Here is a 51,315-nt window from a genome sequence, read left to right on the forward strand (position 1 = left end):
CGAAACTCAAAACACTGTCAAGCCCCCCGGCTGAAATTACCGAAACTCGTGAAATTATTGATAAAATTCTCAATAATCATGAGAATGAACCCCCCTTTATTGAGAAAGTTCTTTTTTGTCAAAGTCCCATACAAATAACTTATATCCCGATAACAAAATCTGCAAATTATTTAATCAATCTTGTAATTCATCAAGTTGAGGTTGATATTCCCCTGCTGCGGAGATTTATTCTGGAAATAATAATATTAGTAATTAAAAACTCTATATATATGGGCGCACTATTTCCCACCAATAACATCATCATACCCGAAACTCAAAACACTGTCAAGCCCCCCGGCTGAAATTACCGAAACTCGTGAAATTATTGATAAAATTCTCAATAATCATGAGAATGAACCCCCCTTTATTGAGAAAGTTCTTTTTTGTCAAAGTCCTATACAAATAACTTATACATTGACTAATGTGTTTAATGCTTAAATTTTAGTAATTTGAGGATCTAAAATCATGCGTGTACCAGTATTATCTACATGATAGGTCCAGAATTGGCTTTTAACTTTAACAATTACTTCCCAACCTGGAATGGGATCAAAAATTTGAGCGCAAACTTCACCGAAATTAAAAACACAGGAATTACTAAAAGTTTTCTGAGTTGACTGGGTAATTTTCAGGTAATTTACTGCTAAACCAGAACGTTTAGAAGCATCACTCAAAACCGTATTAGCGATTTTTTTCGATAATTTGTGAGTAGTGATTTTTGGATCTAAGAGAATTTGTGAATTAGATTTATTGACATGATAAATCCAAGATTGTTCTTGTAACCTTACAGTTATAGTCCAACCGGGGATAGGATTATATTCCCTGGTACAAACTTCTCCAAATTTAAAAATACAGGGATTACTAAAAATAGTAGATGTAACTTGAGTAATTTGCAAATCAGAAACTTTTATCCCAGAACGTTTAGAAGCATCCCTGAGAACAGCTTGAGAGATAGATTTAGGTAAAATATTTTGATTTTGGCTTAACTGCAACCCTTCTAAACTTTGAGCATTTGCAAATGTAGCATTTTCAGTTACACCTAAATTACAGGCAATAGGTAATAAGCAAAAGGTAATAGGTAAGAGTAATGACAACCGACAAATGAAGTTCATAACCATATAAATTAATAATTCAATGCTGAATTAAACTGAACTTGACAACTTAAATGAAAACTTACAAAACTTACAAATAAATAATCTTTTACCCTCATTCCTCCGTGTTCTCTGTGTCCTCTGTGGTTCGTTCCAAATTAATTTTTCCCATTGCCAAAAGTGCCGTTCCATAGGCTGCTTCCGTATTTTTTGATAAAACAATAGGTACTTTTAAATAACGTTGACGAATAGCAGTCCAAGTAGAATTTGCAGCACCACCACCGGCTGTATAAATATGAGTTAAAGGGTCTGCACCGAGATTTTGTAAAAGTTCATATCCTTTAGTTTCTATTCTAGCCATACCTTCTAATAAACCATGCAGAAATTCCTGATTTTGATCTGGACGTGGTTCTAGTTTTGGTAATAATTGGGGATCATTAATCGGAAAGCGATCGCCTGGTTTCAACAATGGATAATAATCTAACACACTGGCTTGAGTTGGATCAATGTCGGCACTTAACTGGACTAACTCTAGATCGCTAAAAAAATGTTTTAACACAGCACCACCCGTATTAGAAGCACCTCCAGTTAACCACAAATCACCTAAACGATGGCTATAAATTCCATATCGCGCATTTTCAATTCTATGGCGGCTTAGAAGTTTCAATACCAAAGTTGACCCTAGGGAAGTTACTGCTTCCCCCGGAAATTTAGCTCCACTGGCTAGAAAAGCCGCAATACTGTCTGTCGTACCTGCAACCACCAAACAATGGGCTTTAAAGCCAAATTCAGCGGCTATATGTGGAAGTAATTCACCAATGGGTATTCCTGGTGGGAAGACTTGGGGTAAATTGAGGGGAATTTGTAGCCGTTCTAGCCATTCTGGATATTGCAATTTTTCCACATCATAACCCAGTTTTAAAGCGTTGTGGTAGTCGCTAATACCTAACCTTCCATGCAGCAGAAAACCCAACCAATCGGCTTGATGCAGTAAATATCTAGCATTTATAAAAGAAGGTAATTCTTGCATCCAGAGGAGTTTCGCTAGACTTGATGTAGCACTTAACACGGTATGATTGGCTGGTGCAATTTGGCTCAACCGTTCTAAAGCCATAGCTCCCCGACCGTCGTTGTACAATAGGGGCGCGTCCACTGGCTTTCCACTGTCATCAGTCAGCAAAATAGTGGAAGAAGTGCCATTAATGGCAATAGTCCCGATTTCCTGCCTGAAAACCTGCGGAATTTGCCCTAATAGACTCCATAAAGCCTCAGTCCAGCATTTTACCCAATCAATAGTCCCAACGTGCCAATGATGGCGCATGGCGGATACAATACGACCTTGTTGATCAATTACCACACCTCGCGCGCCGGAAGTGCCAAAGTCAATACCCAGGGATAAAGTCATGAGGGAGTAGGGGAGTTGGGGTTTGAAACGGAAAGATGATTTTTTGCTCACCAATGACCACTGACTAATTACGGTTTTTGTTGCATCTTGTAACAAGATGTTTCCTAATTTTGGTAAAACAGTCAAAAGTAGTAAGCAGAGTCTTGAAAATTAAGTTCAACTTAGGAGGATTTCTATCATGCCTATCTCAGATACTCAAGTTTACATTGCTTTGGCTGTAGCACTAATTCCAGGAATTTTAGCTTGGCGTTTAGCTACAGAACTATACAAATAGTACCAGAGTCATGTAATTCTGTTCCCGGTTATCAACTCTAGTATGGTAAGGTGTAGTTTCCAAACACTCATGGCTCTGGGCTAGGAGGATTTTGGAAATTGCACCTTAATTAATTTACCTGTAATTTACTTGGTAATATTTTTTCATCTTCACATTTGTTTAAATTTACGAAAAATGAAGTAATATAACAGCTAAACTAAACCGCAATTAGCACCTGTTTGCTTTTGACGGTAGTTGCCGTAAATCATGCAAGCCTTTTCTTACTATCATGAATGCGTTTCAACCATTTAGACCTCCTATACAGCCAGTAGAACAACGGCGAAATGTACCACGACCTAAACGATATTTACGCCAACGCGCTTACCAGGTAATGGCACTGGAAACTACAGCTAAAGTAGCAGTTAATACAGTTATTGGGGCAGCAGCGGTTTCTGCTCTAGTACAATTGTTACCTTACCATTGGTTACAACAGGACAAGCTGCGGGAAATACGTACCGAAGTTAAAGTCATGGAAGGGCGTGTCCAGAATTTGCAGACGGAATTTAGTCGCAATTTTGATCCTGGACAAGCTCAGAGTATTATGCAGCAAAAATCATACCGATTTACAGCAAATCAGCGTCCAGTTATCTTGATGAATCAAGATCAGACTGTCACGGAACAATCTGATTCAGTTCCATAAAAGTGCAGAAAATATATTAATCATCATGGTTATTAGGGTGACTATCAAGGGTATAAGTTTTGATTTAGTGAGAAAATTCAAATTTTCCAGATGGTTTCACAAATGACTTCCAAAATCCTGACTACTGAATTTAGCTATCTACCAAATTTACCAAATTAGTCTTCTTATTCTTCTTATTCTTCAAAAAATAGCAACTCGTTTAACCAGTTTTCGATTTGTAACCGTAAACTATAACTGAAACCAGCTTGATTCTTTAAAGATGGCAATTCTGCTAATGCGCGACGGTAATCAGCGATCGCACAATTCCAATCACCCCAGAGATGATAAGTACGTCCGCGTTCAGCCCAAATGTGTCCTTTGAGTTGACCAAAAAGTAGAGCAGTTTCTAAATTCTCAATGGCTTCTGCATATTCACCCAAATCCCGTAAAGTAATGCTGCGATTAATCCAAGCCCGAACATGATGAGGATTTAAATCCAATGCTTGTTCATAATCAGCTAATGCGTCCATTAATTGACCAGAAGCGGCGTAATAATTAGCTCTATTATTGTAGGCACTAGCTAATTTAGAATTTAAGTCTAGGGCTTTGTTATAATCACAGAGAGCTTTGTCTCCGTCACCACTTTGAAAATAAATCAGACCTCGGTTATTGTAATCAACAGCATTTTCAGGATGGTTGTCAATGAGATGACTTAAAAGAGCGATCGCTTTGGTATAATCTCCTTGTTGTGCTAATTTCAAAGCACAAGAGCGTAAATAGCGTTGTTCCAACATTGGTTCATTACCATCCGGTAACGGCGCACATTGATGACAAGGATTGTTTGTACTAAAAAAGCATACTAGACTGTTTGGGATACCAGAATTTAAAAAAGATTGCTTACTCATTATCTTCCCTATTTGATTTACTCGGTTTGTCAAATGAAGTTATAGTTTTCCGGTCGTGATGGCTCTAGGATTGTTGAAGGACGTAGATTCTACATCCTCAAACCATATCAGCCATAAATCTAATAATGTATACTTCATACCCAAGTTCAATTCCAGAATCAGTAAAAATCTGAAGAATTGAAGTGTAAATTTTCAAGATGACAGACAAAAAGCCAGAAGTAAGAGTTTGCGTTCCTTAATTAAGACAGAATAAGTAAGATTTTATTAATGACAACCAATTAACTAAGTAGGTGAATGGAAAAAAACGACATAAGTAACGAAAAGTAAAGTTGCCCAAAACCTCTTCCCAGTTAAGAGTAAAGAGTTCCCTTGTCATAACGACAATTTTTAACGCCAACCTACTTACCAATTTTAGAAGAGACATTTCCCATGACAACAACAATTTCTTATGCTGATGCTACCGATCTCAATACTGATGACTATATTGTTCTTGGTTTAGCTACGTGCTTCTATAAAGAAGATGGGGAAGTGCATCAAATTGAAGTGATAGAACCCATTCCTTCCGCAGCATTAGAAGCCCTATGGAAAAACATTCCCACCTCTTACAGGCTGGCTTATGCAACGAATTTAGGATCTGTGTTAGATGGTGATAAAATGCTATTGCCAGAAGGCTTCCCAGAATCAGCGCAATTTGGTGATGAATTTGCATTGAGGTTATTTTCTGCGGCTCGTACCTACAAGCGCCGTGAAGCCTCCCAAAATCTGATTCCTCTGGGAACAACTAAAACGGATTTGAATTATTCCACAGAGCGCAAACGGGTACTGAATGCAGCCAGAGTGGTTACTAAAGAAGATAACATCAAACAACATTCCCACACTCACAAAGTTCTTTAATTTCAGATAACTATGTTGAAACTTTATGGTGGTAGTCGTAGTCGGGCTGCAATTATCCAGTGGTATTTAGAAGAACTGGAAGTTCCTTATGAGTTCGTTCTACTCGATATGCAAGCAGGAGAACATATCCAGCCTGATTTCTTGAAAATTAACCCTATGGGTAAAGTCCCCGCTATCGTTGATGGTGATTTTCAGCTTTGGGAATCAGGGGCTATTTTACTTTATTTGGCGGATAAATACGGTAAAACCGCTTTTTCATTAGAGGAGAAAGCTATCTTTACCCAGTGGGTATTATTTGCCAATTCCAGTTTAGGAACAGGTATTTTCATAGAAGCCAATCGTCAGCGAGAAATGCCACGATTATTAACTCCTTTGAATGAAATTTTGGAAAAACAGCCTTTTTTGCTGGGTAATGATTTTACCGTTGCAGATGTGGCTGTGGGATCAATTCTTTCTTATATTCCGATTATGCTCAAGTTAGATTTGAGTGCTTACCCAGCCATTGTGAATTATATTCAGTCTATGTCTGAACGCCCCGCATTTCAAAAAAGCATTGGTGGACGGAAGTAATTAATTAATAATTAATAATTGATAATTATCAATTGTTAATTATATAGGGGATTATCATAAGGGTGAGGTACAATTTTAGCGGGCAAGATGCCCGCACCACAATATTTTCACCACAATATTTTCACCACAAGATTTTTATCACAAGATTTTTATCACAAGATTTTCACCACAAGATTTTCACCACAAAATTTTCACCACAAAATTTTCACCACAATATTTTCACCACAATATTTTTATCATTAATATCTGTACCTCATAATATCGGAAACTGCTGTATTTTCTAACGATAATTTGTAAATTGTAAGGCAACGGGGAAGTCCTCTTGTTTAAGACGTTGAATAACAAGTTGTAAATCATCTTTTGATTTAGCTGTCACCCGCACAGCGTCACCTTGAATCGATGCTTGAACCTTCTTAATTTCGTCTCGAATCAACTTGGAAATTTGTTTAGCAATTTCTTGGCTGATACCTTTTTTCAGAGTAATTTCTTGCCTAACACGGTTGCCGCTGGCAGATTCAATTTTACCAAATTCAAAGATTTTTTGGGAAAGATTACGCTTGGCGGCTTTTTCCCGCAGAATGGTATGGACAGATTCTAAAGTAAAGTCACTGTCAGTACCAATAGTAATTTTTTCTTCGCTTAATTCAACTGTGGTTTGAGTGTCTTTAAGATCATAACGGCTTTTAACATCTCTGATGACTTGATCAATAGTATTAACTAATTCTTGTCTATCAAAGTCACTGACGATATCAAAGGAAAAAGTAGAGGCCATAAATAAAATTGGTAATTGGTAATGGGGAAGAGGAAACAGGAAACAGGGAACAGGGAACAGGGAAGATTAAAAATAAATATTTTCCTTATTCCCTTTTACCTAATTATTTAATTTGCATGAGACTGAGGTAAAACAGAGTTCCAGAACTAAAAGAAGCAATACCAAACATGAGTGATCTCAACAAAGGTATATTGGCAATATAGAAAATAGAGTATAGCAAACGAGCAATGATAAAGATGATCGCTGCATTCCCCCCTTGGGGAGAATTTACCCCAGTAACATAAGCCATTAAAGCTGCCGCTGCAAAAACCATAAATCCTTCAAAAGAGTTTTCATGGGCCCATGTTGCCCGTTGGGCATAGGGTGGTAGCTTGTCAAACATGGCGCGGGGAGCAGAAAGATCATATCCTATCTGCACTCTAGCAAAAGCTACTAATAAATAGGGTACATAAATGAGAATAGCCGCGACGACAATAGAGGATAAAAAGATAGCAGGTACTGGTAATTGAGATAGAGACATGAAATTAATTTAACAGGGTAATTGGTTTGTCCTTGATCTATTGATTGTCAATGGATAAAGGGTAATTTAGTCAAGTTATTACCCATTACCCAATGATCATTTCCCATCTCTATCATTAGCTTTGCGTGAGGATTCACCCTAGTCAAAGTAGAAAAGTGTTACCACTTTTCGTTGTTCTTCTGCATCACTACAGGTTTGTAAGAGAGTGCGACTATCGTGAAATGCAAAGCAAATTAATTGTTGACAACGAGAGACAATTTCCTTATTACATAAGTAACTCGCTTCAGCCAGAGACAGGTTATCATTGCTGGGGTTTTCCACCAGGTGCATGACCTCTTCTAGCTGCTGGCGTGATTCTTGGGGTTGACGTTCCAAACTCTGGGGTAAAATGACCGTGAGTAAGTTGGGGTCAGCCTTTGTTGCGCCCCGGATGGCCGCAGAGTTTGTGCCTGTAGCACCAGAAGTAATGATCCGGTTGCCCGATAGGATTAGGGCATAAGCCATCATTTCAATGAGCTTCTGATGAGTAATTGGCACATGACGAGAACCTAGCAAAGCTATCCGCTTAGAACCTGTTTGCTGGATAGTTGCTAGTTCTTGGGCTAATGTATCGAGGTTGATAGTTTCTATTGACTGACTCAAAGATAAAAATCATGAGATTAAACAACCCAGATATTGTACCAAACAGCGTGTAGATAAGACACTAACCAGAGTTACATCTTGCTACAATTTATTTGTTAGTTATTTATGAGGCTGATTTGCTGCGTCTGGAACTACTTTTGGAAACACCCGTACCTCTTAATCCTCTCCACCCGATGACAGTGTAACCAATTGACAACAATAAACTATTAATACCAGTTCGTAATTCTTTCCAGGCATCTGCCTGGGTTTTTTGCAACTGTTGTTCTTTTTGACTGTTAATTTGGTCTATTCTCTGGTTTGCTAGTTGTTGAGGGTCTGTTTGCTGGGCAATAAAATTATCCAGAGCTTGGGGATTTGCTTTATACTTTTTGAGTAAATCCTTCTGCGCCGTGGGTAATTGGTTATTATTAATTGCCTGATTATACTTCTGCTCATCTTTAACCAGTTCATTTAGCTGGGTCTTGAGTTGCTCTTTTAATGCAGCACGTTGTTTCTCTACAGACGCTTTTACCTGATCATTACTAAGTTGATTTTGTATTTGTGCTAATTGACTTTTAACTTGGTTTTCTAACTGTTCTGCTTCTTGGTTAATCCGTGTTAACCCCTGTTCCTTGATTTGATTGACGTTAACCAGGTACAAGGGAAAAATCAACAAAAACATCAGTCCCAACAAACTAGAAAGTATAAAAATTGGCAACTTTAGAATAGGAGACGAGGGATCACTACTTTCATGAGTTCTACCAACATAGAATGCAGTTAGAATTGCTCCCAGACCAAGCAATGGTAAAAAACCCTGCTCTACAAGACTCCTACACAGGTTAATTTGCCAGAGTTTATCTGTAATTTCCAAAGGGAATAATAAAAATAGCCACCCTAGAAAAAACGACAGTATACAGATTACACCTATTAACTTTAGGGAGAAGGACGTATGAGAGGATGTACTAGTCGACATATTGGTTGACAGAGTAAATACATTAAATTATTTAGCATATTATCCATGTCACTTTTACCATGTTATTCGAGAGAATCCGCAAAAGTTACATAAAAAGGTGCATATTTTTTTGACGTTGCTGAATTGGAGCAGGTTACTGAACTTGTGGAAGTTTATATATATATTCTATATTCTCCGCCATTGTTTTACCTTTTGTAGTAAACCTGCATCCAACCAATCATCAAACTGGGGATACACTGGTAAGCGCGGTACTAATTCCCAGCCACCAGGCTCTAAAATATTCCTAAGTTCTTGCTCTTGTAAATGAGGATAATCCGGATTAACTTCATCCTTGGGACTTATTCCCCCTAAATCCCTGGCCCCTGCGGCTAGACAAGCAAGTAACCAATTTTCATCTTTAACTAAATTAGGGGGAATCTGAATTGTAATATCTGCTGGTAAAATTTCCCGCGCTTTGGCGATGACTTCTGGTAATTTATGGGGGTTAAATGGTGGTGCCTCCAAAGTTTGCACTGTTCCGGGGCTGTGGGGTTGAAGAATCACCTCTTGAATGTGATGGTAAAGTTTATGGGACTCAGAAATAGCTGCTAAGGTTTCCCACCAGTCTGACTCAGTTTCTCCTATTCCTAATAGCAAACCCGTTGTAAAGGGGATTTTTAGCTCTCCTGCCCATTGTAACTGTTGCGATCGCACTTCTGGCAATTTACTCGGCGCGTGACGATGAACTGTATTTAATAGTTTTGGTGTCAACTGTTCTAGCATTAACCCCATGGAAACATTAACACTTTTGAGTTTTTCCATTTCAGTCCAACTCAATGGACCGACATTGGTATGGGGTAAAAATCCCATTTCTAGTGCCAATAAACACAAATCATAAATGCGCTCAAACCAGGGTTCACGCCTTGCTGAATCAGGATGTACCTCGCCACTGAGCATGAGTATTTCACAGACGTTTTGATTTTTTAGTTGTGACAAAATTTCTTGAGCTGCCTCCAGAGTCAACCAAGGACTTTTGGCCGGTTCGCTGCGGAAATTACAGTATGTACAACGGTTAAAGCATTCATAAGTGGGAACAATAGTATAAGCAGGGCTGTAAGTAACAATATTCTGACTAGATAGAGACATATATAGTAGGAGTTGCAGCTAAAACACGGCTAATTTACAGACTTTGGCGGGCAAGATGCCCACCCCACAAGGTTTAGACTCCTATTATGCAGTTTAGGTGGTCAGGAGAAAGTAAAAAGTTCAAACCCCTGATTAGCAAAAAGATTAATCCCCGAAAGGCTGACTATATATAGTTTATAGCTCTAAAGATCACTTGGCTGAAAAAAATATTAAAAAATATTACGAAAACCCCTTTACAAATCTAAACATAAAGGTTAATATAAATTCATAAGGTAGAAACACCTACCAAAACATACATAACTCAAACGCCATTATAAACACATGACCACAACACTACAGCAGCGCCAAAGCGCTAACGTATGGGATCGCTTTTGCGAGTGGATTACCAGCACAGACAACCGCCTCTATATAGGTTGGTTCGGAGTATTAATGATCCCTACTCTCTTGAGTGCGATCGCTTGCTTCACTATCGCTTTCATCGCCGCACCTCCCGTTGACATTGACGGTATCCGTGAACCAGTTGCAGGTTCTTTACTATACGGAAATAACATTATTTCCGGTGCAGTAGTTCCTTCTTCTAACGCTATCGGTTTACACTTCTACCCAATTTGGGAAGCAGCTTCTTTAGATGAGTGGTTGTATAACGGCGGTCCTTACCAGTTAGTAGTATTCCATTTCTTGATCGGCGTATTCTGCTACCTCGGTCGTGAATGGGAACTTTCTTACCGCTTGGGAATGCGTCCTTGGATTTGCCTAGCCTTCTCTGCTCCTGTAGCAGCAGCTACCGCAGTCTTCTTGATTTACCCCATCGGTCAAGGTTCATTCTCTGACGGTATGCCTTTAGGTATCTCCGGTACATTCAACTTCATGATTGTGTTCCAAGCAGAACACAACATCTTGATGCACCCCTTCCATATGTTAGGTGTAGCTGGTGTATTCGGTGGTTCTTTGTTCTCTGCAATGCACGGTTCTTTGGTGACATCTTCCTTGGTTAAAGAAACAACCGAGAACGAATCACAAAACTACGGTTATAAATTCGGTCAAGAAGAAGAAACCTATAACATCGTTGCAGCACACGGTTACTTCGGTCGCTTGATTTTCCAATACGCTTCCTTCAACAACAGCCGTTCTTTACACTTCTTCTTAGCTGCTTGGCCAGTAGTTGGTATCTGGTTTACAGCTTTAGGTGTAAGCACAATGGCGTTCAACTTGAACGGATTTAACTTCAACCAATCCATCATTGATTCTCAAGGTCGTGTAATTTCTACATGGGCTGACGTAATCAACCGCGCTAACTTAGGTATGGAAGTAATGCACGAGCGCAATGCTCACAACTTCCCTCTAGATTTGGCTGCTGCTGATGTTGCTCCTGTTGCTTTAACTGCTCCTGCAATCAACGGTTAATAACTAGAGTCTAGTTAAATAAAAAACGCTCTCCGCAAGGAGGGCGTTTTTTTGTGTTCACTTTTCACATTCGCGTTTAGTTATATAATGACGATAGCGAAACATGACTTCTAACTGTGCTTGTACTAACCAACCACTCATAAGTTCCACTCCATTACCTCCAGGCATGGCATAGGTAATATGATCAGTTAATCTAGTTTTGCCGTTTTCCTCCGTAAATTCATGACGATGTATCCAGGACTCAAAAGGTCCAGATATTTGTTGATCACTAAACAGACGATATTTTTCATAGTCTGTGTGACGTGCTAACCAAGTTAAGGGTAAAATGCCCAGAAAAAGACGAAATTCTGTAATTGCACCGGCTTCTAGTCCTCCTTCACGTCTGACTACTTGTACAGGTTGCCAAGGTGGGGTGAGTAACTGTATTATGTCTGGCCTTTCATGAAATTTCCAAACTACTTCTACTGGTGCGTTAATGATTGAGGAATGTTTAAAGTGCAACATGAACAAAAAACCTAAAATTTAGCCTGTAGCCTAAACTGCTGAAAATAACGAAAATAGATGGTTATTGTGGCTCTAAATTCATTAAAATAAGTATAATGAGAGAATGCTCAGAATATCTTATGCTGCGATCGCTAATTGTGAAGTGAAAAAATCTTTGATAAATTTCTTTGATAAATTTTTTTAATTTTCTGAGCTAAATATCCATTTTTTATGTGATAATGGGACTTGAGAAGTAATTCGGTAGACCACGTTTGTTTTTAGTATTGATAGGATTTTTACCTTTGGTATTTACAGACTTTTCTCCGAAATCTAAATCTCTACACTCTTATGATTTTGGAGACAGTCTATGTCGATTTATGTGGGTAACCTCTCTTATGAAGTTACCGATAACGATTTAAACGGAGTTTTTGCAGAGTATGGCACTGTAAAGCGTGTCCAAATACCTACCGACAGAGAAACAGGCAAGGTTCGTGGTTTCGCTTTTGTAGAAATGGGTACAGATGCGGAAGAAACAGCAGCCATTGAAGCTCTTGATGGTGCTGAATGGATGGGACGTAATTTGAAAGTAAACAAGGCTAAACCCAAAGAAGATCGTGGTTCTTTTGGTGGTGGTGGTCGTGGAAACTATGGTGGTGGTGGTGGTCGTAACCGCTACTAGTATCTATAGAGTTCAGTTAGAAAAATATTCCCCTCTAGGATAATTAAGTTTACCATTAGCTCAGGTATTTATTCCTGAGCTTTTTTAATGGAAAATTTTCTAGTTAGCTGTTTTGAAACCATTTTACCGAATAGGGTACAGAAATAATTTCCCTATTTGGCTGAAAATTGCCGTTAAATGATATAAAAAGGGGTATTTTGGCACATTGGCAGCAGTTATTAACAAAAGTCATTATAATAATGAGCAGCACTTGCTGTGCATTATTGGTAACAAAATGTTACTAGCGATGTAATCACAAAATATTTTGGAAACATTATTCTGTAAACTGACTAGCTATGAAAAACTGTCAAGACTAAGTTTCAAGAATTGGTAGATTTGGTAAAAAATCAAGGGATTGATTTAGTTAGATTTGACAATTATTTTAACGTAAAATATTCGGAAAAATTTGAGAGTAAATATTGATGAAAATACCTAAGGGAAAATAAACCCTAAAAATTAAGAATATTAAGAATGTGAGGAGGATTAATATTAATAATATTCAAATATAAATACTTGTACTGGTATGAAATTTTTTCTAAAAATGCTAATAAAATTGACAGAATTATCAGCGATAGTTTAGTAATACTATAAATGTAGATATAAAGGATAATATTGTCAACATTTATTAATATCGGGTGATTAGCTGAATAAAATTATTTACCAATCTGATCATTTAGATTTCATTTCATCAAAAAGCTAAAATATTGCAGAAGTAAGTAAGCAATTTAGTAAATGATTTACTCCAAGTAAAATGGCGATTTATAGTAAATTATGAAATGGCAGTTATTGACACATAAACAGCGACAGATAAACCGAGCATTGACTATAGCAATGCTTACGATTTTTAGTGGGATAATTTGCCTTGCTTGTAGTAATAATCAAGATATTTTAGTGACAGAAAGAGCAGCAACTACCCCAAATCCAAAGATAGGAAAAACATCCAAATATGCAGAATTTTATGTTCAGGGACAAACTCAACACCTGAAAGGTAATTCTCAAGCGGCCATTGCTGCCTATAGTAAATCAATTAGTCTTAATCCTGAATATGCACCAGCATTTAAAGGTCGGGGACTGGTTTATTTTGATACTGGTAATAAAGAGGGAGCGATCGCCGATTATAATCAGGTATTACGTTTAAATGCTAATGATGCGGAAGCTTACAATAATCGTGGCAATGCCTTTTCATCTATTGGGGATTATAGAAGAGCGATCGCCGATTATAATCAAGCTATTAGCATCAAGCCTAAATCTGCGGAATTTTACAACAATCGAGGTAATGCTCGTGGAAACCAAGGTGATAAAAACGGAGCTTTAGAGGACTATACTCAAGCAATTCGGATCAATCAAGAATATGCTGTAGCTTATAACAATCGTGGCAATGCTTACGCAGCCAGGGGAGAACAGCAAAAAGCAATATCCGATTATAATGAAGCAATTCGTATTAATCCTAATTTTGGTTCTGCTTTTAATAATCGCGGTAACGCCTATGCTGCAATTGGAGATAAACGGGGGGCATTAAAAGACCTACAACGGGCAGCAGCTATTTTTGACAAAGAAGGAAACAAAGACTTATATCAACAAGCAATGAAGAACATTGAAGAATTGGGACGATAATTGAGATTTCAGGACTTACGTAAAACAAAAGTAGAGATAACTCATATTTTTATTGGATAAATAAACAGATACCCGACTTATTTAAAGAGTCGGGTGTCTAAAAATTTAGACGCTTCAAGCAAAGCGAATTTTTAGATAATCATCTTCCATTTTTGCCCCTGCTGGTTGCAGTGCGGCCAAAGCTTGAGGTAATACCAAATTACGGCGATGATTACCAATAGTGATGTTTAACTCATCTCCAGTTTTTTTCAGTTGAATTTGACTTTTAGGAATGTTAGGTAAATACAGTTCTAAACTGTATTGGTTTTTGTCTTGGACAACTCTGATTGTAGTTTCTTGATAATAAACTTGAGTTGGATCTTCATCTTTGTAGAGGGTTTCTTTCAGCCTTTCCAAAGCTGGTAAACCACACAATTCTTCAGAGTATAGAGGTACTTCTTTGACTGGAAGAGGTAAGAAATTATCATGAATTTCTTGACGGTATTGTTCTTGATTTTCCTTCCACCGTTGGAAAAAAGGATCTGTTACTTCTTGGGGAATAATTCGGTTAGCAATCACTAAATCTGTGGCTACATTATACAAACTTAGATAGGCGTGAGCGCGAAGAGATTCTTTAATTACCATTTTTTCAGGATTCGTCACCAGACGCACAGAGGTTTGAGTATTGTCAGTTAAAACTTTTTCCAAAGCTTCAATTTGCTCATAAAATTCATAGGGTGCGTCCATTACCTCTTTATCTGGTAAAGAAAAACCAACAATGGGTCTAAAAATAGGTTCTACAAGTGGTCTGAGGGCAACGGAAATATTTTGGAAGGGTTTGTAAAAACGACGCATATACCAACCACCAACTTCCGGCAAACTTAACAGTCTTAATGCTGTACCAGTGGGGGCGGAGTCAATAATTAAAACATCATATTCTCCTTCATCATAATGACGTTTCATTCTCACCAAGCCGAAAATTTCATCCATGCCCGGTAAAATCGCCAATTCTTCCGCTTGTATGCCGTCTAAACCCCTGGCTTGTAAAACTTGGGTGATATAGCGTTTCACAGCCCCCCAATTACCTTCTAATTCTTGCAGTGCGTCTAATTCCGCACCCCACAAATTAGGACGCACGAGACGGGCATCATGTCCTAATTCTATATCAAAGCTGTCGGCCAGGGAGTGGGCAGGGTCTGTACTTAAAACCAATGTCCGATAGCCCAGTTCTGCACAACGGAGTCCAGTGGCTGCGGCCACGGAGGTTTTACCCACGCCACCTTTCCCTGTCATTAAAATTACTCGCATCAATGATTCCTTACTGCCTGAAGTTTATTTACATTTATTTACATTATGATGGTTTTTTCAAAGAAATGAAATGCTGCTTAATTACGTCTAAACGAGAGCAGTACCAATAGTCAATATGAGAAACAATTAAACCGTCAGCATTCAAACGTAATTCACTCCAGCCAGAAACGGAAATATAAGGCTTCCAAGGTAGGGGAGAATTCCAACTCATAGTCCATTCAGTTTTAATAATTTCTTCCTGAGATTGGATGTTATGTAAATCCAGTTTAAGATTGAGGAAAAAAGTCTGAATAAATTTAATCATCCATTTGTAAAGTTCCAGTCCTCGAAACTTAAAAACAGCATCTTGAAAATAAACATCTTGGGCATAAATGCTGTAAGTTTGATTGACAGGAAATCTTTGATAATCAGCTTTGAGGGTTTCTATAATATCCATAAATTGATGTTGTGCTGGTGTTGATCATAGAAAGTGGTATATTACTTGTTGATGAAATTACCGATTACAGACTGTAGTTTTACTCTAGCATAATCTCTTTCTTCCACGGGTAAACGGGATAAAGCAAATTCAAAATCATCCAGTTTCTCGGTAATAGCATTAACCAGTTCTTTTTGACCTTCTGCGATACTAAATCCAGATTTTTCTAACTCAATTTTTCCATTCCCTAAAGTTAAACTATTTTGGTTATATTCTTCTAAAGATTTTAACTGATTTTCTGCTTCAGGGCTGATCATTTCTGATTTAGTGATGTCTATGATCTCTTCAGTTGTATACTCTAAATCAGCCTGTGCTGCTTTTAATAACTGCGCTGCTTCTTTAATCTTTTTATATGCCACTTGTTGCATGATTTTTTTCTGTTCTAAAAGCAAAGATAATTCTTTTTGAGAATCGAATAAAGCTTGTTGCTGCTCTTCAATTTTAGCTACTTGGTTTTTGATTTGAGTTTGGATTTGTGCAAGGGTCATGATCTAGATTCTGGAAATGATGTTTAAAAAAATTTTGAGAAGTCAAATTCTCTCCTCAACATTGGTAAATTATTGACGGTCAAAGCCTCAATTATTGCTGGTAATAGACTTGTGTAATCTGCCTTTCTAATTCTTAATTGTGAATTGACGGCGTTAGTAATAAATAGCAGGAAATAGAAGTTCTCAATAGATATTCTATTTCCTTGTTACTGCAATTACATTTCCTGCCAAAGACCTTCTAATTGTCGTCTCCAAGCCGCTAAAACCTCCTTTCGTCCTTGGGGATTTTGGTCAATATCTCCTAATAATCCTTCTGCATAAAAACGGTCTAGATTTTGCATAGTAGCTTCTAGAGATTGTCCCTGTTGTTTCGCTGTTTTAATAATTTCGCGGATACGAACTTCTACCAAATTATTGAAAACATCATTTACACCAGTTTGATGTAATGATATCAGACGAGCGATCGCATTAGTAAAATCTGCATTACTCAAAGTGCCACTATTATGCTGGAACACTCCCCACACTACCCCATCATAAACGGCGTAGCGTGTTTCTTGAGTATCATCAAAATTAGCCTCTAGAAACTGCGTGAGAAATGCTGTAGCCTCTTGTAAGGGCATAATTGGCAGTAATACCCGCAACCAAGTGTGATCTTCTGAAAGTAGCACCAATAATCGAAAATCAGTAGTTTCTACTTGCCAAGAACCAGGGGCTATAGATTTTACAACTTCAACGCTAAATAACTCCGTTAATGTACCCGCTATTTCTTCTGGTGTCATAATTATTTGTGAACTTTAGATCTAGGTTAACGCTTTTTGGGTAGATGAATTATATTTTTTATCGAACCACTCCAGGCACAGAGGACACAGAGAGCGGCAGGGGATGCTAATATCTTTTTTTTTAGGCTTTTTTTAGGCTCTCTAAATATCCCTTCCCATTTCTAAAATCCTAGTTGCCACTGATTCCATGATAGGATTTACTGATAAACGATTACCTTTTTTGACTACTAATAATTCATCATCTTTAAATTTTGTTTTGAGTGTTGATAGTGAAATAGGATAATTAAAAACTTCTACAAATTCCACCTTCACAGTTTGCCAACGGGGAGATTCAGGAGTTGATTTAGCATCATAATATTTACTGTTAACATCAAATTGTGTCGGGTCATTAATATCTGTTTCAACTATCCGCATTAAGCCAAAAATTCCTGGAGGTTCAGCATTAGAATGATAGAAAAATGCTAAATCTCCTATTTGCATTTGTTTGAGAAAATTACGCGCTTGATAATTACGTACACCGTCCCAAATAGTCTCACCTTGCCGTTGTAAATCAGTAATACTATAAACTGATGGTTCTGACTTCATTAACCAATAATTAATTTTATTCATCTCATAACAATTAACTCAATATGACCAAAAAATATGACCCAAAATTCCTTTTCCACCTCTTTTCTCCGTGTCATCTGTGCCTGGAGTGGTTCGATAAAATACAACCTCAGAGACAAAAAGAGCGGCGACTAACTCGCGGCCAAATTGCCCCAAGCAATATAAGGTAATTTGGCCGCCGTTGCTTTTACCTGTTGAGCATTTGCTACCAACTGTCCGCAAGCGTCCCATGTTCCACTAATAAAGGCACTTCTTGTGCCTTCACTCATGACAACCGAGGCAGTAAAATCACCAATTTCCACTTGCAATTTTTCCAAATCTATGGTAACAACTTCTTGAGGATTGGCGATAACTAATTCTTGCAGTTGTTTAACTACCTCTGCTTCAGCCGTTACGCATGGTATCCCCATGGCTACGCAATTACCAAAGAATATCTCCGCAAAGCTTTCACCAATGAGGGCTTTGATTCCCCATTTGGCCAGGGCTTGGGGTGCGTGTTCCCTTGACGAACCACAGCCAAAGTTGCGGTTAACTATGAGGATATTTGCCCCTTGGTATTGGATTTGGTCAAATGGGTGTTCACCGTTTAAGGCTTTTCTGTCGTCCACAAATACCCCCTCTCTTAGGTCGTCAAAGGTAATGGCTTTTAAGTAGCGGGCGGGTATAATTCGGTCGGTATCTATGTCGTTACCAAGTAGGGGAACGGCTTGACTGGATATTTGTTTTACTTCACTTACCATAATTAATTAACCACGAAGGGACGAAGGACACAAAGGAATATCTGGGACTCAATTCTGGTTTGGGCGGGCAAGATGCCCACCCCACAAGATTTTTCAGAGTTTGAGAGAGATTTTTTTGGGACTCAATTCTGGTTTGGGCGGGCAAGATGCCCACCCCACAAGATTTTTCAGAGTTTGAGAGAGATTTTTTTGGGACTCAATTCTGGTTTGGGCAGGCAAGATGCCCACCCCACAAGATTTTTATTTTATAATAAAGCCCGTACGTCGGCAATTTCCCCTTTTATGGCGGCGGTGGCTACCATAGCCGGACTCATGAGTAAGGTACGACCGGAGGATGATCCTTGTCTACCTTTGAAGTTGCGGTTGGAGGAGGAGGCGCTGATTTGTCTCCCTTGGAGTTTGTCGGGGTTCATGGCTAAACACATGGAACACCCTGGTTCTCTCCATTCAAAACCGGCTTTAACAAAGATTTTATCTAGTCCTTCGGCTTCGGCTTCTTTTTTGACTCTTTCTGAACCGGGGACAACAAAGGCTTTGACTCCCGCAGCAACTTGCCGACCTTGGGCGATTTTGGCGGCTTCTCTTAGGTCGCTTATACGTCCGTTGGTACAGCTACCTATGAAGCAAACATCTATTTTTGTTCCTTGGATGGGTTGTCCGGGATATAGATTCATGTAAGAATATGCTTCTTCGGCTATTAAGCGGTCTTCTTCTAGCAGTTCTGCGGCTGTGGGAATTTTTTCATCTACGCCAATTCCTTGACCGGGTGTAATTCCCCATGTGACTGTGGGGGGGATAGCTTCGGCATTAAATACTACGATATCGTCATATTCTGCATCGGGATTACTACTCAGGGATTGCCACCAATTTAGGGCTTTTTCCCAGTCTGCACCTTTAGGGGCAAAGTCTCTATTTTGTAAATAATCATAAGTAATTTCATCGGGGTTGACGTATCCGCATCGCGCCCCACCTTCGATGGCCATGTTACAAACGGTCATCCTTTCTTCCATGTTCATTTGGGCAAAGGTTGTACCAGCAAATTCATAAGCGTAGCCTACACCTCCTTTAACCCCTAGGTTACGGATAATATGTAATACTACGTCTTTGGCGTAAACTCCGGGTTTTAAGTTACCGTTAACTTCGATTTTGCGGACTTTTAGTTTTGATAGTGATAGGGTTTGGGAGGCTAAAACGTCTCTAACTTGGCTTGTACCTATACCAAAGGCGATCGCTCCAAACGCGCCATGACTTGACGTATGACTATCACCGCAAGCGATGGTCATGCCCGGTTGAGTTAGTCCCAATTCGGGAGCAATGACATGAACTATACCTTGATTCCCTGAACCAATATTGTAAAATGTTATGTCATGTTCTTGACAATTCTTTTCTAATGCTTGGATCATTTCCTCGGCCATGTTATCCACGAAGGGACGGGCTTGGTTTTCGGTGGGAACAATATGATCTACTGTGGCTATGGTTCGCTGCGGAAATAATACTTTTAAATCCCTTCCTTTCAGCATGGAAAAGGCCTGGGGACTGGTAACTTCATGAATAAGATGTAGTCCAATAAATAGTTGTGTTAATCCTGATGGTAGTGTACCAACAGTATGTAAATCCCAAACTTTGTCAAATAGAGTACCCTTGCTCATAGATTAATTTATATTAAAGGAGTCTGATTTTTGATTGTATCAGAAAATAGACTGGTTCAAGATCCTATAAAATTAGATAATTTTTTAGGTAATTTTTCAGAACTTAGGGCGCGTTTACAAGCTTCAAAACATATCTGGGTAAACGCTATGATGTTTAATCAAATAGGCATTCTTGGAGGTGCTGTTTTCCACATTAAATCAATTTCTTCTGCTGTGAGTTGATAAGCTTGATTAATTAAATCAGAAAGACGCTGTTCTAATTTTACAGTTTCGTTTTTGCGGCTGTTAATTTCGGGAACATAATCATTATATGCTTGACGTAAAGCTGTAAAAGCTGGTATACTTAAAGGGTCTGAAGATTTTTTGGCGTTTTTTTGTTTGGGCATTCTTTTTCTCACTTCGTCTACAAAGTCTGGAAATTCCCAAGTAGCAAAGTCTTCTAATTTATTGCCCAGTTTCTCAATTTTGTATTCTATTTGCAACCAGTCGAGAACATCTTTATAAACTTGTCCGTTGAGTTTGGTAATTTCAATTAACCGCGTGACAATTGCTTCTACTTCTGCGCGAGTTTCTTCTGTGGGTTGGGCAATAGGTAGGGTTTCAAATAAATATCCCATTGGACTAATAGCGTCAGAAAGCATTTTTGTAAAAACACGGTGACTATACCACCAAATAAGAGGTGAATTAAGTAACCCTAAAATAAATAAATCTTGAGTGGGAAGAATAAAAATTTTATTATTTCCAAATAACCCAGAATTATCAAGTGCATAAACCGGAAAAGTTTGAATTTCTTGATAAATGATTTTTGGTTGTTCAAATAACTGCCAATAATCAACACTATCTTGAATTTCATACCACTTGTAAATACCTGGTTTTCGTCCTTCCCAATTACCATCTTTATTTGTATTCCAATTTTTAGGACGAGGTTCTAATTGTTTTCGATACTGAGTGAGATAATTTTTAATAGCAGGATAAGCATCAATATCAATTCCACGACGAGTAAAAATCATCCACAAATTTTCCCATTGAGGAATCCATCTTTTAATATCCTGTCCCCGTACATAGGGTTTGATAATTTCCGCACATTTTGGGTCAGCTTGAATTAACTTGTTCCTAGTAGCATTATCTATTAAAAAAGCTTCATTAAAACCTGTTTTTATTCCATAATAAGGTTTAACTCCAGCAAACTCCTTTAAGGGAACTCCTACCCGTTGAATTTTCCGCATTAAATCATCAACCGCAGGAGGTTCTAAACTCCAAGCATGAGCAGAAAACCGCGACCAAGGAATAGTAAAACTGTTTTCTGGATTTTGCACATATTGAATGAGGTTAATATTTTTCAACTCCCCACGAGGAACAGCACAAACTAAAACTGATTTATTCTCATTGTCTGTATTTGAAACCTCAGATTTCCTCGCAGCAATAATACAGGGAAATGTATCCGCGTCTTCAAAAATTGGTGCGTGTCCAAAATCAATAATTTGTTCAAACACACTGGACTGACAAAAAAACCGTCGCAAAGATTCACCATAACCAGAACGTAACCATTTATTAGTGACAATATAAGAAATAATTCCTGCTGGTTTAAGCAGATTTAAACCTTTTTCATAGAAATAAATATAAATATCTGCAACTCCGTCATAAGTTTGATAATTTTCCTGTAAATAAGGTTTAAATGGTGATAATAACTCCTGACGAATATAGGGAGGATTTCCAATAACAACATCAAAACCACCGTCAGCAAAGACTTGAGAAAATTCACTTTCCCAATTAAATGGTAAATCTGTGATTTTTGCATCATTAATGATGGAATTACCGATTTTAATATTATCATCCAAATAAGTTAAAGTTTTTCCCTGAGTTGCGGTTTTTAACCACAAAGATAACTTAGTAATTTCTACCGACTCAGGAGACAAATCAACCCCAAATAGATTATTACTAAGAATAGTCTTATCTAATTCAACATTTTCTAGAGTCTCATATTTCAGAAACCGCAAATTATCATTAACTCGTTGATATTGACCTGCAAAATAATCAAAAGCAGCAATTAAAAACGCACCAGAACCACAAGCGGGGTCAAGAACTCGCGTTTTTACTAATACCTCATCTCGGTAACTTTGCCAAAATTCAATTTCCCGTTTTTGATTTTCTGCTGTATCTATAAACTCTCCTATTTTTAACCGTTGTCTTAATTCATCTTCGCGTTTCTGTAAATATCCACCAATTGCAACTTCGACAATATATTGAGTAATATAAGCGGGAGTATAGAATACGCCTAATTTTTTCCGTTTACCCTGTTTTTTATCAAATTCCTGTTTAGCAACATCAGCTTTTAATTCTTCTAAATCTGTAATTGACTGCTCAAAAATTCGTCCTAAAATATCTACGGAAACTTCTGAATCAAAATCAAAACGGGTTAATTGTTGCAGTTGACCACACAAAGAATCAGGAATATCTAATAGTTGATCTAAAATCGGATCATGTTGAAATAAACCACCATTATAACCGGGAATTGGGGGATCTTCATTACCTTGGTCAACCCAACGAAAAACGGCTTGATAATTTTCCCAAATTGGTCGAGGATGATAAATATCTTTGTTATTATAGGCTTTGCTAATTGTCTTTTCGGGTAATAATCCCCTATCTTCACAAAAAGCAATAAATAAAATTCTGTCTAATGTTTTTTGTGCTTTCTCAATTAATACTTGATCACGGTTAGGAATATGCAATTTACTACCAAAACGAAACCGGAAATCTTTAACTATATTTAGTCTAACTTGTTTATATTCTTGATAAAGTTGTTTAGTAATGTCCTCTTGTGCTTCTTCAGAAGTTACTAACAACCTGTCAATGGTAGATATATCTTTAATTGGTAAAAAGTTTTCTCGACAAAGCAGTAAATAAAATCTTTTAAATTCCTCAAAATCCGCTAAATTAGTTAATAAAAACTGTTCATAATAAGCGGGAGTTTTATTAGTATGATATAGTCGTAATTCTCGATAATTAGAAACGATAATCCAATGACAATCAGGAGTATAATTAGCATAGCGCCAACCCTGATCAACAGCGGATTCTTTTCTCCCAGATGCGGGTCTATCTAAATCATCTTTTGTCCCTTTTAATTCAATTGGTGCAACAACTTTACCCTGTAATTTTACCTTTCCTTTGTTATTTTCTGTTGCGGTAAAAAAGCCCACAGCAGCATCAGCAGAACCCCCACCGTCAGCTATAGTTTGTTCTGCGTGAATTTCCCAAACTTTACCACCACCTGTAATAATGGAAGAGTAACCTAAGACATTTTGAAAGATATCTTTGAGAAAATCACCATGTAAAGAAATCTCTTTGACTTGGTTAAGAGTACCTGAATTTAAAGCCTCAACCCATTTGATGATAATTTGGTGACGTTGTTCTAAATCTGAAGGAAATTTAAACTTAACCAAAGCATTTTTTAATGACTTTTTCTGGAATAAAGCTTTAGAAAGTTGTTGACTCATAACTTTAATTTCTCAATATATATCATCATGTAGATTCCACACTTTCAATAATCCGGGTATTTGGATAATCATTTTTGACAAGGGGGTAACATATCAGATAAACTAATTTGTAAATCAGGAAACTCTAAAGCTGAGACTATTCCATCTTCCCCAATAATTACCTCACTTTCATAACCATTTTGAGTTGGGTTTCTAAAAATGTGTAATTCACGTTTTACCACATCTAGTACCCAATAATCTTTAATCCCTGCTAAAGAGTAAGCTTTAGCCTTAGTTTCACAATCTAATTTTAAACTACTATCGGCAACCTCAATAATTAAATAAACTTCTGATGGTGTAGGATGATGATCTGCATAGTCCAAAGGATCAATTTTCACGACGGAAATATCCGGTTCTGGTTCAGACCTATTATTTAACTTTACAGGTTCTTGACTAGATACCCAAGCACGATTTTCTAATCTTTTTTTGAATAAATAGTCTGTTCTTACTACTGCTGAACGGTGCGCTGTTCCTTTTGCAATCATCCAAATAATTCTCCCATTTAAAAGTTCCACTCGTTCATCTGGGGCAAAAATACCCGCTTCATTCATGCGGTGATATTCTTCCACCGTCCACAAACGCAATTCTAGATTTGTTTCTGTACTTTGCATAGCGGCTTTAATCACTTTGAGGTGTTTATGTTCACTTGTATTTAATCTAATTCTATCTTTGAGAATATAAATTCGCAGCAGGTAAGCGGACTCATAAAGTCTGACTTACAAACATCTTACCCCTGTCCGATCGCCAAAATATGGCTGCTGATGATGATTAACAAAAATAAATCTATGACAAGTTGTCATATTTGGCGTTAATTGTATTTAAAATGGGATGAGAACAATAAAAATTATTTCCGAGGACAGAAGTATGAAATCTATAGCAGCAACTTTGCGACGTTTGAGCCTAGCTGTATTGACAGTTATTGTAATTTTTGGTAGCTTTGCTGTGTTTACCCCCACTGCATCTGCGGAAACATATACAGTTAAGCTGGGTACTGATAAAGGTGCGTTGGCTTTTGAACCCAAGAAATTGACTGTTAAGCCCGGTGATACAATTGAATGGAAGAACAACAAAGTTCCTCCCCACAACGTTGTCTTTGATGCTAACAAGAATCCTGATAAAAGTGCTACTTTAGCAAAATCTTTGTCCCACAAGAAGTTATTAATGAGTCCTGGACAAACCGAAACCACGGTTATCCCTGCTGACGCTACTCCTGGTGATTACACCTTCTATTGCGAACCTCACCGTGGTGCTGGCATGGTTGGTCACATCATTGTTGAAGGCTAATATGTAGCTACAAACCATCCCTGTATATTAACGGGGATGGTAAAAGCAATCCTGATAATAGACAATCAAGACACAAAAATACTTTTATAATTATTGTAGATAAAAATTAGTTGACTTTTAGATCAAAGTTTTTTATTTAATATGAATTTAATTACACAGCCAATTTCTGAAAAAATCGGACAGCAAATTATTAGCCAAGACGATAAAAGTATTTTGGAAATAGACAGAGAAGAAATTATTAGTCTATTTAAAGAATATGGAGTTTTACTATTTAGAGGATTTACTGCTGATACTGAAATATTTAAAGAATTTAGTAATTTATTCAGCAATAATTTTTTAGATTATGCAGGTGGTGTTTTTAATAGAAGGGTAATTAATGATGATAAGACCATTTTAAGTGTCAATGATTTCCAAACAGAGATTAAATTACATGGAGAAATGTACTATCAAAAGAATATTCCCTTGATGTTGTGGTTTTTTTGTGCTAATCCCGCTGCAAAAAATGGTGAAACAACGGTTTGTGATGGTAGACAATTTTTTGCAGAACTCAGTCATTCAACTCAAGAATTATTCAGTCAAAAGCGGCTAAAGTTTACTGCGAAAATGAATAAAGAACAGTGGCAAAAAAAATATAAAATTGATGATATTAATGAATTAGAACAGATGTGTAAAACGAATGATACACACCTGACTATATATGAAGATCAATCAATTCTCTTTGAATATATTTGTCGAGTAGTTATTCCTAGCAGATGTGGAAAATATCAGGTTTTTATTAATAGCCTTTTACCAGCAATGCAGTTAAATCCTGATGTTCTGAAGTTTGATGATGATTCAGAAATTCCTGATGAACTTATGGATGAATTAAATGGAATTGCTGAGAGAATTACTACCAATATTGACTGGAAAAAAGGAGATATTTTAATGATTGATAATACAAGAATAATGCACGGTAGAAGGTCTTTTAAGGATGAAACAAGAGAGATTTATATCCGGTTATGTTCTCCAAATTTTCAATTTTAAAATAATACTCCCCTTCTGACAAAGAAGGGAAAGTTTAGGTATTACTTCATATCATAACCAAACAAGTTAGGGTCAACCTCTCCTAATTGTAAATCAGCTAAACCGTATTCTTGCCAACGTCTTTCCACCATGGCGGCTACACGAGGATCTGACTTTAAGGGTGAACCCCATTCATGTTCGGTTTCTGGAGGGATTTTTGTAGTGGCATCTATACCCATTCTCCCACCTAAACCGAGTTTTTCACTGGCAAAATCTAAGGTATCAAAGGGAGTATTAGGTAAAATAAATACATCTCTGGTAGGATCTACTTTAGAACTAATTGCCCAAACCACTTGACGAGGATCTCTAACATTGATATCCTTATCAACTACAATCACAAATTTCGTGTATGTAAATTGTGGTAACGCACTCCAAAACGCTAAAGCCGCCCGTCGTGCTTGTCCGGGATAAGCTTTGTCTATGGAAATAATCGCAGCTTTATAACTCAAGGCTTCCATGGGTAGGAAGAAATCAACTATTTCTGATACCTGTTGGCGTAAAATCGGGGTGTAAATCCGATTCAGAGCGATCGCCATCATTGCTTCTTCTTTTGGTGGCAGTCCGCTAAAGGTGGTAAGATAAACTGGGTCTTTGCGGTGTGTCATACACTGAAACCGCACCAAAGGGGAATCCTCCACACCGCCATAATATCCCATGTGGTCGCCAAATGGTCCATCAGGTAAAACTTCCCCCGGTGTAATTGTCCCTTCCAAGACAAACTCGGAATCTGCGGGAACTTCCAAATCTACAGTTTTACACCGGGCTAAATTGACCCCAGAACCGCCATACAAACCAGCAAATAACCACTCTGATAAGTCTACAGGAATGGGTGTGGCCGCAGCCATAATGATTAAAGGATCTACACCCAGAGCGATCGCTACCTCTAACTTTTTACCACGTTCTGCGGCTTTGCGCAAGTGTCTCGCCCCTCCCCGTACTGATAACCAATGTACGGTCATTGTATGATGAGATTGTAGCTGTAAACGATACACCCCTACATTGGGGATTCCCGTCTCACAATCCTTAGTAATTACCAATCCTAGCGTAATAATCTTTCCGGCATCTCCCGGATAAGGACGTATTAAAGGTAACTTATTTAAGTCTAAATCCTGGCCTTGAATTACCACCTGTTGACAAGGGGGAAAAAAGTCCCGTCCCGGTTTGGCTTTCACCACGTCAAATAACACCTTACCAAAATCTATGGCTTGGGAGATCTTTTTTGGTGGTTTGGGTTGCTGAAGCATACTCAACTTCTTTCCCAGGGTTTCTAATTCTTCTGGTTTTTCCATATTCATAGCCCAGCATATCCTTTCCACAGTCCCCATTAAATTGACCGCAACGGGAAAAGACGCGCCTTTGACGTTTTCAAACAGTAACCCTGGACCACCTTTTTGCAGCATACGGTTGGAAATTTCCGCAATTTCCATATCTGGGTCAACTAAAGCCGAAATTCGCTTTAATTGTCCTCTTTCTTCTAGAATTTTTATGAATCCCCGTAAATCTCGCGCCATGGTTTTGTTTTTATGAAGAAGTGTAAAGCTATTTTTATCTTAGTCTTGATTTGGATAAGTTGACTTTTTAGTACAAATATACTATATTGAGGAAAAGAGGGATTTTGCTCACGCACAGACGCAAAGAGAGAAATCCGGTTTTTAATTGATAAAAGTTAGGGGGTTTTATGTTGAAGTTAAATGACAAGATTTCCCTGTTAGAACTTATCCAAATTTTATCAGCATATCGTCAAAATATCATTTTAAATTTACATAATTTAAAGGAAGATTATCAAAGAACTGGTATTAAGCGAGTCAGGGGTATAAGGGATATTAACGGTGATTTGATTACTCCTTATTTAGAAACTCAAGATATCTATGGTGGTGATTTTGTGCAAATGGGTGTATTTGCTATAAATCGCAATACTGCTACTATTAATATGTTGGTAAGGCGGAAAGTTAAGCTGGTAAAAGTTGAGGATAATAGAGATATTATCGAAGTTGGGGGGTTGCTGGCTAATGACTTGGATAATTTTAATAATTATACCATTGTTAAAGATGGAAAACTTCACGTTTCCAGTTTAAATATCAAAATTAGCAATAAGAAAGTATTTGATTTATTGCAAGCTAAAGATGTAATTACTGCTGATAAATTTGATTTCAATTGTGAGTATACAATTAGGTTAGATAATTTACCATTAGTTCCCGTTAATATCAATTTTGGTAATCTTGATGGGTTGTTTAATCAATTAGCAGAAATCAAAGTCATTACCAGTATTTTATCTGCTTATTTGCGTCATCAATCTGATGTATTTGTCAGTGATCAAATAGAGGAATTAAAACAAAATTATTTGTCAAAAAACCTGTATTTAAACTTCCCGACAACTCAAGAATATGCAAATACAATTGAGACTCATACTAGTTATAAAATTGATTTTGGTAATCAGGATATTCTCAACTTGAGTAAATTATATGCTGCTAACCAATTTTTAGGGAGGAGATATGAAGTTTATGACCAAGAAACTGGAGAGATATTTGCTAAACCAACCTTAGAAATGGGTTTAAATCAAAATATCGCTTTCCGACAAAAAGCCATTACTAGGAGAATGAAACTAACTAAAGTTGATGATTTGATGAAACCGATTTTTGATGACTTTTTGGGAATTAAAATCAATGGGAAAATAGGGGAAATTCTCAATCAAGTTGGTGATGACAGTTTAGCCTTGTTATTATATGGTAAACATGATGGTAAATTAGTCAATAAAGAAGACTTAATTACAGCAATGACAACAGCTTATAAAAAATTGGTAGCAGTTGTTGAGCAAATTTATCAACAAAATATTTCTTCCTTAGTATTTTATATTGGTGTCACAGGACATTTACCCAATAAAATCACAGCTAAAGCCATGACTGCTGAGGAATTAGCTGCTAAATATCCCCATTTGCAATTTTCCAAACATGAACAAAAAGGAACATTTTACGAAATTGGAAATACCATTATTAGCGTTTATCCGCAAACAGAATATTACAGTAAAAAGTCATTAGCAGTTAGTTAATTGATCTTGTATAATCTCATAGCCAACCCGAATCAGATTAAGATGTATTCCTCTAATACATCTCTTTTTTCTCTACCTCTGTTATCTCTGTACCTGGAGTGGTTCGTTAACAATAAATATTTTTATATTTATCTGATATGGTAAAATAACAAAAATTACTGTCAAAAGAGCAAAAACCCAAGGAATATAAGATTAATATTTGTCTCATGTATGTTATCATCAATAAATATTGTGAATGTATTGTGACTGTATTGTGACTGTGAGGTTAATAAAGCAATGACACAGGAATTAATAGACCTCAGAAATAGTATTTTAGAACAGCGTTACAGTGACGCTTTAGCTATTGTAGATGAGTTAGAGGGAATGGGTAGACAAGCGATTTTCAGAAACATTCAATCTTTTTTAGTAAGATTGATGATTCATTTAATTAAAAATCATGTAGAAAACCGATTAACTAATTCCTGGTCAAATTCAATTCGCAGTTCAATTAGAGAAATCAAAAAAATCAATCTGCAAGATAATAAAACCTCTTACTATATTAAGATAAATGAGTGGCAGTTAATATTAGAAGATGAATTTGAAGAAGCTATTCGAGAAGCCAGTGATGAAGTAATGAATGGTATTTATAGTCCATTTCAACTAACAGAAATGGTTGATAAAATGCAGATTATAAATCAATCTCAAATTCTGTTAAACTTGACATATAATTACTCAATCAAGGAATTACCAGCAGTGATTGATAATTATTTAACTCAGTTACCTGGTGGTGAAGATTGGAAATTAGGGAAAAGATGATTAATATTCCCGACTTCATTATCAATTGTCAGGTATTGTCAGGTAACGTAAGTAAAGTCACCTGACATCTAAATTTACAACCTTAGCCAAGATAAGAAATTATCCCACCAAGAATTAGAGATATTTCCCATAGATAATTTCATTTTTTGGCGAATATCTTGAATATTCCAGTTGGTAAGTCTAGCTAGATTTTGAGCTTCTTGTTCAAATCTCCGTCTTAAAGAACTTTTATATCTTCTCCCTGCACTACATTTAACCTTACCTGTGAATGGGTGTTGTAAAATATAACGTCCTTGAAAAGAGTCTCTTTGAGCAGTTTCTTGAAAGATTAAATCTTCAGGAAATTTATTTCTAGTATAGCGGACGTGCAAACGAGTAATGAAAACACTACTACTAGGAAAACGAGAACGAAAACCCGGAGCTATGGGGCTATTACTATCACTATTATCATTCAACCAAAAAACACCGGCTTGTTTTAATTCTTCATTATTGAGTGGTTCAGCAGCACAAGGATCACAAGTACTCATATCCCAAGCATATTCTAAAAATCCGACTTTTTTATCTTCTTTGGTGTAGGAATTTTGGAACATGGATTTATAAAAATCACCAAATTGATTTTTCACAAACACGGGAATATTCACATCTGAAGGAACTTTAACCGTGCGATAATTAGTAATTTCTGCCTGGCCTTTAGGTGAGAGAATATAAATGATTAAATCCTGTTCTTTAGTAGCGTTAACCATTCCTAAACGAATGGGTAACATAAATTTCCGTGATTCGTAGGAAATTTGTAAAGGACGCAGGAATTGATAACCTGATTCGGCAAATTTATCTAAATTGACTTTAGCCACAAAGAATTTCATTGCCGAACGAATGTAGGGTTTGAGTAATTCCTTTGCACCTTGAGGAATTTTATAATTATTGCGATTTAACCAAGTTTCTAAGCCACCAGATTCTTTAGCACTGAGGATAACAATATCATATTCACCAACATTAAATTTGGCTTCAACAGTGACACCCAAACTGCTATCTTTATTCGTACTACTATCTGATCTGGCTGCGTTTTGCATTGGTCGCATCTCGTTTATTTTATAAACTGGGGCGCAGGGGTCAGAATCAAAATATTCTACTAATCTTGGGGCGCTAAAAGCATCTAATCTTTCAATAATTTTTGGTTCAGCTACACGAACTTGTTCTTTTTGTAATACTGTGGGAACAGGAACAACAATCGCAAAATCTTTAACATCACCTTGAAAATCGTTAGCCATGGTTAAAACCGTGCGATTTCCGTCTCTAGCAAGTATGACTTGAGAAGCTTGGTTATAGAGTTTTGTATCGGCTTTAGCCACATAAAACCCACAAAAAGCCCAAGCTGTAGGCGCGAAACACAGCACTGCTAAAAGTGCAGATACTAAGGGCATAAATAGGCGAAGTCTTTTCATTTTGATGCCTTAATTAATTTTCAATTCTGCTTTATTCCACCAAGAAAATCTAGGACTAAACCAAGATTTATCTAATAAAATAGTCAAGGGTGCAAGGGCAAATAAAGCCCAAAAAACAGCGGTAGAGAGAAAGAAATAATTCCGCAAAATAAACGTTAATAAAGCAATACATACCGCCCAGATTATTCTACTAATACGGGCGTTGGGAATTGAACGAGGATCTGTTACCATAAACAGAGAAAATAACACTAAAGATCCACTCATTAAATGATGAAAATAAACATCCCATGTCCAACCTAACCAAATATTTCTCACGGCTGCTAAGAGGGAATAAGCACCTAGAAAAGCAGCGGTAGTGTCCCAACGACCAACGCGCTGTAAAATCATTCCTCCAGTCCCTGCAAATAATAGCGCGTACCACCATTCTTCCCCCCATTGTCCTGGGGAAACCCAAGCATCATTAGTGAAGCTAAGAACAGCAATAATGCCAAAATTAGCAGGATTAAAAAAATGCTTTTCCCCATATTGAAAGATAAATTTACTTGCTATGGCTGCAAATCCAGCTAAGGCCATGGTTGGCCAATGATCAACCCGTAATAATAAACTTAGTCCCAAAGAGGTAATGAGGGGACTACGAATATTAATTGGTAAAATTCTGCTTTGGGATTTAGTGATCAATGAAAAGATAATTTGTGTTATTATGCAGGAAGCGATCGCTACACCAATAAATTCTGGATGTAATGTCCAGTCTCGCGTGAAAACGCCTAAAATCAGAAATAAACTCAGAAACAGAATTTGATAATCTCGAACATCTTTGAATAATATCATCTTCATTTCACTGATTACTCACAGCTTTTCTTCTAGTTTAAATCACTGTTGTCATAAATTAGGTTGTTGTTACAGTTTTTGTAACAAACGGGATTTATACAGGGGATATGGAATCAACGAACCACTCCAGGGACGCAGAACACAGAGAAATGGGGGGGAGGGATATTTTGCATAAGTCCTGTAGAAGTCGGGAATCTAAAAATTACGGTTTTAATAATAGATAAAATAATTGTCCATTGCTGACTGTCACCCCCGCTCTTTCTCCCGCAGCTTCACCTGTTCCTAAAAAGTAATCTACCCTCCCTGCTCCTTTAATTGCGCCCCCTGTATCTTGATCTAAAACGTAACGACTCACCAGCCGATATTCGATTTTATTACTATTATTAATATAGGGAAAAGGAGCGCGAATTAATGCTAAAGCCCCTGGAGGCATTAATGATTTATCTGTAGCAATAGAACGCTCTGGAGTTAGTGGTACACTAATAGAACCTTGGGCTGGTTTTCCGTAGGTTTCTCGAAAAAATACAAAACTGCGATCGCGCGGAATATAAATATTCAAATCCTGGGGATATTTGCGGAAATAGTCGAGGATAATTGGCATATTTAACCCTTCTAAAGGTAATTTACCATCATCAACTAACGACCTTCCTAAACTTCTATAATTATAAGCTGTATCACCAGCATAGCCTATGGTTGTTTGTGTTCCATCTGTTAATTTAAGTTTGGCTGAACCTTGAATTTGAATCATATAAGGTTCAAGACGATTTCTCAACCAAAATAATTCTAATCCTTTTAATTTTCCCTTTCCACCTTGTAAACCATCTGCACCTTCTAATTCTAATCTAGTAGGATGGGGTTTAGCCCAAGATTCTAAATCAGCGGGATAGCGATAAACAGGATAACGAAACTCTTTTGTTGGTTGACGACTGGCTAAATATACAGGTTCATAATAAGCGGTAAATAAAACCGTTCCTTTATTATCTCTCCCTACAGATTGATAAAAAACAAATTCTTTTTCGATAGCTGCGTGTAGTTCTTGAGCCGATTTTGTGGAAATCAACAATTGACGAAATCTTTGCAAACTTTGATCAACTCTTTCTCTAGTAATTTCCGATTTTTGATAAGCCATAATCGCCTGTTCTGTTTGCAAATATTTCAGGCTATAATCTATAGACTGTAATAATGCTTTTTTATCATCATAAGTTGCTTGATCTAAACAGGAAATATCCTCTTGACAGCAAGTAACTGGTACTCTAGGAACAAGTACAGGTAACTTATTTGGCTCTGAATTTACTAACGGTGGTAAATTCCATTTTGCTAACCGACATTCGGGGGGACTAAGTTCTTGATTGGGGAGTGGTTTTATCCCCACAATTAAACTGGCCATAAATACAGGTAAACTAATAGTAATATTGGCAAAATGCTGGCTATTCATTCATGTTATGGTAGGTAGCAACCGCAGAAGGTGAAATTCGATTTAAATACCGGAAAATCCAATATTTGAATATAGTATCTAAAATCACGGGAAATGTGGCAATAAATAAGAAAATAAAATCACGATTAGCTGGTAATCCCCAATGTCGTGATATCCCTTCTAAAAGCACTTCCCAACCGTGGGGAGAGTGAAACCCAACAAAAACATCGGTAAATAAAATGATAATAAATGCTTTAGCGCTATCACTTAAACCATAGACTACGTTATCAATAAATTCTTTGAGTACAGCAATATCAGATTTACTCATTAGTAACAACACTGTGAAACTAATTACCGCACAAATATCAGCAAATACATTTTTAATTGCATTATCACTTTCTTGACGAAATTCCTCTTTTACTTCCTCTGCTTTCTCTTTGATCTTCTTTTCTAATTCTTCAGATCCCAGAGGAGGTGCATTACTAATTAATGCTTCAAATTTAATTCTTTCTTCAAACCTTTGTAATTTTAATAATCCTTCTTCTTCCATTTCTGCATTTAAGAAAACTTCCACTTTTTCTTCATTGCGGAAATGTTCTACTAATGGTCCAACAATTACAGCTTTGGAAACTTGATGAGTCAGGAGAGGAACGATAATAAGTAGCAGTATAAAGCGAATGGAGATAATACTTCTTTTTTGTGCTTGACGAAAATTTCTAACTACGTCCTGCTCAGAACCCGGATCTAATTCTACTTGTAGTCGAGTGATAGTATTGAAAATTGAGCGGGGTAAAATTCCTGTAGTATTAGCTTTTCCTTTTCTGATATTTTGGTTAAATTTACTTGGTGTTTTGGGTGTGAATGCTTGAGAATTAACTAAATCTGCGGGGACTTTAACCGGTTGAGAATTGGGATTTTCATAATTTTTGTATATATCATTATTATTGTATTTAGAAGTAACTTGGTCAATAAATTCTAGTTTCTCTAAAATTAATGCTGGGCTAGTATATTCTATACCCACTTTCATGGCGGCTTTTTGCTTAGATTCATTAGCCAACCACTGACTCGCTTTAAACTCCGTCAGCCGCATTTGTACCGTTTTTAATAACTTTTGCAAATCTGTCTCAAAATAATCCATGACACTACTACTGTAGGTGGTAGACTCGGAATCTATTTTGTTACCATGGAAATGTTTTTCTTCAATTCCCTGGATTTTTATAGCTGCTTGATAAGCTGCTTCTAAAGAACGCTCTGGTGTCAGTAGATACCATCTGTAAGCAGCTAGTAAAAAAGGGTATATTTTTTGTTTAAACACAGTATTTTTCATTGAGACCATGATCTGGCATTATCTACTAAACTATTAAACTTAAATTAACCTAAAAGATATGGTTTCTTCTATTTGGATTTTTGGTACTAGTCGCAGTGGTAAAACTACTCGCTTGCTAAACCAGTTTAGTGCTTGGTTGCAAATGAAAGACAGTAAGTTGTCCAATTTATTTGACAACCCTATAAATCCAACTGCAAATTTACACCAAAGAGAACTAGGTATTTTATTACTAGCTGCTAATGATGACAACAGACGAGAATTAGCTGATAGAGTTACTACTTTGACCTTGGGAAAACATCCTATTCGCGTCAAAACAGCCTTGGGGTTTTTTCAAGATGAGGTAATTTTATTTTGGCCATTATTAATTGATTTATTGTCAATAAAAGCACAATTTCCGGTCAGATTACATCCAGAAACGGAACAAGAATTAGCGACAAAACTCTGGAGTTCCCATTTAAACTCAGATATTTTGCGGCGTGTCGGTATAAATGAGCATCGTTTAGTTAGACGAATACTGGATTTATGGCAATTAGCAGCTTATGGCGGTGTATCCTGTGAACATATTCCCCAAATATTGCACAGTGGTATAGCAGATAATTCTATCAATTTAGAACCGGAATTTTTGGGTTCTTTACTACTAAATTGGCGAAATTGGTGTTTGGAACGGGGTTTATTGACTTATGGGCTAATTACCGAGCTATATAACCAGAAATTATTAACTCATGGTGACTATCAGCAGCATCTCAAGCAACGTTATCAGGGTATCATAGCAGATGATGTGGATGATTATCCGGCGATCGCTGCTAATTTATTTGAATTTTTGTTAAATACTGGCACTGTGGGAGCATTTAGCTACAATTGTGACGGGGCGGTGCGCTGGGGTTTGGGGGCTGATCCTCAGTATTTATCCAGATTAACTAAATATTGTCAAGTAGAGAATTTAACTAAACCACATCCCCATAGTTTGGGATATTTTCTCACTGATCAAATGGTAGAATTGGTAACACAGCCCATGACAATGTTGAGTTTACCAAGTTCTGTACAGCCTATGCAAACCACTTCCCGCGCCCAGCTATTACGTCAAACAGCCCAGATAATAATTCATGGGGTGAAATCCGGGGAAGTAGGGGCAGATGAAGTAGCAATTATTGCACCGGGACTAGATGCGATCGCTCGTTATACCTTAGTAGAAATATTAACTAAACAAAATATTGCAGTAGAATCACTTAATGAACAACGCCCATTAATTAGTTCCTCGGTTGTGAGAGCTTTACTGACCTTAATAGCTCTAGTTTATCCTGGTTTGGGGCGTTTAGTAGATAGGGACGCTGTGGCGGAAATGTTAGTTGTTTTAAGTCAATATCAAACTCCAGACGGGGAGGAAAAAGAATTTCATCATTCTAGAATAGATCCGGTGCGGGCTGGGTTAATAGCAGATTATTGTTTTGTTCCCCACCCCCACACACCCGATTTATTATCAGTGAAAACCTTTGAACGTTGGGATAGAATTGGTTATATTGCGACTCAGGCTTATGAACAAATATTACAATGGATTGTCCAACAGCGGGAGCAATATCACCGGCGACTTCTCCTCACTCCCATTTTTCTCTTATACAAAGCCATTCAAGACTTTGTGTGTAAGGATAAAAATCCTTCATATCAGGAGTTAGCAGCATTAAGAGAACTAATAGAAACTGCTCAACATTATTGGGAAATAGATACTCGTTTAAAAGAAACCGATTCCCTATTACTTTCACTGCATACGCCAGAAACACTTAGCATGACTATTGCAGAATTTATTCAACTGCTGCAACGAGGAACAATTACTGCAAATCCTTATCCGGTGCGTTCTATCGGTAACAATAGAAAAACTGTAACTTTAGCGACTATCTTTCAATACCGCGCTAGTAAAAAAAATCACCGCTGGCATTTTTGGTTAGATATTGGTTCACCCCTGTGGGCAAAAGGTGGCGCGGCTAGTTTATTTGGTGCTAATTTATTTTTACAGCATAGACTAGGAAAACCTTGGACAGCAGCAGATGAACAATTAGCCGAAGAACAAAGATTACAAAGAATTATCGCCGATTTACTGGCGCGTGTGTCTGATAAACTCTATTTGTGTCACAGTGATTTAGCTGTAAATGGACAGGAGCAAATAGGACTTTTGTTACCTTTGATTTATGCTTGTGAAGTGGTGTAAATAATTAAAACATCACATTTTTACGATAAAATACCGAAATACTAACCTATCCTCCCCAAGTCCTATAATACCATAATTAGCGTACCAGCAACCTCTGTATTTTTAATCGTATCCTTGTTTTATACTTATTTTTGTTTTATTTGTGTATACAGAGTTTATTAGGTTTAATTTAAAAATATTGAAATATATTGAAATCAAATTTACAAGCTAAATTTTGCTGCATTATTATCCTCTAAACTGCTATCTTTACCCGCAGTCGTAGAGTTAAAATTAGCACCATGAATTAATTCTAATTCACTTAATTTCAGATTTATGAATATTTGCTAATCATTGTTTTGACATTTAGTAAGTGTTCTTCAATAATTTCGGGAATTTCGGTATTGGTTTCAATGATTGATTTACCAATGGTTTTATTAGCGATTTCATTGATAGCATCAATTAAGAGATTAGGCGTGGTAATATTAGCTTCAGCGATTTGTTTAATAGTCTCTTGGGGGTTATCTTTCTCCAATATAGCTTTTAAGACTTGGATTTCATCAGCTGGCAGATTTTCTAGTAAATTATCCCATGCTGTGGGTAAATTGTTTGGGTGATCATGTTCCGTATCAATTATATCTATATCTAATGGTTGCAGTAATTCATCAAAGGGAAATAACTCTACATTATTGTCTTGATTATCGGGTAATGTTTCCGAATTAGAATTAATTGTTTCCACTTGGATTAATTCCCAAATTTGATTTTGTAATAAATCCCTTTCCTCTTGTAATAGGGAAATTTGATTTTGCAATTGATTGATTTCAGATTGTTGTTCTAATGTCTTGATTTGTAAAGTATTGATGCTATTTTCTAGATTATTTCTGCTTGTGGTTATTTGTGTTAGTAAATCGTTTTGTTGGTTAATCTCCATCTCTCGATTTTGAAATTCTATTCGCAGTTCATAAAGTTTTTCCTCTAGTTGCGGTTTGAGTCTTTCTAGCAAAATTAGATCATTTTCTAGTTCTTTTTTTTCTTGTTTGAATGTATCAATTTGAGTTTGGATTTGGTTGATTTCCGCGCGAGATACGTTACAATTCAGTTCTAATCTTCGCTTTTCTATACTCAGATTATTGTAACTATTATTCAGTTCTATATGACTATTTTCTAAGTCATTAAATTCATTTTTAAGATTATGAACTTCAGATTCAATTTGCTTCTTTTGAGCAGCAAATGTACCTATATCTCGATGTAAACTATCCCTTTGATTACGACAATCTCCAATTTGGTTTTCTAGTTGTTGAGTTTCTGTATACAATAAAGTTTTATATTCTTCTAATTGCGCTATTTCTCTGAAAATGCGGGATTTTAATGCTTCCAAATCCCGAATACGTCTCTGCAAAGAACCAACTATCTTCAATTCATCAGTTCGTCGGCGTTTATCAACAAGAAATGCGGCTGAATATGTTGCTAAAACTGTTATTATACCGGAGAGAAAAGCTTTAGAAAAATCCCAGTTGGGGACAAGAATTAAACCAAAACTTACACTAAAAGCAGCTATTGCTAGTACGACTTGATGACTCACTATTGCTGGTGGCATTTTGCGAGGTCTTAGTGTAGTCAAATTGTGAGCATGATTAGTAATTAAAGTCATTATTCCTCTTGGTTTGTAAATATACAGTTATAATTTTGCTGAGATTGGATGATTGGAAACCTTGATCATAACTCTGTAATTAGATTTTTATTTTCACCAAATACAGCTAAATCTGCTTTTAAAAAGTCAATAAACTGTCTTGCTGTTCTACCTGAACGTCCATGATGACGAGTTGCCCATTGTAAAGCTTTATATTCTAAATCTTCGGGAGCAATACTGATGTTTTCTGCTAGGTGCTGGACAATTTGTAAATAGGTTTTTTGATCTGCTGCTTCAAAGGTTAATGTGAGACCAAAGCGATCGCTAAAAGACAACTTTTCCTCCATTGTATCCCATCCATGAACTTCATTGTTATCCTTGGGCGCTGGTCTATCCGTGAAAAATTCCCGGATTAAATGCCGACGGTTAGAGGTAGCATATACAACTACATTTTCTGGTCTAGCAGTTACATTTCCTTCTAAAACTACTTTCATCATTTTAAAGGCATCATCATCTTCTTCGAAGGATAGATCATCGACAAAGATAATGAATTTCTGGGGAACTCCCCGCAACTGTTCGACAATTTTCGGTAAATCTGGTAATTCTGACTTAGAGACTTCTATTAACCGCAGCTTTCTATGACTATACTCATTTAATAAGGCTTTGACTAAAGAAGATTTGCCCGAACCACGACTACCATAAAGTAATACGTGCAGTGCTGTTTCTCCTGACAATAAAAACTCTGTATTTTTCACTAAAGCATCTTTTTGCCATTCGTAACCTACCAAGGTAGACAGTCTCACTGTATCCGCATAAACAATGCCCACTAGCTGACCATTTTGCCAACGAAAAGCATGGTATTGAGCAAATAAACCGCTACCATGTTGCCCATAATAAGCAGCTAAATCTTCTACAGCATCACCCCAATTTTCTAAATGGGAAATAAATGCCATTATATCCGTTTCTATGCCTACTGTTTCCGGTTCTCGATACCAGACCACAGGGGAAATGGGTAAATGAGTGGCAATTTGCACCCACTCGCTTAACACTGCACTGTTACATTCATACAAACTTTGTAATACTTGTAAATCATGACGGACAGCAGCTACTAAAGCTGGAGGTAATTTGCTAAATTCCTGCTGTTGTGCCAATTTACTAAAAGCATTATCCGCCATCAGAATTTGCTTAATTAGGTATTCTTCCCAAGTTTGATGACCGCTGGTTAAAGCTTGGAAATAAATACCGTAGGCTTGCAGGCAATCCCGCCCGTCTGCATCAGTGTAACGGATGGTTTGTAATAAGTTCAGAAAACTTTTGCCTACGTCGCCTTGTAGTACAGATTGGTACAGTAAAAGGGAGGCGGCTTGGCGTTGCAGAAATTGAACTGCTGTATAAGATGTAGTATTTGCGGTCAGCATTGCTAGATGATCCATCAATCAAATGGGTAAATTGTCTCTGACAATGAATTTAAGTATACTACGTAAATAAAATCAGGACTAAGGGAATCTCAAAAAAATAAATTATCCCATTTTGTGGCATGGGCTTCTAGTCCCCCGGTTTTAAAAGTAAGTTAAAATACTCATCAATCACGATACAAAACTTATGCTTACAGGAGGAAAAGTATAACCATTTGTATATTAAAGTAGAAAGTAGGATATTACAGTAAACTAATACTTGTTACCAGTAGGATAAATTGCTAACATATATACAGAAAATATGGACTACTAACAACTGTAAGTAACCGTTGTTTTTCCTGGATATGTATTACCAATTGTTTAGGGAATAGTCATGTTATTATTCAAGCTGCAAAGCTCTACTACAGACATTGTAAATATTTTATAGTTTCTTCCGTAGACTTGAAAGCAAAAATAGCTAATATTGCCATTTTGGCAGGTCTTTATAGCACAGATGGGATATTAGTAGATAGTAGCAATAGTTCGGACATTTTTAGTATTAACGAAAAACTGCTACAGTTATCCCAATCTTGATCGCAGGAATTCTTTGTCCATTTAAATAACTAGGAAATAATTCATGTTATCATCACTATCTTCTCAAAATGTGATCCAATACCTACAACAGGCAGGGCTATGTAGCCCTGATGATGGCAATGTAGATAAGTCTGTATTGCCAGAAAATAACCATAAAAATTGGAATTTACTGGTAATGCTGGCAGATAATCGCCAACTGCTGATTAAACAAGAACGAAAAATTAATCATGATTTTAGTTCTCATGAACTCTTTAATGAGTGGCTATTTCACCAGTTATTAGAAAAATTTCCAGTAATTGGTAATGTTGGTGCGATCGCATCATCATTACTACACTTTGATCAGGAAAATTCTATCCTTGTGCGTAGCTATTTAAGCGAATATGTGGAACTAGAAAGATTTTATCAACACAGTAGTATCTTTCCCACAGAGATTGCCAGCGCGATTGGTACTACGTTAGCAGGGTTACACCGAGCCACGTTCAATAAACTTGAGTATCGTGATTTTATGTCCACTGCTCCCGCAGGACAATTTCGCTATAATTTTTACAATCCCGTTCAAGGACTCCCATCAATAAATCCAGAAACATTTGGTATAATTCCCACTGAAGCGTTACAATTTCATCTTCTTTATCAACGTTACGAAACTTTAGAATTTGCTATTGCTGATTTAGCATATCAATGGCAATCATGTTGTTTAACTCACAACGATTTACAATTAAACAATATTTTGGTTCATTCTCGATCGCAACAACTAGATAATTGTTTAATCAGATTAATTGATTGGGAAGCTTGTGGTTGGGGAGATCCAGCTTTTGATTTAGGAACTCTATTAGCAAGTTATTTAAGAATTTGGTTATCCAGTTTAATAGTAGATCCAACATTAGAGTTAGAAGAATCTTTGAATTTAGCCATGATTCCTCTAGAGGTATTACAACCTTCAATCCTAGCTTTAATCCGGGCTTATCTTCATGCTTTCCCCATGATTTTAGAATATCATCAGGACTTTATTGTCCGGGTAATTAAGTTTGCAGGTTTAGCATTAATTCAACAAATTCAAAACATAATTCAATGCCAAAAATCCTTTGATAATAGGGACTTATGTAGGCTCGAAGTTGCTAAAAGTCTTTTGACTATTCCTGAGCAATCAGTATTAACTATTTTGGGGATATCCGAATCCGAAATTTTTAAATCTTTAGCCAGAATTCAAAAACTCCCTCAACCCCATAAGGAACAAAAATTAGTCCGTCTTTATTACGAAAAAACTCGCCTACGCGGTTGTTAGTAATATTCATCTTTTCTTTTGTTTACAGATATACTTTTCTAAAGTTTGAGGTGCAAAGACAGTTAATGCTCGATGATTCTAATAATCACAATCAAATTGTAAATTCATTATTCGATATTGCCAGTAATATCCAGATTCAACCTAATTTCTGTATTTACCACCCCAATTATCAACCTTTTGCTTTACCCGCTAATATAGCAAATAGGTTTCAACAAAACTCATCTTCTTTAAAACACAAGTATTTGAACATACTTCTCAGAAATTTTCTCTATGGTATTTATTATAATGGTTCACTGCAAACAGTTTTAGCATCTAATAATACTCATAATGATTGCCAATCTCAGCTAAATTTCTCAGAAAATAACAGTTTAGGTGTAGATATAGATTTCTATGAACAACTACATCATAGTAATCATGGTACAGGCCATTATGAACCCAATTGGCAGATTTTGAGAATCGAACCTGATGGCAGTATGGCCGTTAAAAAAGATGGTTTAACACTATATATTGAACCAGACTGTCATCTAAAATCTCCAAGGAAGTCCTCTAAAATTGGTAAATTAATATCAATATGGATGCCTAAAAATCGCCTGCAAAATGGCTGTTATGTAGCAGTAAGTAACTTGGGAATGGCAAACCAAGATAGACAAAATAATGATTTAGGAGTAGGACGAATTTACTTTAATTTTACATCAGCCGGAGCAATCATTTTCATGGAAAGCTTAACACAAGCATTAAATAATGCAGCTATTTGCTTTAGTTTTCATGTTCTTTATAATCCCGCTGTCTATGGGCGTTATGATGCAGGTGTCCTGCATTTTGCACGCCAAAATTACCCCACAATTAGGAATATTCTTCAAGAGATTTATCAAGAACATCAAGCTTATTTTCAGCCAGAAATTCCCCTATTTACTAAATTCCTAGCACCAGGATTAGGGTTAGCAGAAGAACCATATCAAAATCAAAAATTTGCCCCTCAAGAAAGTTTTGGTATGAACCGTTGTCAAATTGTCGCCAATGCTTTATTAGAATCTTGGCAAAAAGGTAAAAATGCTCTTGAGGAAAGAATAGAAATCATTAATCAACACTTTGCACAAAATTTAATTGATATGCACCATCCCTATCTTAACCCTGCTTCTGAAGATATTTATCAGCCTTTAAGCTGATTGTATCAAGAATAATTAACCGCAGATTAACGCAGATCAAGAATGATAAATTTGTGAAATTTATTATTCTCTATGGTTGATCAGGATTATAATTATTTATTGTAGCAGATTTAATTTTAGGAAATTAAACATGGCTTTTACATATTACTACACTGTAAGATTTCAAGATACTGATGCTGCTGGAGTAGTTTATTTCGCTAATGTTTTGAGAATTTGTCATGAAGCTTATGAGGCTTCATTAGCAGCTTCTAGTGTTAATCTTAAATCATTTTTTACTAATCCGTCTTTAGCTTTTCCTATTGTTCATGCTAATGTAGATTTTTTACGTCCTATGTCTTGTGGTGACAATTTAGTGATTAGTTTGTTACCAGAAAAAATAAATTTAGATAAGTTTGAAATTACCTATGAAATTATGGTAGATGAGGTAATGGTTGCTAAGGCAATTACTAGGCACGTTTGTATTAATGTTAGTAGTAGAGTTAAGCAGGAATTACCACATTATATGAATAATTGGTTGGAAATCAACCGCACAGACGCAGAGAGCGCACAGAGAAGAAGATCCAGGTTAGAGTTTATGTGATTTTAGCATATAAATCCCCGACTTCTTGGAAGAATTCGGGGTTCTTAAGTATTATGTTTTTAGAAAATCCTCAGCTATTTTTTGCAGCTGTTGACGGTTAATTTTACCTTGGTTGTTACGGGGTAATTTGGCTAAGGAAATCCAATGTTTGGGAATTTTGAATTGACTCAGTTGATTTTTTAGTTGGGTTTGGATTTCTCTATGGGAAATATTTTTATCTTTGGGAATATAAATGGCTGTTAATGCTTGTCCCCAATGTTTATCAGCTATCCCAATTACACAAACATCAATTACCATTTGAGTTTTTCTAATCGCTGTTTCAATTTCTAGAGGGTAAATATTTTCACCACCTGTAATTATTTTGTCGCTATTTCTGCCAATAATATGTAAATAGTCTTGATTATCTAAAAAACCCATATCATCAACTACAAAATTATTTCTATTTTCCCATATTTGTGGATAATAACCTAATGCTAATGATTTACTTTGAATATTTATATTTCCTGGTTGATTATCAATGATGATTTTAGCATGAGGAAGAATTTTCCCACTATTAAATTTACCTTTTAAAAATTCATCAGGTTTCAGAGTTGCAATTTGAGAAGCGGTTTCTGTCATTCCATAGGTAGGTGCTAATCTAATTTGATGAAATCTCGCTTTTTCTAATAGTTCTTCCCAAGGTGGCGCACCCCCTAAAAAAACAGTAGCAAATTTTGATAGCCATTGGGTTAATTCTGGATTTTGCAGGAGTTTTTGTAATTGGGTGGGAACTAAAGATATAAAAAATTCTGCTGGGTTAATATTTGGTATTTCACAAGTTTCTAATTTCTTAGATGTGGTAATTACTAGTTTACCTCCCGTTGTGAAAGAACGCATAAATTGCATTAATCCACTCACATGATACAATGGTAATATACAAAATGAATTAACTGAATTTATGGCAAAATATTCTGTAAATCCTTCCACAGACGCTGTTAATGTTTCCCATGTATGAATAGCAAATTTAATCTTTCCTGATGAACCACCAGTAGGAATCATAATAGTATTATTAATTGGTAATTCATAATTAGTAATTACTGATTTTGAAAAGTTATTTTCTCTTCCTAAAAATATATCTGGTTGGACTAAATTAAAAACTTGTTCCCATTCATCTTTACCCCAATCTGGGTGACAAAGAAAAACTGGACATCTAGCCGCACAAGCAGCAATAAAACTGGCTATAAATCTCACAGGTGATCTTTCGGCAATCATGATTTTTGGAGTTGACAACTGGGTTAATTGTAAATATAATTCTGTTGCTACCCGTGGTAATTCCTGGCTATGATCACAAATTAGCAAATCATATTTTTGTATATTTTCTAAAAGGTTTTCCATAGATTTTCTAGCCAGTTTAATTCTTGTTCTTTAAAAAGGTGATTAATACCAAAACCAACAGCACGGTTATTTTTAGATAATTCTGCTGCTAATTGTAATGCGGCTTGTCTGCCAATTTCTGTTTCAAATACAGATGAAAATACAACGTCAATTTGATGTTTTTTGCAAAACTCTTTTAACCTAGATGGTGAACCAACTATTCCCGGTTTAATCACAAAAATTCCCACCCAACCTTGTTGAAAACATGATTCTAATTGTTGGAGATTGGCGATAGATTCATCTAAGGCTATAGGTGTAGAATATAAATTACTTAATTCCCGCATTTCTGTAAATTTATCTGCTGGTAAAGGTTGTTCGATAAATTCAATTTTTGGTAAGAATTGATCACACTTTTTTAACCATAATTCAGCTTGTTGATAACTAAGTCCACCATTAGCATCTAAACGTAATTTGGCTGAATTTGGTAAAATGGAAATTAGTAAATCAAATATTTCTAATTCCTTATTTATATCATCAACACCAATTTTCCATTTGAATGTTTTATATCCTTGTTCCCATAAGTTATTCCATTGATTTAAAGCTAATTTTCCCGCTGATAATAAGCCGCTGTAGGTAAGATCTAAATTAGCATCCGGCGATTGGAAATCACGGCTACACAGACGAAACCCACCTGCGTGGGTTGAAGATTCAAAAGCAAATTGACAAGCTGGTAAGTTATCGGGAATAGTGAAAATCATCTCTTTGGTAATTGTTTTTGGAAGTTGATGACAAAAATCTAAAGCTTGTTCTATGGTTTCTGAACCAAACCAAGAAATGGGAGAAATTTCTCCCCAAGTAATATGATTTTTTTCATTAATTAAGCGAATAATTACACTTTCGCGGATTTCCCAAACCCCATGATTAGTAATAATAGGATTTGTGAATTTTTGGCTAAAGTAACGAAAAGAAAATTGATAAATCATTGGGTACTTGCAAATAAAAAAATACCTGAACCTCTCATTTCTCCGTGTTCTCTGTGTCTCTGTGGTTTTTTCCTGATTCAGATAACTTATTTCCTGAAAGTTCCTTAACCAAATATAAATCCCAAACCCAAAAATAAGCAACTCAAAAAATGAACATTAATAGCGATAAATTTAGAATTACTAACTTTATCTGGTTGGTGATGGGTTTCTAAAACGTGACGACATAATTTCACCGCAAAAGGTAAACTTAAGAAACTTAATAATGTCCAAATTGGGAAAATATTCAAGATGAAAAACAGCAATATTAAAGGATAAATACTAGCAGTAAATCCCACTAAAACCTTTGCACCTGTTTGAGTTCCTAAGCGCACAATTGGAGATTTTTTTCCTGCGGCTATGTCATCTGCAACTTGGTGAAAATGGGAACAAAATAGCACTAAACTGGTAATAATGCCTAAAATTATGGAAGCTGCTAAATTTGTACTAGACCAGGTTTGAGTTTGGCTATAATAGGCTGCACTCATACCCAAAGGACCAAAGGCAAAAAAGCAGAGAATTTCGCCTAAACCTTGGTATCCTAGACGAAAAGGAGGACCTTGGTACATATAGCCCAAACCGCAGCATAATAGAATTATACCGATAATTGTCGGATCTTTTTGTAAAATAGCGATCGCTATTATCCCCAACAAACCCAAACCTAAACACAAGTTTCCCACCCAAAACATTAAGGTTTTATTACCAGTTAAATTCACCAATGAATGATGTTTATTCTCATCAATTCCTGTTTCCGCATCAAATACATCATTACTAATATTTTCCCATGCTAAAATTAAAATTGACGCAGCAATAAACAGAGAAAATATTGTGAGATTAAAAATCCTTGTTTCCCTAAATGCTACAGCCGAACCTACCCAAATCGGCATAATAGCAACACTGTACATTGGCGGTTTAATTGCCGCCATCCATAGTTTACCTTGAGGTGGTGAAATTTGAGTTGAAGTCATCGGTTTTGATTATTTAAATTACCATAATTTTAGTTGTCAATTAAATCTTATAATTTTATCCGGCACTTGACCAGTCATTTTAGATTTGAGATTTGGCTTGTTTATCTGTTTATATCCTACTCTTGTCAGTGTAGTCAATCTAAAATTGTTTAACTTTGGTAAATTACCAAAAAATGCTAATTTTATGATTATAGGTTCACATCCTACAATAAAATCTGCTATCTTGCAACCAAAACAGGATAAACCCCCGAATCACCCTTAGTCTATGCTGGTTAATGGTAACTGAATTATGTTACCTATAGAAATACCATCATGACTTATGACATTTTAGGAAGATAACTTAATAAAAATTAACTTATACATCCATGACCATTTCACCATGTCGCAGCCACACCTTTGTAGACTACAAATACCTAAATCAATTACTATTAGAGGTTCAGGAAAATTGCCGTCGTCATAATAATAGTAAAATTGTGAGTATTCCCCTGGAAATTGGTTTAGTTGATCCTTTGCTGGTTTTCGATAAATTTAGTCAAAAAGATACCAAAAACTTTTATTTTGAAAATAGAAGTAATGGTGAAGCAATCGCAGCAATTGATACTGTAGATAAAATAGAAATTTTTGGTAAAAATAGATTTATAAAATCAGAAGAATTTATCAAAAATTGTCTGAAAAATATAATTTATATTTCTCTGCAAAATCAGACTTTTTCCCAACCTCATTTTTTTTGTACTTTCAGTTTTTTTGACCAGCATGAACAAGCCGATTATCCATTTCCCTCTGCTACGGTTTTCTTGCCTTGTTGGCAAATTGTATTAAAAAATAATTGCTGCACATTAATAATGAATACAATTATTAATTCTCAGGTAAATATTACCAAATTATTAGATAATTTACAAAGCCACTTAGAAATTATTAAGTCCTTGAGAAATTTATCCATAAGTATTGACAAATTTCCCTTAAATTGCTACAGAAAAATTACTAAAAACGGTGATGAATTTAAAAATTCAGTCTCATCAATTTTAGAAATCATTCAATCTCAACATTTAAGCAAAATTGTTTTAGCTGATACCTTGGATGTCAGGAAAAATCATGATTTTAACTTACTACAATCTTTAAATAATCTGCGTCAATTACATCCTAATTGTCATGTATTTTCCAGCAGTAATGGTCAAGGACAAAGCTTTATTGGTGCTAGTCCAGAACGGTTAATTAGTATTCACAAACAACAGTTAATTACTGATGCTTTGGCAGGTTCAGCCCCCAGGGGTAAAACACCTATAGAAGATGCTGCAAATGCTAACAACTTAGTTAATAATACCAAGGAAAAACACGAACATAAACTTGTTCTGGATTTTATTACTCAACATTTATCTCAACTAGGTTTAGTCCCCCAAGTTTTAGCTCCCAGACTCCGACAATTATCTAATATCCAGCATTTATGGACACCAATTACTGCCGTAGTCCCGACTAATATTCATCCCTTACAAATCATTGCTAAACTGCATCCCACACCAGCAGTTGCCGGTGCAGCTAGAGATATTGCTTGTACCGAAATTCGCCGTTATGAAAATTTTGAAAGAGGTTTATATGCAGCACCTTTAGGTTGGGTAGACGCAGAAGGAAATTGTGAATTTATTGTCGGAATTCGTTCGGCTTTAATTGATGGTAATTATGCTAGACTTTATGCAGGTGCAGGTATTGTTGCCGGTTCAGATCCTCACAAGGAATTTGCAGAAGTGCAACTTAAATTGCAAGCTTTATTAAAAGCCTTGGTTTAAAATTTTTATGATTAGCTCCTTCCTGGACTCTCCTCCCGTCACTAGCCACAGAGTCGACAATAAGCATTCCCAGTCAGAGAATGGGAACGAGATTTTAACAATAATATGATTATAAATCCTCATGACTAAATGATTTTGCATTTGCACCGGTGTAAGTTTTGACAATATGTCCATTACCAGACATTTGATATTTATATGTGATCAAACCCTCCAAACCAACAGGTCCACGAGGTGGCATTTGTTGGGTACTAATTCCCACTTCTGCACCAAAACCATAGCGGAAACCATCCGCAAATCGGGTAGAACAATTATGATACACTCCCGCTGCATTTACTAACCCCTGGAAAGTTTCTGCTGCTGTGATATCTTCCGTAATAATCGCTTCTGTATGCCGAGAACCGTAATTATTAATATGGGATATTGCTTCTGTTAAAGAATCCACAATTTTAATGGCTAAAATTAAATCACTGTATTCTGTTCTCCAGTCTATTTCCGTCGCAGCGGCAATATTAGGTAAAATTTTTAAGCTGCGTTCATCTCCTCTTAATTCTACATTTTGTGCTGCTAAAGCTGCGGCAACTTGAGGAAGAAATTCCCCAGCAATACTACTATGAATTAGCAATGTTTCAATGGCATTACAAGCAGCAGGATATTGAATTTTAGAATCTACAGTAATATTAATAGCTTTGTCAATATCCGCTTTTTCATCTACATAAATATGACAAATTCCATCAGCATGACCTAATACCGGAATTCGAGTATTATCCTGCACAAATTTCACAAAATCATTAGAACCCCTGGGAATAATTAAATCTACATATTTATCTAATTGCAACAGTTCTAATATTTCTTCTCTGGTTGTTAACAATTGCACCGCGTCAGCATTAACTCCAGTCTGAGATAATCCTTGTTTAATAGCTTTAACTATCGCTTCACAAGAATTTAACGCTTCCTTACCACCTTTGAGAATTACACCATTACCTGATTTAATTGCTAAAGAAACAATTTGAATAGCCGCTTCAGGACGCGCTTCAAAAATAATCCCTAAAACACCCAAAGGACAAGTAATACGTTTAAGAATTAAACCACTGTCAATTTCTCGATGAATTTGCACCTGACCAATTGGATCATTTAGTTTACCAACGTCTCGCACACCCGCGATCGCATCTCTTAATTTATGTTCATCTAATTGCAACCTTTTATAAAGAGGTTTAGCGATTCCTGCCGCTGTTGCTGCTTGACAATCAGCCAAATTTGCTTGCAAAATATCATCCTTAGCTGATTCTAACCCCTGAGCGATCGCTTCAATCGCTTGATTTTTGTCTTCAGAGGAAAGAAAAGCCAGCTTACTTGCAGCTTGACGAGTTTGTTGAGCGATAGCTTCGCTGGCCGAGGACATCGCACTTAGAGGAGAAGCAATGTTGAGATTAGTCATAGCACCTAAGAGTTTTCAAATGTAGCCACAATTTCTATGTTTATTCCCATCCTATCAATTTTCCCGATGTGCATTTACTAGGTTAATGATCAATCTGATCTGTCAAATAGATTTTGAGGAAAAATTAGCTGAAATAGCTAATTTTTACCCAATTTTCGGAAATTCACCTCATCAAGTTTAGAGACTTAACCTTGTCGAACCCGACGCTCAAATTCTGCGGAAGTTTTTCCAACCACATCCAATGCTAAGGGATATATATCATTATGCTCCTGTTTCAGCCAGCCTAAGAGATTGGCAATCTGAGCATTCCGTAAATCTAAATCAGTCTGAAAAATGATTGAAGTTGCCATCGCTTCAGCATATTGACGTGGATGACCTTTCTGTACAAAAGTATCCACTAAAGCAGTTAAAGCTTCCTGTGGTACATTAGCAGGATTTCCTTCTGTAGACATAATTTTTGAAAAAATAAACTTAATAAATTAGAGTAATTTATCTAAACAAGTAGATGCCATTAGTAACATTACTTAATTTTCTATATGTCAGGCTAAGGACACTTACGTAAGCTTACTGAAAATAAGCTCAACCTATTGACAAAATACATGAAATATGAATTATGCGATCAAAGCATTTAAAGGTGATTTTTCAATAATTTATTAGCCAAGCCTTTGTTGCTTTACCCATAAGCTGTTTATCCCAACTTAATTTCCAAAAGCCTTGTCAAACCTAGCATTATTAATCATTACTATCCTTTATTTATACAAATAGAACATGATAATACTTGATTTTCTGGATCGGAATTAATAATATAATTCAAATAAAATCAGAAATATTATCCAGATTTTCCCAGTAGTACGGATTCGGTAATCATGTGTTTTTAATAGCTTTTTAACTCATAAACTTTACATTTCTTTACAGAAAAGTTCTTTACATCTTCAGAAATCAGTGATATTTATATAAATGTGGGTCGAGCGAAATGCTCAACCAAAAATCAAAACAACAACAAGGACTTAAAACAATGGCAGTTGAAAAAACCAATTCTTCCTCCAGCTTGGCAGAAGTTATTGACAGAATTTTAGACAAAGGTATCGTCATTGATGCTTGGGTTCGTGTTTCCTTAGT

The 51,315-nt window shown here is 36.4% G+C and carries 48 protein-coding genes; 18 read left to right on the plus strand and 30 right to left on the minus strand.

Features of this window, described 5'->3' with window-relative positions; genetic code table 11:
* On the plus strand, window positions 1-341 hold a 341-nt coding region (locus FFO06_RS22020; RefSeq protein WP_236097153.1), incomplete at its 5' end, for a hypothetical protein.
* Between the two features lie 132 nt (window positions 342-473).
* Here the strand turns inward: FFO06_RS22020 and FFO06_RS14445 are convergent.
* Window positions 474-1,148 (minus strand): DUF8738 domain-containing protein, encoded by a 675-nt coding sequence (locus tag FFO06_RS14445; RefSeq protein WP_137908659.1) that lies wholly within the window; start codon window positions 1,146-1,148, stop codon window positions 474-476.
* 94 nt (window positions 1,149-1,242) lie between these two features.
* A complete protein-coding gene (locus tag FFO06_RS14450) occupies window positions 1,243-2,532 on the minus strand; it encodes an FGGY-family carbohydrate kinase (protein ID WP_137908698.1) in 1,290 nt (429 codons plus the stop codon).
* A gap of 178 nt (window positions 2,533-2,710) precedes the next feature.
* On the opposite strand from FFO06_RS14450, the gene psaM reads away from it, so the two are divergent.
* Both psaM and FFO06_RS14460 read left to right on the plus strand, forming a co-directional pair.
* Complete coding sequence (gene psaM / locus FFO06_RS14455; protein WP_006196319.1) at window positions 2,711-2,806, plus strand: photosystem I reaction center subunit XII; 96 nt, start codon at window positions 2,711-2,713, stop codon at window positions 2,804-2,806.
* Between the two features lie 268 nt (window positions 2,807-3,074).
* Window positions 3,075-3,485, plus strand: coding sequence for a slr1601 family putative cell division protein (locus tag FFO06_RS14460; protein WP_137908660.1), 411 nt, complete (start codon window positions 3,075-3,077; stop codon window positions 3,483-3,485).
* 173 nt (window positions 3,486-3,658) lie between these two features.
* On the opposite strand, the gene FFO06_RS14465 is transcribed toward FFO06_RS14460, so the two are convergent.
* Entirely contained in the window at window positions 3,659-4,369 is a 711-nt protein-coding gene (locus FFO06_RS14465; RefSeq protein WP_137908661.1) for a tetratricopeptide repeat protein, read from the minus strand.
* 429 nt (window positions 4,370-4,798) lie between these two features.
* Between FFO06_RS14465 and FFO06_RS14475 the strand changes: the two genes are divergently transcribed.
* Window positions 4,799-5,263, plus strand: a complete 465-nt coding sequence (locus FFO06_RS14475; protein ID WP_137908663.1) for a hypothetical protein — start codon at window positions 4,799-4,801, stop codon at window positions 5,261-5,263.
* A 12-nt stretch (window positions 5,264-5,275) separates the two neighbouring features.
* On the plus strand, window positions 5,276-5,833 hold the full coding sequence (locus tag FFO06_RS14480; protein ID WP_137908664.1) for a glutathione S-transferase family protein: 558 nt from the start codon (window positions 5,276-5,278) through the stop codon (window positions 5,831-5,833).
* Between the two features lie 280 nt (window positions 5,834-6,113).
* On the opposite strand, the gene FFO06_RS14485 is transcribed toward FFO06_RS14480, so the two are convergent.
* From FFO06_RS14485 to cofG, 5 genes are all read right to left on the minus strand, one after another.
* Window positions 6,114-6,605, minus strand: a complete 492-nt coding sequence (locus tag FFO06_RS14485) for a YajQ family cyclic di-GMP-binding protein (protein ID WP_137908665.1) — start codon at window positions 6,603-6,605, stop codon at window positions 6,114-6,116.
* 103 nt (window positions 6,606-6,708) lie between these two features.
* Window positions 6,709-7,125 (minus strand): MAPEG family protein, encoded by a 417-nt coding sequence (locus FFO06_RS14490; RefSeq protein WP_137908666.1) that lies wholly within the window; start codon window positions 7,123-7,125, stop codon window positions 6,709-6,711.
* Between the two features lie 138 nt (window positions 7,126-7,263).
* The gene (locus FFO06_RS14495; RefSeq protein ID WP_137908667.1) at window positions 7,264-7,767 is read right to left on the minus strand and encodes a DNA-processing protein DprA; all 504 of its coding nucleotides are present in this window, start codon (window positions 7,765-7,767) and stop codon (window positions 7,264-7,266) included.
* Between the two features lie 103 nt (window positions 7,768-7,870).
* Window positions 7,871-8,719 (minus strand): hormogonium polysaccharide biosynthesis protein HpsJ, encoded by an 849-nt coding sequence (hpsJ-B, locus tag FFO06_RS14500; protein ID WP_137908668.1) that lies wholly within the window; start codon window positions 8,717-8,719, stop codon window positions 7,871-7,873.
* Between the two features lie 165 nt (window positions 8,720-8,884).
* Window positions 8,885-9,844, minus strand: coding sequence for a 7,8-didemethyl-8-hydroxy-5-deazariboflavin synthase subunit CofG (gene cofG / locus FFO06_RS14505; RefSeq protein ID WP_137908669.1), 960 nt, complete (start codon window positions 9,842-9,844; stop codon window positions 8,885-8,887).
* Between the two features lie 321 nt (window positions 9,845-10,165).
* Between cofG and psbA the strand changes: the two genes are divergently transcribed.
* Window positions 10,166-11,248 (plus strand): photosystem II q(b) protein, encoded by a 1,083-nt coding sequence (gene psbA / locus FFO06_RS14510; protein WP_137906817.1) that lies wholly within the window; start codon window positions 10,166-10,168, stop codon window positions 11,246-11,248.
* Window positions 11,249-11,305: 57 nt separating this feature from the next.
* Here the strand turns inward: psbA and FFO06_RS14515 are convergent, their stop codons facing one another.
* Complete coding sequence (locus FFO06_RS14515; RefSeq protein WP_137908670.1) at window positions 11,306-11,752, minus strand: SRPBCC family protein; 447 nt, start codon at window positions 11,750-11,752, stop codon at window positions 11,306-11,308.
* Between the two features lie 346 nt (window positions 11,753-12,098).
* Here FFO06_RS14515 and rbp point away from each other — a divergent pair, with 346 nt between their 5' ends.
* Window positions 12,099-12,410, plus strand: coding sequence for an RNA-binding regulator (gene rbp / locus FFO06_RS14520; RefSeq protein WP_137908671.1), 312 nt, complete (start codon window positions 12,099-12,101; stop codon window positions 12,408-12,410).
* Window positions 12,411-13,220: 810 nt separating this feature from the next.
* Window positions 13,221-14,063 carry a tetratricopeptide repeat protein gene (locus tag FFO06_RS14525; RefSeq protein ID WP_137908672.1) on the plus strand — a complete coding sequence of 281 codons (843 nt, stop codon included), beginning with the start codon at window positions 13,221-13,223 and terminating at the stop codon, window positions 14,061-14,063.
* A gap of 114 nt (window positions 14,064-14,177) precedes the next feature.
* On the opposite strand, the gene FFO06_RS14530 is transcribed toward FFO06_RS14525, so the two are convergent.
* The 9 genes from FFO06_RS14530 to FFO06_RS14570 all read right to left on the minus strand — a co-directional run bounded on the left by FFO06_RS14530 (window position 14,178) and on the right by FFO06_RS14570 (window position 24,231).
* Window positions 14,178-15,350 carry a TRC40/GET3/ArsA family transport-energizing ATPase gene (locus FFO06_RS14530; protein ID WP_028084734.1) on the minus strand — a complete coding sequence of 391 codons (1,173 nt, stop codon included), beginning with the start codon at window positions 15,348-15,350 and terminating at the stop codon, window positions 14,178-14,180.
* A gap of 43 nt (window positions 15,351-15,393) precedes the next feature.
* Window positions 15,394-15,786, minus strand: coding sequence for a C6orf136 family protein (locus FFO06_RS14535; RefSeq protein WP_137908673.1), 393 nt, complete (start codon window positions 15,784-15,786; stop codon window positions 15,394-15,396).
* Between the two features lie 41 nt (window positions 15,787-15,827).
* Entirely contained in the window at window positions 15,828-16,313 is a 486-nt protein-coding gene (locus tag FFO06_RS14540; RefSeq protein WP_137908674.1) for a hypothetical protein, read from the minus strand.
* 215 nt (window positions 16,314-16,528) lie between these two features.
* Complete coding sequence (locus tag FFO06_RS14545; RefSeq protein ID WP_137908675.1) at window positions 16,529-17,092, minus strand: hypothetical protein; 564 nt, start codon at window positions 17,090-17,092, stop codon at window positions 16,529-16,531.
* Window positions 17,093-17,233: 141 nt separating this feature from the next.
* Complete coding sequence (locus tag FFO06_RS14550) at window positions 17,234-17,701, minus strand: EVE domain-containing protein (RefSeq protein WP_236097154.1); 468 nt, start codon at window positions 17,699-17,701, stop codon at window positions 17,234-17,236.
* 128 nt (window positions 17,702-17,829) lie between these two features.
* Window positions 17,830-18,438 (minus strand): 3-isopropylmalate dehydratase small subunit, encoded by a 609-nt coding sequence (gene leuD / locus FFO06_RS14555; protein ID WP_137908676.1) that lies wholly within the window; start codon window positions 18,436-18,438, stop codon window positions 17,830-17,832.
* Between the two features lie 245 nt (window positions 18,439-18,683).
* On the minus strand, window positions 18,684-20,087 hold the full coding sequence (gene leuC / locus FFO06_RS14560) for a 3-isopropylmalate dehydratase large subunit (RefSeq protein ID WP_137908677.1): 1,404 nt from the start codon (window positions 20,085-20,087) through the stop codon (window positions 18,684-18,686).
* Window positions 20,088-20,245: 158 nt separating this feature from the next.
* Window positions 20,246-23,581: an Eco57I restriction-modification methylase domain-containing protein gene (locus tag FFO06_RS14565; RefSeq protein ID WP_137908678.1), complete on the minus strand. Its 3,336-nt coding sequence runs from the start codon at window positions 23,579-23,581 to the stop codon at window positions 20,246-20,248.
* Window positions 23,582-23,649: 68 nt separating this feature from the next.
* A complete protein-coding gene (locus FFO06_RS14570) occupies window positions 23,650-24,231 on the minus strand; it encodes a Uma2 family endonuclease (RefSeq protein ID WP_137908700.1) in 582 nt (193 codons plus the stop codon).
* A 253-nt stretch (window positions 24,232-24,484) separates the two neighbouring features.
* On the opposite strand from FFO06_RS14570, the gene petE reads away from it, so the two are divergent.
* Window positions 24,485-24,904, plus strand: a complete 420-nt coding sequence (petE, locus tag FFO06_RS14575; protein ID WP_137908679.1) for a plastocyanin — start codon at window positions 24,485-24,487, stop codon at window positions 24,902-24,904.
* Between the two features lie 141 nt (window positions 24,905-25,045).
* Window positions 25,046-25,927 (plus strand): TauD/TfdA family dioxygenase, encoded by an 882-nt coding sequence (locus tag FFO06_RS14580; protein ID WP_137908680.1) that lies wholly within the window; start codon window positions 25,046-25,048, stop codon window positions 25,925-25,927.
* A gap of 41 nt (window positions 25,928-25,968) precedes the next feature.
* Here the strand turns inward: FFO06_RS14580 and FFO06_RS14585 are convergent, their stop codons facing one another.
* The gene (locus FFO06_RS14585; protein WP_137908681.1) at window positions 25,969-27,477 is read right to left on the minus strand and encodes a UbiD family decarboxylase; all 1,509 of its coding nucleotides are present in this window, start codon (window positions 27,475-27,477) and stop codon (window positions 25,969-25,971) included.
* 167 nt (window positions 27,478-27,644) lie between these two features.
* Here FFO06_RS14585 and FFO06_RS14590 point away from each other — a divergent pair, with 167 nt between their 5' ends.
* Together FFO06_RS14590 and FFO06_RS14595 are read left to right on the plus strand one after the other, a co-directional pair.
* Window positions 27,645-29,012 (plus strand): hypothetical protein, encoded by a 1,368-nt coding sequence (locus tag FFO06_RS14590; protein WP_137908682.1) that lies wholly within the window; start codon window positions 27,645-27,647, stop codon window positions 29,010-29,012.
* Window positions 29,013-29,288: 276 nt separating this feature from the next.
* Window positions 29,289-29,807: a DUF29 family protein gene (locus FFO06_RS14595; protein ID WP_137908683.1), complete on the plus strand. Its 519-nt coding sequence runs from the start codon at window positions 29,289-29,291 to the stop codon at window positions 29,805-29,807.
* Between the two features lie 74 nt (window positions 29,808-29,881).
* Here FFO06_RS14595 and FFO06_RS14600 read toward each other — a convergent pair whose 3' ends face one another.
* From FFO06_RS14600 to FFO06_RS14615, 4 genes are all read right to left on the minus strand, one after another.
* On the minus strand, window positions 29,882-31,249 hold the full coding sequence (locus tag FFO06_RS14600; RefSeq protein WP_137908684.1) for a DUF2330 domain-containing protein: 1,368 nt from the start codon (window positions 31,247-31,249) through the stop codon (window positions 29,882-29,884).
* A gap of 9 nt (window positions 31,250-31,258) precedes the next feature.
* Window positions 31,259-32,074: an RnfABCDGE type electron transport complex subunit D gene (locus FFO06_RS14605; protein WP_137908701.1), complete on the minus strand. Its 816-nt coding sequence runs from the start codon at window positions 32,072-32,074 to the stop codon at window positions 31,259-31,261.
* 205 nt (window positions 32,075-32,279) lie between these two features.
* Window positions 32,280-33,512, minus strand: a complete 1,233-nt coding sequence (gene mltA / locus FFO06_RS14610) for a murein transglycosylase A (protein WP_190396945.1) — start codon at window positions 33,510-33,512, stop codon at window positions 32,280-32,282.
* Window positions 33,505-34,818, minus strand: a complete 1,314-nt coding sequence (locus tag FFO06_RS14615) for a proton extrusion protein PcxA (RefSeq protein WP_137908685.1) — start codon at window positions 34,816-34,818, stop codon at window positions 33,505-33,507. The genes mltA and FFO06_RS14615 overlap by 8 nt, the downstream gene beginning before the upstream one ends.
* Before the next feature lie 58 nt (window positions 34,819-34,876).
* On the opposite strand from FFO06_RS14615, the gene FFO06_RS14620 reads away from it, so the two are divergent.
* The gene (locus FFO06_RS14620) at window positions 34,877-37,018 is read left to right on the plus strand and encodes a recombinase family protein (RefSeq protein WP_137908686.1); all 2,142 of its coding nucleotides are present in this window, start codon (window positions 34,877-34,879) and stop codon (window positions 37,016-37,018) included.
* Window positions 37,019-37,328: 310 nt separating this feature from the next.
* Here the strand turns inward: FFO06_RS14620 and FFO06_RS14625 are convergent, their stop codons facing one another.
* Together FFO06_RS14625 and FFO06_RS14630 are read right to left on the minus strand one after the other, a co-directional pair.
* On the minus strand, window positions 37,329-38,645 hold the full coding sequence (locus tag FFO06_RS14625; protein WP_137908687.1) for a tellurite resistance TerB C-terminal domain-containing protein: 1,317 nt from the start codon (window positions 38,643-38,645) through the stop codon (window positions 37,329-37,331).
* A gap of 65 nt (window positions 38,646-38,710) precedes the next feature.
* A complete protein-coding gene (locus FFO06_RS14630; RefSeq protein WP_137908688.1) occupies window positions 38,711-40,057 on the minus strand; it encodes an ATP-binding protein in 1,347 nt (448 codons plus the stop codon).
* A 598-nt stretch (window positions 40,058-40,655) separates the two neighbouring features.
* Here FFO06_RS14630 and FFO06_RS14635 point away from each other — a divergent pair.
* From FFO06_RS14635 to FFO06_RS14645, 3 genes are all read left to right on the plus strand, one after another.
* Entirely contained in the window at window positions 40,656-41,894 is a 1,239-nt protein-coding gene (locus FFO06_RS14635; RefSeq protein ID WP_137908689.1) for a phosphotransferase, read from the plus strand.
* A 65-nt stretch (window positions 41,895-41,959) separates the two neighbouring features.
* Window positions 41,960-43,060, plus strand: a complete 1,101-nt coding sequence (locus FFO06_RS14640) for a T3SS effector HopA1 family protein (protein WP_137908690.1) — start codon at window positions 41,960-41,962, stop codon at window positions 43,058-43,060.
* Between the two features lie 130 nt (window positions 43,061-43,190).
* The gene (locus FFO06_RS14645; protein ID WP_137908691.1) at window positions 43,191-43,640 is read left to right on the plus strand and encodes an acyl-CoA thioesterase; all 450 of its coding nucleotides are present in this window, start codon (window positions 43,191-43,193) and stop codon (window positions 43,638-43,640) included.
* 51 nt (window positions 43,641-43,691) lie between these two features.
* On the opposite strand, the gene FFO06_RS14650 is transcribed toward FFO06_RS14645, so the two are convergent.
* The 3 genes from FFO06_RS14650 to menA form a co-directional block, all read right to left on the minus strand.
* On the minus strand, window positions 43,692-45,014 hold the full coding sequence (locus tag FFO06_RS14650; RefSeq protein WP_137908692.1) for a 2-succinylbenzoate--CoA ligase: 1,323 nt from the start codon (window positions 45,012-45,014) through the stop codon (window positions 43,692-43,694).
* Window positions 44,999-45,976, minus strand: a complete 978-nt coding sequence (locus FFO06_RS14655) for an o-succinylbenzoate synthase (RefSeq protein ID WP_137908693.1) — start codon at window positions 45,974-45,976, stop codon at window positions 44,999-45,001. The genes FFO06_RS14650 and FFO06_RS14655 overlap by 16 nt, the downstream gene beginning before the upstream one ends.
* Before the next feature lie 104 nt (window positions 45,977-46,080).
* Complete coding sequence (gene menA, locus FFO06_RS14660) at window positions 46,081-46,980, minus strand: 2-carboxy-1,4-naphthoquinone phytyltransferase (RefSeq protein WP_137908694.1); 900 nt, start codon at window positions 46,978-46,980, stop codon at window positions 46,081-46,083.
* 365 nt (window positions 46,981-47,345) lie between these two features.
* Here menA and FFO06_RS14665 point away from each other — a divergent pair, with 365 nt between their 5' ends.
* The gene (locus FFO06_RS14665; RefSeq protein WP_137908695.1) at window positions 47,346-48,761 is read left to right on the plus strand and encodes an isochorismate synthase; all 1,416 of its coding nucleotides are present in this window, start codon (window positions 47,346-47,348) and stop codon (window positions 48,759-48,761) included.
* 109 nt (window positions 48,762-48,870) lie between these two features.
* Here the strand turns inward: FFO06_RS14665 and FFO06_RS14670 are convergent, their stop codons facing one another.
* The gene (locus FFO06_RS14670; protein ID WP_137908696.1) at window positions 48,871-50,196 is read right to left on the minus strand and encodes a glutamate-5-semialdehyde dehydrogenase; all 1,326 of its coding nucleotides are present in this window, start codon (window positions 50,194-50,196) and stop codon (window positions 48,871-48,873) included.
* A 185-nt stretch (window positions 50,197-50,381) separates the two neighbouring features.
* On the minus strand, window positions 50,382-50,648 hold the full coding sequence (locus tag FFO06_RS14675) for a hypothetical protein (protein ID WP_137908697.1): 267 nt from the start codon (window positions 50,646-50,648) through the stop codon (window positions 50,382-50,384).
* 563 nt (window positions 50,649-51,211) lie between these two features.
* Here FFO06_RS14675 and gvpJ point away from each other — a divergent pair.
* The coding region (gvpJ, locus tag FFO06_RS14680) for a gas vesicle protein GvpJ (RefSeq protein WP_201275468.1) at window positions 51,212-51,315 on the plus strand (104 nt) is incomplete at its 3' end.

It is taken from the genome of Dolichospermum planctonicum, assembly GCF_005402965.1.
In the GTDB taxonomy this organism is placed as follows: domain Bacteria; phylum Cyanobacteriota; class Cyanobacteriia; order Cyanobacteriales; family Nostocaceae; genus Dolichospermum; species Dolichospermum planctonicum.

Bases quoted from the DNA above. Each gene is read 5' to 3' on its own strand.
- FFO06_RS14445 (WP_137908659.1), bottom strand. From the start codon at position 1,148: ATGAACTTCATTTGTCGGTTGTCATTACTCTTACCTATTACCTTTTGC.
- FFO06_RS14450 (WP_137908698.1), bottom strand. From the start codon at position 2,532: ATGACTTTATCCCTGGGTATTGACTTTGGCACTTCCGGCGCGCGAGGT.
- psaM (WP_006196319.1), top strand. From the start codon at position 2,711: ATGCCTATCTCAGATACTCAAGTTTACATTGCTTTGGCTGTAGCACTA.
- FFO06_RS14460 (WP_137908660.1), top strand. From the start codon at position 3,075: ATGAATGCGTTTCAACCATTTAGACCTCCTATACAGCCAGTAGAACAA.
- FFO06_RS14465 (WP_137908661.1), bottom strand. From the start codon at position 4,369: ATGAGTAAGCAATCTTTTTTAAATTCTGGTATCCCAAACAGTCTAGTA.
- FFO06_RS14475 (WP_137908663.1), top strand. From the start codon at position 4,799: ATGACAACAACAATTTCTTATGCTGATGCTACCGATCTCAATACTGAT.
- FFO06_RS14480 (WP_137908664.1), top strand. From the start codon at position 5,276: ATGTTGAAACTTTATGGTGGTAGTCGTAGTCGGGCTGCAATTATCCAG.
- FFO06_RS14485 (WP_137908665.1), bottom strand. From the start codon at position 6,605: ATGGCCTCTACTTTTTCCTTTGATATCGTCAGTGACTTTGATAGACAA.
- FFO06_RS14490 (WP_137908666.1), bottom strand. From the start codon at position 7,125: ATGTCTCTATCTCAATTACCAGTACCTGCTATCTTTTTATCCTCTATT.
- hpsJ-B (WP_137908668.1), bottom strand. From the start codon at position 8,719: ATGTCGACTAGTACATCCTCTCATACGTCCTTCTCCCTAAAGTTAATA.
- cofG (WP_137908669.1), bottom strand. From the start codon at position 9,844: ATGTCTCTATCTAGTCAGAATATTGTTACTTACAGCCCTGCTTATACT.
- psbA (WP_137906817.1), top strand. From the start codon at position 10,166: ATGACCACAACACTACAGCAGCGCCAAAGCGCTAACGTATGGGATCGC.
- FFO06_RS14515 (WP_137908670.1), bottom strand. From the start codon at position 11,752: ATGTTGCACTTTAAACATTCCTCAATCATTAACGCACCAGTAGAAGTA.
- rbp (WP_137908671.1), top strand. From the start codon at position 12,099: ATGTCGATTTATGTGGGTAACCTCTCTTATGAAGTTACCGATAACGAT.
- FFO06_RS14525 (WP_137908672.1), top strand. From the start codon at position 13,221: ATGAAATGGCAGTTATTGACACATAAACAGCGACAGATAAACCGAGCA.
- FFO06_RS14530 (WP_028084734.1), bottom strand. From the start codon at position 15,350: ATGCGAGTAATTTTAATGACAGGGAAAGGTGGCGTGGGTAAAACCTCC.
- FFO06_RS14535 (WP_137908673.1), bottom strand. From the start codon at position 15,786: ATGGATATTATAGAAACCCTCAAAGCTGATTATCAAAGATTTCCTGTC.
- FFO06_RS14540 (WP_137908674.1), bottom strand. From the start codon at position 16,313: ATGACCCTTGCACAAATCCAAACTCAAATCAAAAACCAAGTAGCTAAA.
- FFO06_RS14545 (WP_137908675.1), bottom strand. From the start codon at position 17,092: ATGACACCAGAAGAAATAGCGGGTACATTAACGGAGTTATTTAGCGTT.
- FFO06_RS14550 (WP_236097154.1), bottom strand. From the start codon at position 17,701: ATGAATAAAATTAATTATTGGTTAATGAAGTCAGAACCATCAGTTTAT.
- leuD (WP_137908676.1), bottom strand. From the start codon at position 18,438: ATGGTAAGTGAAGTAAAACAAATATCCAGTCAAGCCGTTCCCCTACTT.
- leuC (WP_137908677.1), bottom strand. From the start codon at position 20,087: ATGAGCAAGGGTACTCTATTTGACAAAGTTTGGGATTTACATACTGTT.
- FFO06_RS14565 (WP_137908678.1), bottom strand. From the start codon at position 23,581: ATGAGTCAACAACTTTCTAAAGCTTTATTCCAGAAAAAGTCATTAAAA.
- FFO06_RS14570 (WP_137908700.1), bottom strand. From the start codon at position 24,231: ATGCAAAGTACAGAAACAAATCTAGAATTGCGTTTGTGGACGGTGGAA.
- petE (WP_137908679.1), top strand. From the start codon at position 24,485: ATGAAATCTATAGCAGCAACTTTGCGACGTTTGAGCCTAGCTGTATTG.
- FFO06_RS14580 (WP_137908680.1), top strand. From the start codon at position 25,046: ATGAATTTAATTACACAGCCAATTTCTGAAAAAATCGGACAGCAAATT.
- FFO06_RS14585 (WP_137908681.1), bottom strand. From the start codon at position 27,477: ATGGCGCGAGATTTACGGGGATTCATAAAAATTCTAGAAGAAAGAGGA.
- FFO06_RS14590 (WP_137908682.1), top strand. From the start codon at position 27,645: ATGTTGAAGTTAAATGACAAGATTTCCCTGTTAGAACTTATCCAAATT.
- FFO06_RS14595 (WP_137908683.1), top strand. From the start codon at position 29,289: ATGACACAGGAATTAATAGACCTCAGAAATAGTATTTTAGAACAGCGT.
- FFO06_RS14600 (WP_137908684.1), bottom strand. From the start codon at position 31,249: ATGAAAAGACTTCGCCTATTTATGCCCTTAGTATCTGCACTTTTAGCA.
- mltA (WP_190396945.1), bottom strand. From the start codon at position 33,512: ATGAATAGCCAGCATTTTGCCAATATTACTATTAGTTTACCTGTATTT.
- FFO06_RS14615 (WP_137908685.1), bottom strand. From the start codon at position 34,818: ATGAAAAATACTGTGTTTAAACAAAAAATATACCCTTTTTTACTAGCT.
- FFO06_RS14620 (WP_137908686.1), top strand. From the start codon at position 34,877: ATGGTTTCTTCTATTTGGATTTTTGGTACTAGTCGCAGTGGTAAAACT.
- FFO06_RS14625 (WP_137908687.1), bottom strand. From the start codon at position 38,645: ATGACTTTAATTACTAATCATGCTCACAATTTGACTACACTAAGACCT.
- FFO06_RS14630 (WP_137908688.1), bottom strand. From the start codon at position 40,057: ATGGATCATCTAGCAATGCTGACCGCAAATACTACATCTTATACAGCA.
- FFO06_RS14635 (WP_137908689.1), top strand. From the start codon at position 40,656: ATGTTATCATCACTATCTTCTCAAAATGTGATCCAATACCTACAACAG.
- FFO06_RS14640 (WP_137908690.1), top strand. From the start codon at position 41,960: ATGCTCGATGATTCTAATAATCACAATCAAATTGTAAATTCATTATTC.
- FFO06_RS14645 (WP_137908691.1), top strand. From the start codon at position 43,191: ATGGCTTTTACATATTACTACACTGTAAGATTTCAAGATACTGATGCT.
- FFO06_RS14650 (WP_137908692.1), bottom strand. From the start codon at position 45,014: ATGGAAAACCTTTTAGAAAATATACAAAAATATGATTTGCTAATTTGT.
- FFO06_RS14655 (WP_137908693.1), bottom strand. From the start codon at position 45,976: ATGATTTATCAATTTTCTTTTCGTTACTTTAGCCAAAAATTCACAAAT.
- menA (WP_137908694.1), bottom strand. From the start codon at position 46,980: ATGACTTCAACTCAAATTTCACCACCTCAAGGTAAACTATGGATGGCG.
- FFO06_RS14665 (WP_137908695.1), top strand. From the start codon at position 47,346: ATGACCATTTCACCATGTCGCAGCCACACCTTTGTAGACTACAAATAC.
- FFO06_RS14670 (WP_137908696.1), bottom strand. From the start codon at position 50,196: ATGACTAATCTCAACATTGCTTCTCCTCTAAGTGCGATGTCCTCGGCC.
- FFO06_RS14675 (WP_137908697.1), bottom strand. From the start codon at position 50,648: ATGTCTACAGAAGGAAATCCTGCTAATGTACCACAGGAAGCTTTAACT.